We start from the raw sequence: 42,349 nt of genomic DNA, 5'->3' as shown, positions 1-42,349 counted from the left end.
CGGGTGGTGTCGAGGGTGAGCTCGCGCAGGATCTCGCCGGTGGTGGCGTCGCTGATGGTGATGTGCAGGCCGTGGATGAGGGCGGTGACGGGGCGGCTGTTGTGGTGTCGGCCGAGGCCGATGGAGTTGAACCGCCCTGGGTTTCCCGGAGGGTGCTGATCTAGCAAGGGAGACTGACTCTCATGGCAGCACCGAGGAAGTACGAGCGGGAGTTCCGGGACCGGGCGGTGCGGATGTACCGCGACCGCCTCTCCGAGGGACATGACTCCAAGCTCGGAGCACGCCGGCATGTCGGGTCGATGTTGGACCTGAACCCGGCGACGTTGCGGAACTGGGTCGAGGACGCCGAACGTGCTGAGGGTGTGCGGGCACCGTCGGCGGCCTCGAGGTCGGTGGACTCCGAGGAGGTGCGGGCGCTGAAGAAGCGGGTGGCCGAGCTGGAGCGGGCCAACGACATCCTCACGACCGCGTCAGCGTTTTTCGCCCGGGCGGAGCTCGACCGCCGACTGAAGTGATCGTGGACTATGTCGACTCCGTGAAGGAGCGACACGGCGTCGAGCCGGTCTGTGTCGTGCTGTCTCAGCAGGGCATCACGATCGCGCCGTCCACGTACTACGCCCACAGGGCAGCCCCGGTCTCGGCCGCGGTGCTGCAGGACGCGTACCTGGCCAACGCGCTGTTCACCCTCTGGGCCGAGAACTGGGGCGTGTACGGGGCCCGGAAGCTGTGGCACGCCGCCCACCGCGCCGGGATCGACGTCGGCCGCGACCAGGTCGCCCGGCTCATGCGGGTATGGAGACCTCGAGCGCCCTCGACACCCCTGAGCCGTCCACGACCGACACCCTCCTCCTCACACTGGACGAGGCGGCCAAACAGCTGCGCTGCCCCCGGCGCAGCGTGGAGCGCTACGTCGCGGGCCACCGGCTGCGGGCGGTGCGTCTGGGCCGGTCGGTGCGGCGCAGCGCGGTCTTGGACAGGGCGCGGCGCTTGTACCGTTAGTAGCCCTGCCGGGAGACTCCGAGGACGGCGCAGCTGTTGTCGACGGGGACCCCGGCGTCGGCCAGTCGGTCGATCACCGGGTGAATCCTTTTGGGTGGGGCTTGTCCTCCGCCAGGAATGTCGCTGCTTGTCGGATGATCGCCAGCTCGCGCTCCAGCTCACGGATCCGCTTCCGGGCGGCCCGCAGGTCGGCGGACTCGCTTGCGGGAACGCCCGTGATCTCGCCGCGGTCGACCCGGTCCTGCTTGAGCCACTCGTGCAGGCAGCCGGCGCTGATGCCGAGCTCGTAGGCGGTCTGCTTGACGTGTGTGCCGGATCGGACCAGCGCGACTGCTCGCGCGCGGAACTCCGGAGGGTAGGGACGAGGCACTGTCAGAGCCTTCCAGTCAGGCGCTCGACTCACCACCACCACTGGAACCAAACCGGGGGGCAGGTCAGTGTCGGCCGAACCGTCAGCAGTCGCGAGTGCAGGCGACGGTCCTGAACGGGCCGTCGAGGGGGACGCAGTCGGTCTCGTACAAGCGGAACGGTGGGATCGCACCGCAAGGTGGCCCGGTACGGGCCGTGTTTCGAGGTGACCTTGCGTCAGGTACGGGAGGAGCACTACGTTCGCCTGACTGGACATCAGATGTCTGGAAGTGGGAGGCAGCGTTGCCGCGCACCAGCCTGGTCGAGGACGTCGCAGGACGTCTGTTGGACCGGATCGTCTCCGGCGAGTTCGTCGGGGGATCCCTGCTGCCCTCCGAGTCAGAGCTGGCCGGCCAGTTCGGGGTCTCCCGGCTCACTATGCGCGAAGCCGTGAAGATGCTGGCCGCAGGTCAAGTCGTGCGGTCCGTGCAGGGAGTCGGGACATTCGTGGCCCCCGTCGGCCGGTGGACCTCCGTCGGGGCGGTCATCCGGGTGAGCGAAGGGGATGCTTCGCAAGTCATCGGTCGCCTCGTGGAGGTTCGCGGGATGCTCGAGGTCGGCGCGGCCGAGTTGTTCGCGCCCTTGGCGGCCCCCGCGGATCTCGAGACGCTTGCCGACAACGTTGCCGCGATGCGGTTCGCTCATCGTGAGGACGACGTCGAGTCGTTCGTGGCCGCCGACCTCGCATTCCACACCCGCATCATCGAGGGCTGTGGGAACCCGTTCGTCCGGGTGGCCTTTGCTCCGGTCGCCGAGTCCCTTGTGTACTCCCAACGCCTCACGGCCGCGGTTCACGATATCCGCGAGCATGCGATCGTCCATCACGCCGCGATCCTCGCGGCTTTGCACACCGGCCGTGCCTCGACGACGGCCACGGCGATGCGCGAACACCTGATCCAGACCCGCGACGACGCCCGCAGGTACCTGTCCGGTGTCGGCAAGTCGGCGGTTTCGGCCGCTGGTCTCACCTCTGATGTGTCCTCATCCCTCAATCACCCAGATGGAGACGACGTGACCGACCACGATGCTGCCCGGACCAAGGACGAACTGCTCCGCGACATGCCTCCTCCGCGGAGTGTGACGGCCGAGGAGATCCGCGCATCTCGGGCCCAGCGACCCCGGCGCACGCTGGTCGTCCTCGACGACGATCCGACGGGCACCCAGTCGGTGGCGGACCTCCCGGTACTCACGCGCTGGGACACCGAGGACCTCGCATGGGCCCTGCGCACTGGTGCCGACGCGGTCTACGTGCTCACCAACTCGCGAAGCCTCGACGCGGCAGACGCCGAGCGGGTCAACCGCGAAGTGGCCCGCAACGCCTTGGACGCCGCCGCGCTGCTGGACGTGGAGATCGACTTCGTCTCTCGCTCGGACTCCACGCTGCGCGGCCACTACCCGCTCGAGCCCGACACACTGGTCGCCGCGCTCGAGGAGGCTCGGGCGCAGGTGGACGCCGTCGTGCTGGTGCCTGCCTTCGGTGACGCCGGACGCGTGACCGTTCGATCGGTCCACTACGCCGGGTCAGAAGCGGATGGCTACGTGCCGGCCAGCGAGACCGAGTTCGCTCGCGACGCCACCTTCGGGTACGCGGCGTCGGACCTTCGCGAATGGGTCCAGGAGAAGACCGCGGGTCGGATCGCGGCCTCGGACGTGGCGACAGTTCCGTTAGACATCCTGCGATCCGGCCATGAGGCCGTAACCGATATCTTGCTCGGTCTCCACGACGCTCGACCTGTCGTGGTCGACATCGTCGAGGAGACCGACCTGCGCGTGCTGTCGCTGGCCCTGTTGGCCGCAGAGGACGCCGGGAAGCGCTTCCTGTTCCGGGTGGGACCGCCGTTCGTCAGAGGCTTCATCGGGCAGGACGTGCTGGAACCTCTCAGCAACTCCGATGTCGACCAGATCATCGCAGGCGGAGAGGGCGACGGGTCGAGCTACGGGCTCGTGGTCGTCGGCTCTCACGTGGGGCTCACCACACGGCAGCTGAAACGGCTTCTGGAGGAGCAGGATCCCACTGTCATGACGATCGCGGTCGAGAAGGTGCTGGGCCCGGACCGTGAGGCGCATCTGGACCGGATCGTTCGCGAGACCGTGGAGGGCCTGAGCTCCGGCAACGTCGTCGTCACGACCTCGCGCGAGCTCGTGGTCGGTGAGAACGCCGATGACTCGTTGGACATCGCGCGGCAGGTCTCGAGCGCGGTCGTCGAGGTCGTACGCCAAGTACTCGAGGCCGCGCCGCCGCGGTTCGTCGTGGCCAAGGGAGGAATCACCTCGGCCGAGGTCGCGAGCCGCGGCCTCTCCATCGCGCGTGCGATGGTTCGCGGCCCGATGCTCCCGGGCATCGTCTCACTCTGGGAGCCGACGGACGGTCCGGCCCAGGGCATCCCCTACGTCGTCTTCGCCGGAAACGTCGGGGACGACTCGAGCCTGGCCGAGGTCGTCGCCACCTTGACGGCCTGATCGTTCATCCACTCGTACCACGTCTCATCCCGCCGCTCGAGCGCACGCCCTACGGCGTCACCGACTGTTCAAGGAGGAACAGCATGTCGTCCGAACCCACCATCGCCGTCATCGGACTCGGTGCCATGGGGTTGCCCATGGCGACCCGCCTGGCCGAGAGGTTCACCGTCCGAGGCTACGACCTCGACCCCGAGCGCATCCGAGCGGCGTCCGAGAAGAACGTCGACCCGGCGGACTCAGCGCGGGCCGCCGCCCAGGACGCAGACTGCGTCCTGCTCGCCGTCCGCAATGGTGCCCAGCTGGAAGACGCGCTCTACGGGGACAACGGCGTCGCCGAGGTATTGCGCACCGGCAGCGTCGTCGTCCTCACATCCACCATCGGCATCGGTCCGGTGCGCGAGGTCGCCCAGAAGCTGCAGGCCGACGGTATCCACCTGGTCGACGCACCGATCTCGGGTGGGCCCAAAAGAGCTGGCGTCGGCGACTTGCTCATCGTGGTCGGCGCGAGCGACGAGGCATACTCAGTCGCCGAACCCGTCCTGGAGCACCTGTCCTCCACGCTTCGGCGGATGGGCTCATCTCCTGGTGATGGCCAAGCGATGAAGACGGTGAACCAGCTCCTCTGCGGGGTCCACATCGCGGCCGGGGCGGAGGCGCTCGCTCTCGCCGGTGCTCTGGGTCTGGACCAGCGCCTGGTCCTGGAGACCCTGGGCGCCGGCGCAGCAGCGTCCTTCATGCTCGGCGACCGCGGCCCGAGGATGCTGCAGGCATTCGACGACGGGGGCGCCGAGGTCAACAGCCGCCTCGACATCTTCGTCAAGGACATGGGCATCGTCAGTTCGGCCGCCCGGGCAGCGGGGCTGGCCACCCCGGTTGCCGGAGCGGCCGAACAGATCTTCCTGCTGGGGCAGGCCGCTGGTCTGGCCGCGGCCGACGACTCCTCCGTCATCACCGTCCTGGGCGCGAGGGAGGACTGACATGGGCTCGACGATGTTGTTCGTGACCGCAGCGGTAGCCGTCGCCGTGCTGCTCCTGCTGGTGGTCCGGTTCAAACTTCCGGCTTTCGTCTCCCTGCTGTTGGTGTCCATGGGCGCGGCTCTCCTGGCCGGCATTCCGGTGGAGGAGGTTGTCCCCACCATGATCGCCGGGATGGGCAAGGTGCTCGGCTCGGTCGCGATCGTCGTCGGCCTCGGTTCGGTCCTCGGGCGTCTGATCGAGGTTTCCGGAGGCGCCGATCACCTGGCGCGCCGGTTCACCGAGCGTCTCGGCCCGGCCCGAGTCACCGTGGCGCTCACAGCGGCGGCATTCGTCCTCGGGATTCCTGTCTTCTTCGACGTCGCCTTCATCATCCTGGCCCCGATCGTCTTCGCCTTCGCCAAGATCGCCGGCCTGAACCCCCTCAAGGTCGGACTTCCTGTCGGCGTCGTCCTGCTCGCCCTGCACGTCACCGTCCCACCCCACCCCGGGCCGGTCGCCGCAGCCGCTGTGACTGGCGCCTCCGTGGGGTTGCTCACCCTCCTCGCCTTGGTGGTCGGCGCAGCAGCTGGAGCCGTGGGCTTCTTCGCCGCCAGGATCATCAAGGTCGACGGCATCACCCTCGGCCCGTCGCCCGCCACCGCAAGCACCGAGGACGCGGACGGGGGGACGTCCTTCGCGGACGGGCCCGACACGACCGGGTCCGGAGGGACCGCGACCAAGACCGAGGCGAGGACCGACACCGACAACGCGTCCTCACACAACGGCAGCGCCGGCGTGCCGGGCACCGGTACGGTCGTCGGCCTCATCCTGCTGCCGATCGTCATGATCATGGTGGGGTCGGTCCTCACCACGGTCCTCGGGGAGGACAACGCGCTGGTTCCGTACGCCTCGTTCATCGGCTCGCCGACCACCGCGCTTCTCGTCGGTGTCCTGGTGGCCTACCTGGTCATCGGCTCTCGGGCCGGATGGGATCGCACCCAGCGCAGCATCGTCGCCGACTCCGCCCTGCCGCTGGTCGCCATCATCATCTTCGTCACCGGAGCCGGCGGGGTGTTCGCCAACGTCCTCGTCGAGTCGGGGATCGGCAAAGCCCTCACCGACAGCCTCACCGGACTCGGCCTTCCGCTCATCGTCTCGGGGTTCTTGCTCTCGTCTGCTCTTCGCGCGGCCCAGGGTTCGGCCACCGTCGCCATCCTGACGACGGGAGGCCTCCTTGCCGACGCGATCACCAATGGCGGGTACAGCTCGTTGCAGGTGGCCCTCATCACCCTGGCCATCGGATTCGGCGGCCTCGGTCTGTCGCACATCAACGACTCCGGGTTCTGGATCGTCACCAAGTACTTGGGTCTGTCCGTCGCGGACGGCCTACGGACGTGGACGGTCCTGACGACCGTCACTGGCGTGTCAGGCTTCCTCCTCACCGCCCTGATCTTCGCGCTCGCATGAGCGTGGGGTGGCTTACGCCCTGACGAAATCGACAAGGAGAAGGCTTGTGCAGATGCCGCGTACACCCACGGATTACCCGCTCGACAACGACGGGGGCAACCCCGACGTACCCCCGAAGATGCCGTTCTTGCATCTCTGGACCGACTCGGAGGGGAGCAGTCGAATCACGGACTCCCTGATGGGCGGCTTCGCGATGAAGAGCATCGGAGGTGGCGCCGACCCGCAATGGCTCCGACCGTTCCCGGGTGAGGTTTCGTCGGTCTCCTTCGCGGTACTCCCGGTCGGCTGGGTAGGGCAATGGCACGAGAGCCCCCACCCGCAGTGGGTGGTCCCCGTGCGCGGCCGGTGGTTCATCGAGACCCAAGACGGGGGACGGGTCGAGATGGGTCCTGGTGACATCCACTTCGGCCAAGACCAGGACACCGTCGAGAAGGAGGAGCGGCGGGGCCACCTGTCCGGCTGTGTAGGCAACGAGCCCTGTTTCCAGATGCTTGTGCAGTTCGCGCAGTCTCCGGTGCCTCCGACGCGGCACCCCTTCTGATGGTCACCGGGCCGGTCGTCGTGTCCGGCGCCGGCTCCGCGTCTCCGCTCCGACTGCGAGACCCGGGTGAGCCGGAGATGCTCGAGCTCCCTGGAGTGCGGGTCGATGACGCACGGCTGGCGGAGGTGCTGGACCCGAGCGCTCGGCTCGTGCGCCTCTATGAGCATGCAATCTGGTCCGAGGGGCCAGTGTGGTGGCAGCATGAGCGGACCCTGGTCTTCTCCGACGTCCGAGGGCGTCAGGTCCTTGGTCGGCGGGAGAACGGTGCCGTCGACGTGCTGCTCGACGCCACGCCGTACTGCAACGGCAACGCGGTCACCGCAGACGGCGACCTCGTCCACTGTGAGCACGGCCGGCGCGGAATCAGCCGGACTCGGCGCGACAGCAACGAGCTGCTCGTGGAGCGATCCGCCGACGGACGGCTGAACTCGCCGAACGACATCGTCGTCGCCCGTGACGGCGCCATCTGGTTCACCGACCCCGTCTTCGGTCTCACCCAGCCGGAGGAGGGCTTCATGGGGCGGCAAGAGGTCGATCATGAAGGCGTTTACCGGTTCGTCGAGGGTGCGGCGACCTTGATGGCCACGCTGGACGGACCGAACGGCCTCGGGTTCTCGCCGGATGAGAGAGTGCTCTACGTCTCCCGGACCCCACCGGACGCGGCAGCGGACATCGTCGCGTTCGACTGGGACGGGCGCCGACTGTCGGGGCGGCGCCACTTCGCTCACGTGGAGCAGGGCATTCCGGACGGGTTCGCCGTCGACGATAGGGGCTGGCTGTGGTCGAGCTCGCGCACCGGCATCCAGGTCTTCGACGACCGGGGGGCCACTCTGGGACTGGTCCCGGCACCGCACATCGTCAGCAACTGCACCTTCGACTCGGACCACTCGCGCTTGTTCGTCACCGGCGACGCGGACCTGCTGATGCTGACTCTGGGTCCTGCGTCGCAGCGCTGACGGTTCTGGGCGCAGCCCGAGAGGGTGGGGTGACCATGGTCGGCCGCCCCACCCTCTCGGTGTCGCAGGTTCAGATCTTGTCCAGCGAGACGTTGCGCGTCTCCGTGGCGAACAGGTAGGTGACGCCGCCGATGACGAGCAGCAGAGAGAAGAGCCAGAAGGCGGTCGGCACCGCGTTGAGTGTCACGTTGACGTCGATCATCGAGCCGCCGATGAGAGCCCCCATCAGCGCCGGGCCGAAGATCTTGGCCGTCGAACCGATGCCGTAGCCCAGGCCGAGCCCGGTGGAGCGCGCCTCGTTCGGGAACTGCTCGGCACCGAAAGCATTGAGGATGCCGAACGCCCCGTCACCGAAGGCCATCGCGACGAGGATACCGACGAAGAACATCGTCGCGTTGGCCTGCGTCGCCGCGACGGCGCAGATCCCGGCGCCGACGGCCCCGATGAGCCCGAAGGAGAACATGACCAGCCGTCGTCCGACGATGTCGGCGAGCCAGGCCGAGCCGAGACGACCGGCGACATCAGCCAGCGCCACCCAGGTGAACAGCACCCCGACATAGGCGGCGTCGTAGCCGAAACCGTCCTTGAGCAAGGTCTGCCCCCAGGACTGGATGGTGAAGGACCCGAGGATGAAGCAGAAGGAGCCGATGGTGATGATCGTCAGCTGCTTCTTGTACTTGTCGAAGATCAATCCGTACGAGGAGCGCGCCGGCTTCTCGTACGTCGGGAGCTCACCCACCTCGTCGGGTCGGATCATCATCGCCCAGGCCAGCGACTCGCGGGCCTCCTCCAACCGGCCCTTGGCCTGCAGGTACCGCGGGGACTCGGGCACGAGTCGGAGCCACAGCAGCAACAGGATCGGGATGATGCCGAGAGCGACCATCCCCCGCCAGCCGATCGTGGGCCCGATCCACTTCTGGGCCTGGGCTCCGAGCAGCAGACCGGCCGGGATGAAGACCGATGCAAGCCCGGCAAGGAGCCCTCGCTGCTTGGCCGGCACGAACTCCTGGACGTAGGGGATCGAGCTGATGTTCAGTCCGCCGACACCGATGCCCACGCCGATGCGGCACAAGGCCAGGAACCACCATCCGCGGTCGGGCGTCAGCAGCATCACCGCGGTGAAACCCACGAAGGAGACCACACACCACCAGAAGGTCCGCTTGCGACCGATGACGTCGGCGAGACGGCCCCACATGATCGCACCCAGCACAGTGCCGAGGCCGGAACAGGCCAGGATGACTCCGGCCTCGACGCCCGTCAGGTTCCACGGCTTCGTCAGCAGCGCGACGACGAAACCGATGAGGAACATGTCGAAGAACTCGCTGATGTTGCCGGTGACAACCAGGCCGATGAGGCTCTTCTGGTTGCGGGTCAACGGCCTTCCGTCGATCTGCTCGGTCGCCGTTGGCGTCCGGGGATCTGTCGCGGTCATGGGTGTCACTGCCTTTCGTGTCAGGTTGGGCCGGCGAGTGCTGGCGTTGTCGTGCCGGGCTTGTCGCGCGGTCGTGGGGTTCAGCGCAGGATGTCGGTGCTCTGCGGGTCGGCGCCGAGCTCCTCCGCGGTGACATGGGTGAGGTCACCGTGATGCGTGAGAGCGAACTTCGAGACGTGGAGGCCGTGGCCGATGCCGCCGACGATGTCGCCGCTCAGGAAGCCGTGCAGAGTGCCCGCGACGAAGGCGTCGCCGGCGCCCGGCCGGTCGACGATGGGCACAGTTCGGACCTCGAAGTCCTGCTCACCGTCCGGACCGGCGTAGTAGACGCCGTCCGTGGAGTCCGTGGAGACGACGTGGGTGGCTCCGAACATCTCCCGGAGGGCCAGCGAGGCCTCGGCGCCAGGCGCGTTGATATCGAAGACGACCCGTGCGTCGGTTCGTGAGCAGAAGATGATGCTCGAACGTTCTGCGATCCACCCGAGCCTTCGGCGTGCCTGAGTGGGCGACCACAACAGGCTGCGGTAGTTGACGTCGAGCGCGACGTCGATGCCGCTGTCGTGCGCGAGGCTCACGAAGTGCCGGAGCGTCTCGTAGGTCTGGTCCGTCAAGGCTGCGGTGATGCCGGTGACGAACACCAGACGGGTCGAGAGCAGGACGTCCCAGTCGACCATCTCTGGAGTGATCGTGCGGAACGGGGAGTGGGTGCGGTCGTAGCTGACTCGCGATGGCATCGGGGGCTGTCCCGGCTCCATGAAGTACAGCGCCATCCGACCCTCGTCGGTGCGAAGCATCGCCGACATGTCCACCCCGACGGAGCGGAACTCCGACAGACAGCGTTCGGCCAGATCACCTCGCGGCACTCGTGAGCACCAGGAGGTTCGGTGGCCCAGCTGGGCCAGCAGGCCGGAGACGTTGGCCTCGGAGCAGGCAGCCGAGACTCTCAGGGTGTTGCAGCGGGACAGCCGCTCGCCCTGGGCCACCGTCAGCCGGATCTGTCCTTCGCCGATGGTCGTCAGGTCGAACATTGAGCTTCTCCTTTGAAGACGCAACCCGAGTCGGCGGGTGGCTCTGAACCGTGGTGAGGCGGGACGGATGGTGTGTGAAGAGAATGTCTACCGAAGGTGCTGGCCATCGCCGGCCGGTCCCGGCACATTCGTGCTCCGCCGGAGGAGTGTCCGCGCTCGACGCCTTCCGCGACCTGCTAAATGCTGGCAAAATGCAGGAAGCCGCGCCGCGTCCGTCGGCGCGTCAGGACAGAATCGAGAACGGATGTGCGCCGCACGGGGACCGGTCTCGGACCGGTCACGACTCGATCTCCTGCATCGGGTGGCTCGGATGTACTACCTCGAGGATGCATCCCAGGACGACATCGCCCGGACGGTCGGCTACTCCCGGCCGACCGTCAGCCGAATGTTGACCGAGGCGCGACAGTCCGGCATGGTCCACATCAGCATCAGCGAGCCTGCCGCCGGCTCCATGGACGAGGAACGCCGCCTGCGCGAGGTTTACGGTCTCGAGGTCGCTCTCGTGGCGGCGGTCGAGCCGAGGACACAGCCTGCCGAGGCGGTAGCCCGGCTGGCCTCCCTCGCCGTGGCGGAGCGGGGCAACGAACGGTCGATGATCGCGCTGTCCAACGGCACCTCCCTGCGCGCCTTCGTCCACGCGATGCCGCGCCAGCGATGGAGCTACTCCGGAGTCATTCAGATGGTCGGGTCCATCGGCTCCGGCGACCCTCTGCTGGCTGACAGCCCCGAGCTGTGCCGATCCCTCGCCGCGCGGCTGGGCGGCACCTTCCGCCCACTGCCCGTGCCCCTGGTCCTGGGATCGACGGAGGTGGCGCGCTCGATGCGTCAGGAGGAGGTCGTTCTCACGTCTTTGGAGCTGGCAGCCCGCTCCGACATCGCGTTGCTCGGAGTCGGAGCCATCGATCACCGAGGACACCCTGGCCCGATCCTCGGGCCGTTCATGGGTTCAGCCCAGACCAACGAGCTCCGTAGAGTCGGCGCCGTCGCGCACTTGTGTGGACATTTCTTCGATGCCAAGGGCCGGCACCTGCGTACCTCGCTCTGCGAGCGGACCATGGCGATGGAGCCGGAACGGCTGGCGGGAATCGGACTGGTCATGGCGATGGCGTGGGGCACCGACAAAGTTCCGGCGATCGCCGCCATCCTCAAGGCGGGACTCATCACGGGACTGGCCACCGACCAGTCGACGGCCCGGCTACTTCTGGACTACGCCTGACCTCCATCGCGATGGGGTAGGAATGGGCCGTGAAGACCAACACGGGTCGCCAAGACCACGGGATTCGCGGCCGGTACGGCCCGGTAGTGCTGACCACGTTGCTGGCACTGGTGCCCTACCTGGTGGCCACCTCGGCCCTCCGCCTGTTGGGCGACGGGCTCGCGGCCGACCTGTCTGTCTCGTCGGGCTTCGTGGACGTCACCCAGTCGATGGCGACGGCGATGTACGCCTTCGGAGCGCTGCTGGCCGGAGACCTGGGTCGGCGGTTCCCCCAGCGCCCGACCTACCTTGTTCTCATCGCACTGGCGCTCGTCGGGTGGCTTCTGGCGCTCGGGTTGCTGGGTGCGTGGTCCTTCGCTGTGGGCTTCGTGCTTGTCGGCCTGACGACCGGCCTCCTGCTGATCGTCTCGCTGCCCCCGGCGATCCAGAGATTCCCGGCGGCGAAGGTGCCAATGACAGCGGTGTTTGTCAACGTGGGTCTCTTCGGTGGGGTTGCGGGGGGCCCGCTCGCCGCCGGTATTGTCGACCGGTTCGGCGGCTGGCGCGTCCTCTTCGCTGTCCTGGCGCTGACGACGGCGCTCGCTGTGGTGCTCGGCGCCTCGGTGCTGGAGCGGACACCGGCCATGGCGCCCGACCTGGTGGCCGATCCCCCGGTGGTGGTCCTGGCGCTGGTCGCGACGGTTCTCGCGTTCGGCGCGGTGGCGTTGCTGCCGTCAGTCGGCTTCGTCTCTCCGTGGTTTTTCGCGCCCTTGCTCGTCGGGCTCACTGCTTTTGCGGCGATCTTCATCGTTGAGGACCGCCGCCGCGAACCTCTTGTCGCCGTCGGTCTGCTGATCCGCACCGCTCCGGTGATCGGGACACTCGTGGCGTCCTTCGCCGGAGGCGTCTTTCTGTCGCTGGTGAGTCTCACCCAGCTGCGTATGGTCACTCTCTGGGGTCTTGATCCGGGTCGGGTCGGTCTCGACCTGTGGCCACTCGTACCCGGTGCGCTACTGGCTGCCGTCACCCTCGGGCTGGTGTTCAGGACGCGCTACCTGCCCGTCCTGATCCTCTTCGGGCTGGTGGCGATGATCCTCGCAGGTCTGGTCTTGATGAGCACTGGACTCCCCGAGGACCTCGGCCGAAGTCAGCTGGCTCTCGGTGCTCTGGGGTTCGGTGCGGGAGCCACGGTCAGCCCGGCCCTCTTCCTCGCAGGTCTGTCGACGCCCTCGGCCGCTCTCGGTCGGATCTTCGCGTTCGTCGAGCTCGTCCGGTCGATCGGTGACTTCCTCATCGGTCCCGTGCTGGTGCAGTTCGCCGCCCTGATCTCTGCCGACGGGGCCGCACAGGAGCGGCAGGTCGCCATCACCCTCGGCATCGCGGTCACGATCGGGGTCGGCACACTGTTCGTCTGCACTGTCGCATTCCTTGCCTCCTACCGCCGGCTCCCCGTGCCGGACCTGTCCCGCTGGCTCGACGGTGACGACCCGGCCATCGAGAGCCCGGGAGCGTTCCGGGGCGCTCAGGATCGGGACGACTCGGTGGTCGGGTAGGACGATTTGGCAAAGGCGGGGCGGGGCGAACGAGCCTCACCTCGCCCACCCCGCCCCTTCTCGGCGCGCGTCGGCGTCGAGCCTGACGACGGACGACGTCAGAGGAAGGCGTCGTACGGCAGCTCGTGCTCGCAGCTGAAGACGTCCGAGAAGCCGCGAGGGTAGTGGTACCGCAGGTCGTCCTTGTTCTCGGGGAAGACGAACTTTCCCCCGACCTGCCAGATGTAGGGCTGGAAAACGTACTTCAGCGCGTGTCGCTTCATCTCCCAGAGCGTCACGATCTCCTCAGGGTTGGCCATGAAGTTCGACCAGATGTCGTGGTGGAAGGGAATGACGACCTTGGTCTGCAGGCCCTCGGCCATCCGAAGCATGTCCGCTGCAGTGAGCTTGTCGGTGATCCCGCGGGGGTTCTCGCCGAAGGCACCCATGGCCACGTCGATGTCGTGTTCGTTGCCGTGCTTGGCGTACATGTTCGAGTAGTGCGAGTCGCCGCCGTGGTACAGCGAGCCTCCTGGGGTCTTGATGATCCAGTTGACTGCGAGGTCGTCCATGTCCGCCACCGGCCGGCCCTTGGTTTCGACGTCCTCCGGCTGGGTGATGAGCATGGTGCGGTCGAAGGACTCGACGACGTGGATCTCGGTGTCCTTGACGGGCACCACGTCACCGGGGCGGACGGTGATGCACCGGTCCGCGGGTACCCCCCACTTCTGCCACAGGTCGGTGGCGGACTTCGGCCCTACGAAAGGAACGGTGGGCTCACAGTTCTGCAGAACCGCTGCCGCGACGTTGGCGTCGATGTGGTCGGTGTGGGTGTGCGTGGCCAGGACGGCGTCCACCGTCCGGATCGCGAACGGGTCGATGACGAAGGGGGAGAGGCGAAGGTTCGGCTGCAGCTTGCGGACACCGGACATGCGCGCCATCTGGTGACGAGCGACCATGTCAGCGGTCTTCTGGGTGCGCTTGCCGGAGCCCGCCCAGAGATCGATGAGGATGTTGGCGTCGCCCTCGGACTTCACCCAGATGCCGGTGTTACCCAGCCACCACATGGCGAACGTCCCGGGGGAGACCTGCGCTTCCTCGATCTCCTCGTTCAGCCACGTCCCCCACTGGGGGAACGTCGACAGGATCCATGACTCACGGGTGATGTCGGATACGTTCGTCACTGCACTGTGTCCTCTCGTCGTCGCCGGCCCGCGAGTCGGGTCCTGCTCGGTCCGTACCGTGGCGGCTGCCGCAATCGTCGGGCAATCGGACGAACGCCCGCTCCTCGCTATACGGCGCCGCAGATGCGGCTCCGTGAATGGTGCCGGTCATCCGGGCACGCTCGCCGGATCTGGTGCACTTTCGTGCACGAGGTGTCCTCGCGTACCGGTACGGCGTGAGCAACGCAGAGCCTTTGACGATGTCATCGCACAGATGTGCTGACGGATCCGTCAGTTGGCGCGCCCCCGGGGATGCCGATCGCAAGCCGGTGCCGCCGACGTCGGCCGAGGACGCCCTGATTGAACAGGTGTGAACGTCACACCCCTGTCCGAGGCACCGTCGAGGCGTGCTTCTGGGCTCTGTGGTGCTCGAAGGGCCAGCTCGATCCGACTGTGGGCACACATGTTCATGAGCCGTTCCTGACTGCCGAGTCCTGCTCCTAGGTTCGTCGCCTCACGTCCATTCCTCCCGGTTGGCCCACCGTTCCACGGTTGTGCCACCCGTACCGATGGAGGCGGCAGACGCACCGACACGCAGGAGATTCCGATGACTCACCTCCCCCGGCCACGGCTGCAGCTGGCCCTCGACATGACCGACCTCTCGAGCGCGCTTCGGCCTCTCAACAAGGCGGTGAGCCAGGTGGATGTGATCGAGTGCGGCACCGTCCTGGTCCTCGGCGAAGGACTCCGGGCGGTTCGCGAGGTCCGGGCCCTCTATCCCGACAAGGTCGTTCTCGCCGACGTTCGCATCGTCGAGGCCGGCTCCATCATCGCCAAGCACTGCTTCGATGCGGGGGCCTCCTGGGTCAGCGTGGTCGCCGGCGCCTCCCTGACCACGGTGGAGCAGGTGGTCACCGTGGCCGAAGACCACGGGGGAGAGGTCCAGGTGGAGCTCGGCGAGAGCTACGACGTCGAGCAGGCTCGACGCTGGCGCGACCTTGGCGTGCAGCACGTCATCGTCAAGCGATCGAGGGACAAGGAGGCGGCCGGATCACTCACGTGGGGCGAGCAGGACGTCGATCGGGTCGGAGAGCTCGCCGGCCTGGGTCTGACCGTGACGATCACCGGCGGTGTCACCGTGAAGGACCTCGAGACCTTCCAGGGCGCACCGGTGGGGGTGGTCATCGCCGGTCGGTCGATCGTCGAAGCGGAGGACCCGCTTGCCGCTGCCACCGAGCTGCAGGACGAGCTGGCCCGGGTGTGGGCGTGAGCGTCATCGCTTCCGGTGGCACCGGGACTCCGTGCTGCGAGGTCGTCCTCGGGATCTACGAGAAGGCCTTGCGGTGGACGGGCGACTGGGACCGGCTGTTCCGTCAGGCCAAGGACGCCGGGTTCCGTTTCGTCGACCTGTCGGTGGACGAGTCGACCGAACGGAGGGCCCGCTTGCACTGGCCGCCCCACAAGAGGATCGAAGTCCGTGACGCTGCGGCTCGCAACGGCATCGCCATCGGCGGGGTGTGTCTGTCGGTGCACCGCGCGGTCGGCCCCGGATCGGCGGACCCGGCAGTGGCCGACGAGGCCGACCAGATTTTCGAGCAGGGCATTCGCCTCTGTGCTGACCTCGGGGCACCGGTTCTGCAGGTGGCGGGCTACTACGCCTTCTACGAGTCGCCGGATCCCGGTCAGCGGGACCGCTATGTCGCCTCTCTGCGACGAGCGGTTCCCAAGGCGGCTCGCGCCGGCGTCCTGCTCGGCATCGAGAACGTCGACGGCGCGGACGTCACCTCGCTGACCCGCGCCATGGAGCTGGTACGCGAGATTGACTCGCCCTGGCTGCAGCTGTATCCGGATGTGGGCAACATCGCCGAGCAGCGACTCGACGAGGAGGTTGAACTCCGGGCCGGGGCAGGCCACATGCTGGCCATCCACGTCAAGGACGTCAGGGTGGGTGAACCTCGCCGAGTGCCTATGGGCGACGGCGTGGCTGATTTCGACAAGGCCTTCGCCGAGCTGGCCCGACAGCGGTGGAGCGGCCGGATGATGGTCGAGATGTGGAACGACGACGCGGACGACTCTGTCGAGCGTTGTGTGGCGGCGCGGCTGGTGGTCGAGAAGCACCTCGATGCCGCGGGTATCCGCCACTGAGCTATGTCCCCTGATATCGCCGAGGTCGGTTCGGCCCCCGGCACCCGATCAAGAGAGGGAAGCACCATGTTGGATGACTTGAAGGAGCAGGTGTGCGCAGGGAACCTCGCCCTCGCAGAGGCCGGGTTGGTGGCCTGGACGGGCGGGAACCTGTCGGCGCGGGACGAGGATCGGGAGATGATCGTCATCAAGCCCTCGGGAGTTCTGTATTCCGCCATGACACCCAAGGACATGGTCGTCGTCTCCTACGACGGCCACGTCGTCGAGGGTGACCACGGCCCGTCGTCGGACACTCAGTCCCACCTGGGGATCTATGCCGGCCGAGCCGATGTCCAGTCGGTGGTGCACACCCACTCTCGCTACGCGACAGCGTTCGCTGCGGTCGGCCGGGAGATTCCTTGCTGCCTCACCGCGATCGCCGACGAGTTCGGTGGGCCGGTGCCGTGCGGCGGGTACGCCTCCATCGGAGGCGACCAGATCGGCAAGGAGGTCATTGCGAAGATCGGTCGCTCGCCTGCCATCCTCATGCAACAGCACGGGGTGTTCACTATCGGGCCCTCCATCTCGAAGGCCCTGCAGGCAGCGGTCATGGTCGAGGACGTCGCTCACACGGTGGCGGTGGCGATGGGCCTCGGAGAGGTCACCTCTTTGCCCCAGGAAGAGATCGAGGCGAACTTCGACCGCTACAGCAACCGCTACGGCACAATGTCGGCGAGCCACGGAGTCACCGCCTGACGAGCCCTGCGCGCGCCCTCCTGCAGCCCATCGCCAGAACTCTCTGCGCCGCCCAGCGCGGTGCTATCGAGGGTGCAGCTCTACGGCCACTGAGCATTCCACGGGGCTCGAACACACCAGACGATGGGCCCCGTCGCTCCTGGCGACGGGGCCCATCGTGCCGACGAGGGAGCGGCTATACGTCGAACCGGGAGCGTCAGCCCTTCGTCACGTCGTACCGGTCGGCCATCATGACCTTGTCCCACACGGCGACGAAGTCGCGGACGAAAAGCTCGCCACCGTCACAGCCGGCGTAGACCTCGGAGATCGCCCGCAACTGCGAGTTCGCTCCGAACAGCAGGTCGTTGCGCGAGGCTTCGAACTTCGACTCGCCCGTGGCGCGGTCATCGACCGTGAACGAGGTGCCGGCCTCGTCGACCTTCGTCCACTCGTAGTCCATGGAGGTGACGACGTCGAAGAAGTCGGTCGAGAGCGTGCCAACTCGGTCGGTGAAGATCCCAACCGTCGACCCATCGTGATTGCAGCCGAGCGCGCGTAGCCCACCGGTGAGCGCCACCCACTCGGGGGCGGAAAGATTGAGCAGTGCAGCCCGGTCGAGGAACATCTGCTCGGGAGAGACCTTCGAGACCGACGAGAACTCCGGCATCACGTAGTTACGGAAACCGTCGACGACCGGCTCGAGCCACGCGTGCTGCTCGGGGTCGGTCTGCTCCTGGAGCGCATCGACCCGGCCCGGGGTGAACGGCACCGTCACCGGGTGACCGGCGGATGCGGCGGCCTGCTCGACGGCCACGCAGCCACCAAGGACGATGAGGTCAGCCAGGCTGACGTTGAGCCCGGACGACGCCTTGACCTGCGTAAGCCGGTCCACGACCTCTCCGGTCCGGACGTTGACCTTCCAGTCCTTCTGCGGTTCCAGCGCCAGGCGCGCCCCGTTGGGTCCGCCGCGCTTGTCGGTGTCGCGGTAGGTGGCAGCCGAGGAGAACGCGGTGAACGCCAGGTCCGACACCGACAGCCCAGTGTCCAGGATCGCCTGCTTCAGCGTTCCGATCTCGGACTCACCGACGACCGGACCCTCGTGCGGCGGCAGCGGGTCCTGCCAGAGGAAGTCCTTCTCGGCGACCTCCGGTCCGAGGTAGCGCGACTTCGGCCCCATATCGCGGTGGGTGAGCTTGTACCAGGCTTCCGAGAACGCCTTGGTGAAGTAGTCGAAGTCGTCGAGGAAGCGCAAGCAGATCTCGCGGTAGACCGGATCCACCTTGAGGGCGATGTCCGAGGTCATCATCATCAGGTGGTTCATCTGGCCCTCGACGTGCGCGTCGGGGGTCTTCGGGGCGTCCGGGTCGACCGGCCGCCACTGGGTCGCGCCGGTGTGGGGGTTCTCGTGCTTCTCCCACTCGAACCTGAACAGATTCGTCAGGTAGTCGTTGTCCCACTGCGTGGGGTTCGGCGTCCAGGCACCCTCGATGCCGTTGGTCATCGTGTATTCGGCGAAGCCCTTGCCCTCCGGATTGCTCCAGCCGAGGCCTTGGTCTTCCATCGGCGCGATCTCCGGCGGTGGGCCGATCTTGCCCGCCGCGACCTTCCCGTGGCTCTTGCCGAAAGCGTGCCCGCCCGCGATGAGTGCCACGGTCTCTTCGTCGTTCATCGCCATCCGCGCGAAGGTGATGCGGATGTCGATGGCCGAGTCCCGCGGATTGCCGTTCTCGTTCGGGCCCTCGGGGTTGACGTAGATGAGTGCTTGGTGCGAGGCAGCGAGCGGCTGCTCCAGTTCGTAGTCACTGTCGCCAGGCTGCCCGTTCCAGCGCTGCGAGCGCATCACCATCGCATCGAAGGACTCCGGATGGGAGTTCTCGATCCACTCCGGGCCCCAGTACGTCGCATCGTCGGCCTCCCAGGAGTCGCGGCGGCCGCCGCCGAACCCAGTCGTCGGCAGACCCATGATCTCGAGCGCACAGTTGCCGGTCAGGACCATGAGATCGGCCCAGCTGATCGCGTTCCCGTACTTCTTCTTGATCGGCCACAGCAGGCGTCGTGACTTGTCGGTGTTGCCGTTGTCCCACCACGAGCTGATGGGGGCGAAGCGCTGCATGGCTTGCCCCGCCCCACCGCGACCGTCTGCGATGCGGTAGGTACCGGCGGCGTGCCACGCCATCCGGATCATCTGCGGGCCGTAGTTGCCGTAGTCGCTCGGCCACCAGTCGACCGAGGTCGTGAGGAAGTCCTTGATGTCGGTCTTGAGCTCATCGAGGTCGATCCCGGAGAACGCCGTCTCATAGTCGAAGTCGGCGAGCGGGTCGGCCACGACACCGTCGGAGTGCAGCTGCTCGACCCGCAGTCGGTCCGGGTACCAGTCCGAGAGCGTGGGCTTGGAGGTGAACGCCCCACCCACGGTGTCGCCACCGAACGGGCATTTGCCGCCCAGCACCTCGGAGTATTCAGAATACTCAGGCATGCCATGAAACCTTTCCAGCAGAGTTGGCGCGTGGGGCGTCCGTTGACACCGTACCGGCACCCCGGGCCGAGCACGACGAGCGGTCACAGATTCGTGCCGATGTGTCACTGGCGCTAGCGTCTTGCCGTGGCTCGTCTCCGAATGTGGCGAACCGTCCGCGGGCGGCTCGCGCTCACCGCGGCTGCTGTCAACGTCGTCTTGGTACCCCTGTGCGGCGGGCTCGCCATCGCGACCTTGGACCGGAGGATCGATGCGGACGTCGCAGCCGTCCTCGGCGAACGTCTGTCCAGTGTCGAGACGGTGGTTCGAGTCAGCGGTCCGCGTGGTGTCGAGCGAGTGGGCTCGACCGCTGGCGTGGTTCCGCGCACCTCGATCGTCACCGAGATCTACACCGCGGAAGGGGAGCGGATTCTCTCCCAGCCACGTGCCGGCGCACGCTTGCTCCCCGCCGCGTCGATCCGTGCGTTGTCGGGCCGTACGGTCCAGACGTCGGCGGTCATGTCCGTGGCCGGAGAGCCCACCAAGGTCCTCGCCGTCTCCGTCGTGGGGCCCGACGACGAGCGGTTCGTTGTCGCCGTTGGTGGTTCGCTGACGGGCAATCGTCACGTCATCAGGACAGTTGTCCTCTTCCTGGCCGGTGCCACAGTCCCGTCCGCGCTCGTGGCCGGCGCGGTCGGATGGATCCTCGCCGGAGTCGCGTTACGACCGGTCGAGGAACTGCGTCGGCGCGCCGACTCGGTCACGGTGACCGGTGCGGGCGAAGGCTTGCCGTTTCCCGACACGGGCGACGAGGTCGAGCAGCTTGGCAGGACCTTGGACGATCTGGTCCGGCGGCTGTATGCCGCGCTCGCAGATCGGCATGCCGAGTACGCCGAACTCGCTCACGACATGCGGACCCCGCTGACGGCGTTGAGGCTGGAGCTGGAACTCGTTGAGACAGCCGACCCGCAGGCCTCGAAGGACCTACACACCGCGCGGTGCTCCGTCGAACGCCTGGTCGATCTCGTCGAGCGACATCTTCTGTTGGCCGTCGGAGCCTCCGGGTCGTCGCTCTTAGAGCTGGTGGTGCTGGAGCCGGCCGATCTGCTGAGAGAGAGCAGGTCTGCTCACGAGCGGGCGGCCGAGAGGCAGGGAACACGGCTCATCGTCGTCCAGGGAGATCTCGATGCCTTGTCACCGTTCGTGGGTGATCGGCTGCGCCTGATGCAGGTGCTCGGCAACCTCGTGGACAACTCGCTCCGCGCTCTGGGCCAGGGAGGAAGCATCGAACTGGCGGCGACAGCGGTCGACGCCGAGCGCCTTGCTCTCACGGTGGCCGACGATGGCCCCGGGTTCACCGGGGGCTCGGAGTTTGATCGCGACGTCGTCTTCACACGCTTCGTCCGGGGCGAGCAGGGCGGGAAGGCCACATCGCGTCGGCAGAGTCATGGCCTCGGTCTGGCCATCGCGAAGGCGATCGTCGAGGCTCACGACGGTGAGATCACAGCCTCCAATCGAGACAACGGCGGCGCACTCGTTCGCGTCGTCCTCCCGGTGCGCGGTCCGAAGTCCGTGTCTCCGTTGCACGCGGCCGATCGAAGTCGTGCAGATGCTCGGGACCGAGAGGGCATGCCAGGTCTGGGTGGGGGGTGAGCCTGCGGCTCCCGGGAACAACGCCCCACGCGTGTCAGTCCGGGAGCCGCAGGAGTCATGGAGGAACCGACTGCGATCAGTCGGGCGCCGTGGCCTTGCCCACGAATCGGTCGTACGCGACAGCTGCGAGGACGGCGCCGACGATCGGACCGACGAGGTAGGCCCACCAGGCCGTCATCGTGCCGGCGGCAAGCATCGGGCCGAGCGCTCGCGCGGGGTTGACTCCGGCCCCGGTGAGGGGGGCGGCAATGAAGACAGCCGCCGCCAGCGCGAAGCCGACCGCGAGGGGTGCCGCCGCTCCCGGAGCCCGTTCGTCGGTGGTCGCCGCGATGACGACCATCATGAGCAGGAACGTCACGACCGTCTCGACCAGGAGCACCGTCAGCGACGACACTCCGTCCGCCGGCGCAGTCGCCCCCAGACCCGCATCCGACCGAGCGGCGGAGCCGAACATCGCCCACGTGAGGAGGGCCGCCAGGACTCCGCCGACCATCTGTGCGCCGATGTACGGCGCCACGCTCCCCCAAGGAAACCGCTTGGTCACCGCCAGCGCGACGGTCACCGCTGGGTTGAAATGGGCGCCGCTGACGTGACCGAACGCGACTGCGAGCGCGGCCAGGCTCAAACCGTTGACGAGCGGCATGGACAGCGAGTTGTACGCACCGCCGACCGCCGGGTCTCGCAAGGTGCCTGCGACGGCCGTGGAGGCGATGGCCAGGACGAGAAGGAAGGTCCCGATGAGCTCGGCGCCGGAGGCGGCCGCCATGTTGAGCCCGGGTGAGCTTCCGTACAACCCCGCCATCCGACTCGGCGTTTGTCCGGTGTCGTTGGAGTCGCCGTCCTGCGTGTCGGTGCTGTCAGGTGGGTTCGACGTCATGGCGACTGCCTCCAGGGATAGCCGTGGACGACGAGCCGGTCGGCGCGTCGGCGCCGTTCTATCGACCCTTTATGTCACGACGATGTCAGAGCCGTCGTTCGCCCCGATAGGCGGCCTGACCTGCCCTCGACAGGGGTGACGTCCCCGCGGCTTCGAGATCTGCGACTGCCACTGGCGTGCAGTCGATATCCGACGCCCCGTACCGTCTGGATTTCGTCCAGGCCGAAGGGCAGGTCGATCTTGCGACGGAGGTAGCGAACCGTCTGGTCGACGACGTTGGAGTCGACAGCGTCTGGATCCTCCCAGGCTCGGGTCAGGATGACGCCTCGGGTCAGAACCTGCCCGGGGTGTCGCATCAGGACCTGCAGCACGGCGAACTCCCGTCGGGTCAACTCGATCTCCACGCCACCGCGCCAGCACCGCATCGACGCCGGATCGAGCGTCAGGTCGCCCACGCCGAGAACGACGGGCCGGCTGTCAGGTGGGCGCCGAGTGTGCGCGCGGACGCGGGCGGCGAGCTCGATGAGGGTGAAGGGCTTGGCGATGTAGTCATCTGCTCCCGCGTCGAGACCGAGCACGCGGTCGTGGACGCCGGCTCGCGCCGTGACAATCAAGACAGCACCCCAGAAGCCCCGCTCACGTAACGTGCGGCAGACGTCGACTCCGTCTACCGCGTCCCCGAGGCTGAGGTCGATGATTGCGGCGTCGTAGTCGTCGTGATCGCGCAGTAGAGCATCCGACCCGCCGCTCGAGACATCGACGTGATAGCCCCGCATCTGCAGGCCCCGCGCGACAGCGGCTGCCGTTGCTGCGTCGTCCTCAACGAGCAGAAGTCGCACGTCGTCCCCTTCTCATCCAGGAGTCGGCGTCGCCGGCCACGACCCTAGAACGCGTCGTCGCCTCCAATTTGACGCGGGGGCAAGCGCCGAGGGTGAGGTGGTCGTTAAACTGCGAACCTTTCGCAAACATCGTCCACGTCTCCCCAGTCCGACGACATCTGTGGCTTTCATTCAGCCGCGGGGGAGGCCCGCCTTCTGCTCGGACCCGATGTAACCCGCCTTGCCGGGATCTTCCATGATCTCGAGAAAGTTGCCGTCAGGGTCGAAGAAGTAGGCGAACTTGACTCCATCGAGGTCAGGTTGGTCCTGTGTGAACCAGGTGGGTGTCGACTGGAACTCGATCCCGCGCGACACCAGATCGTCGTACGCGGCTTGGATGTCGTCGGTCTGGAAGCACAGGTGCTTGGCCCCGGCCTGGTGGACGGGTGGCTGGACGAGATCATCGCCTGGCTTGGTCACCTGGATCAGCTCGACCGAGGTGTTGTCGACGTGGTAGAAGGCGATCTTGGCCACTGCGTCGCCGGGCTCCTCACCGACGCCGAACTGCCGCGACAGTCCTGCCGAGTTGTCGACGGTGGTGAGGATGTCCGGTTCTTTGTCGAACAGATCGTTGTCGAAGGCCATCGACCTCTCCAGATCGGTGACGATGAGTCCGACGTGGTGGACTCGAGCCGCTATGAAGGACATCTCTGCTCCCATCATTCCCGTGCGTTTCTGGTTCAGCGTTGCCGGAGGCGTGCATCCGCCCGGCTGGCATCACGTTAGTCATCAGATAACTGCCGGATCAAGAGCCACGGTCCGTCTGTCCAACCTCCTACACCGCCCGTGCTGATCCTTGGTGTCGTAACGCCGGTCATCTGACGAGAGTTGACTTGCAGATGTGGCACAACTGCAAGTACGCCGGCCATCCGCCCGTACGACGACGGGGAGCTCGGAATCGAGCACCGCATACGGCGCCCCGGCCCCGGCGGGTGTGACTGGCCCAGCGGGTGCGGCCTTCACGGTGGCTCCGCAGCGGCCACGAGGACGCAGGGGGATACGGGTCGCCCCGTTCAGCGTCAGGGGGTGTGATCGACGGCCGCGGCGCGCGCCATGCCGGCGAGGAACAGGTCGAGGGCGAGGTCGAGCTCCTGTCCGAGTGAGGACGTGCCGGCGGCGGCGGTCTCGCGCAGCGCCGGGTACCGGTCCGGGTCGGCGGTCCGGAGCCGCTCTCGAGCCTCGGCCTCCGCACGCTCGGCGTCGGGCCCGGAGCGCAGCTGCATCGCGAAACCAATGACCAACCGCGCGAACGACGCCGTAAGGACCCTGGCCGGCTCGGGCTCGAATCCGTGGGCGAGCAGGACGGCGACGCCGCGCTCTCGTAGCGCCATGGCGTTCGGCCCGGTCGGTACCGTCTCGGCGAGCACCGGCGCCACGTGGGGATGGTGGCCGATGGCGTCGAAGAGGCCACGTCCGATGGCGCGGAACGCCACGGTCCAGTCCGCGTCCTCGAGCGCGATCTCCTCGACCTGCACCTCCCCGAGCACACGCTCGACGACGTGCTCCATCAGGTCGGCCCGGTTCTGCACGTGACGGTAGATCGTGGCGGTGCTCGACCCGAGCCGCTGCGCAAGAGCCCGCAATGTGAGGGCGTCCGCACCGTTCTCGTCGATGATCTGCAGCGCTATGGCGACCATGTGTTCGAAGGGCAGCTTTGGTCGCCCCACCCCTCGACGAACGGGGCGAACGGGTTCCTGCGCCGACACGTGAGGACCTCCGGTCTATGGATGCGCGCGTCCATCATCGCGTGTCCCAGCCGTGTCGATGCCGCGGAGGCCGTGGAGATGGCGGATGGTCGCTGCCCGCCTCAGTAACGGCTACGCTGTAGCCGAAAAGGCGGGACGCCGACGCCGACCACCGTGGTGAAAGGAAGAGATGGCCAGGTCCGAACATGCCCCGATGAAGACGACCGGAGTCCGGGCCACCACCCGGGAGTTCCTCGGGCGCCGGCCCGCGGCCGAGGAGTCGTTGAGCGGACTCGGGGCCTCCGACCGGGCGGCGCTGCGTCAGTTCTCCGTCGAGCGACTCTTGGGCTACGGCGTCGGCTCCGCGGACGCCGTGGAGCTGCGCGCGCAGGTGCTCGGCGGGACGCCCTGGCAGCAGGCGGCAGCGGCAACGGCGCGTGTGTGCCTCGACAGCCTCGGTGCGCACTGGCCCGAGCCGTCCCCTCCGACCCATGCGGCGTTGCTGCGGAGAGCGTCGGCCCTGGTGCGGATGAGCCAGATGATGATGCTCGTGGACACCGACGAGCGTCGGGAGATCCACATCCGTGCGGCGGACCTGTACTCGCAGGCGGCCGAGATCACCGGCGACCGGTTCCGCCTCGAGGTGGACTCGCCCGAGGGACGGCTGGTCTCCTGGCACGTCCCCGAGCGCGAACCGGTCGGGGCGGCGCTCGTCGTCGGTGGCGTCGAGGGGTATGCGATGGACTTCGACGTCATGGGACTGGCGCTGGCGGCGCGGGGGATCGACGCCTACCTTGTCGACGGTCCGGGTCAAGGGGAGAGCCGGATGCGATACGGGGTGTACCTCACCCCGAGCTGGCAGGCGGCCTACCGCAGCGTCCTGGCTGCCATCGAGGGCCGCACGCCGGGGGTGCCGGTCGGAATTGTCGGCAACAGCATGGGTGGGTCCTTCGCAATGGCGCTGGCGGCCGCCGACGCGAGGGTGCGGGCGGTCTGTGACAACGGCGGAGTCCCCGCCCCGGGCCAGGTGCCGCCGGAGATCGGGACGTTCTTCGCGAAGATGAAAGCGTTCTGCGACGCCGCCACCGACGAGGAGGCCAGCCGAGACTGGAGCAGCGTCGACCCCACCGCACCCGGCCCGGGCGAGGGCTACCCATTGCTCGTCGTGCACGGCGGGCGGGACCCCTTGGTGTCGGACGAGCTGGTGCAGGCGGTACTGCATGCCGCGCCGACCGCGGAGCGCGAGTTGGTCGTCTTCTCCGACGGCGACCACTGCGTCTACAACCACCGCGAGGACCGGGACGACCTCGTGGCCGACTGGATGCGCGCGCGGCTGGTGCGCGCGGCGCGGACTGAGGAAAGGGCCGATCGAGATGGAGCACGATGTCGAGATCGTCGACGCACAGATCCACCTCTGGCAGGGCGGGGGCGCGCCGCAGCATCATCGCCAGACCCCCTTCCTCGTCGAGGAGGCGCTGGCCGAGATGGATACCGCCGGGGTCGACCGTGCCCTGAACTGCCCCGCCATCTGGGACCCGAGAGCCAACGACTATGCCGCCGAGGTCGCCGCCCAGCAGCCGGACCGTATCGCCTCCTTGGGCTGGTTCCCGCTCGAGGGCGAGCCGGCGCCCCGGGAGGTCGACCGGCTCATGGAACGCCCTGGGATGCTCGGGCTGCGCTTCGTACTGGCCATGCCCGACCTCGCCGAGCGGCTTGCCACCGGGGACCTGGACTGGGTGTGGGAGAGAGCCGACGAGCTCGAGCTGCCCGTCGCCCTCATGGTCCACCCGGCCCAGATCCCACTCGTCGGCGACATCGCCACTCGGTTCCCGGCGACCCGACTGGTCGTCGACCACCTGGGTGTTCTGCCGTTCCTGGGCTTGCCCGAGGCTGCCGCGCACCTCGACACCCTGCTCAAGCTCGCCCAGCGGCCGAACGTGGCCGTCAAGGCGAGCGGCGTCCCGAGCATGGCGACCGATCTTTACCCCTTCGAGAGCACCCACGAGGTGCTGCGTCGCACGCTCGACGCCTTCGGCCCGGAGCGCGTCTTCTGGGGGAGCGACATCACCCGGATGCCCTGTAGCTGGCGTGAGTGCGTCACGGCTTTCGCCGAGGAGCTGCCATGGCTCGCCGGGGACGACCTCGCACTCGTCATGGGTCGGGCCGTGCGGCGCTGGGTCGGCTGGCTCTGAGGCCACGCGCAGCGACCGAGAAACGGTCCGCGACCAGGATATTTCGAACACAAGTTATCTGTGATGACCAGGGCAAAGGGGCGTGCACGATGAACGAGACGATCAATACACGAAGCGGCTCGGGTGGGCAGCCTGTCCCCGAGGCGTCGGACGACGACGCGCACCCCACGGACGTCGAGGTGCTGATCGTCGGTGCGGGCCCGGCCGGACTCGTCTTGGCCTGCGACCTGCAGCGCCGCGACGTACGGCACCGGATCGTGAGCGCCGCCGCCGGAGGTTTCGAGGGCTCGCGGGCCAAAGGAGTTCAGCCGCGGACCTGCGAGGTCCTGGACGACCTGGGCGCGCTCGCTGACATCGAGGCGCACAGCACGCTCTATCCGAAGCTCGGAATCCACCTCGGACCGGTCACCCTCCCCAAGACGATGATCAAGCACCACGCGGCCTCCGAGGACGTTCCTCATCCGAACACCCTGCTCGTCGCGCAGTACGACACCGACGCCGCCCTGCGCCGCCGGCTCGCCGAACTCGGCGGCGGGGTCCATCACGGCGTCCGACTGGTCGGCCACTCGCAAGAGGACCGTGGGGTCCTCGCCGACCTCGAGCACGCCGACGGCCGGCTCGAGAGGGTGCGGGCGCGCTACCTCGTGGGAGCGGACGGGGGCGGCAGCACCGTCCGCTCCGGCGCGGGCATCGAGTTCCCGGGAACGACGGACGAGAGTGACCGGATGGTCGTCGCCGACCTCACCCTGAGCGGGCTGTCCCGGAACCGCTGGCACATCTGGCCCCGGCACGCCGGACGATTCATGGCCCTGTGTCCTCTGCCCGACGGAAGGTTCCAGCTCATGCTCAAGCTGCGCCCCGACGAGAGCGCAGACGTAGATCAGGCCACGGTGCGGCGCATGGTCGAGGACTTCGTGGGGAAGGCCGACATCGCCATCGAGGAGGTGCACTGGTCCTCGGTTTGGCGTCCCAACATCCGTCTTGCGCGGCGCTACCGTCACGGTGACGTCCTCCTCGTCGGGGATGCCGCACATGTCCACCCCCCCACCGGTGCGCAGGGCATGAACACCGGAATCCAGGACGCCTACAACCTCGGCTGGAAGCTGGCCCAGGTGCTCGCGGGAGCTCCCGACGCGTTGCTGGATTCCTACGAGACCGAGCGGCAGCCCGTCGCGGCCCGCGTCCTTGGGCTGTCCAGCGAGATCTACGCGAGCATGAGCAGCCGTCCGCTCGCCGGTGCCTCCCGCGGGGACGAGGAGCGCCAGCTGCGCCTGAGCTACAAGGGTGGCCCGCTGGCGGGGAAGGGAGCGGCCACTGGCCGCCTGGTCGCCGGGGACCGCGCCCCCGACGCCGTCTATGTCGACGACCGAGGACGCCACGGGCGGCTGCACCGGGCATTTCGTGGGCCGCACTTCACCCTTCTCGCTCTGGGCGCGGAGGCCGGTGCGGCGGTCGCCGGGCTGGACTTCCCGCGGGCGGGTGCGCAGGTCGTGACCGTCCTGGTGCCGGAGCCGAGCAGCGCGCTCCGGAGCGTCTACGGCATGCCGGGATCAGGGCTGGTTCTGGTCCGGCCGGACGGCTACATCGGTGTGGTTGCGCCGACGCCGCTCCCGGGCTCGAAGTCCGGCGACGAGGCGTGGACGGCCGTCCAGCACTTTCTCGCTCTGGTCTCGCCCCCTTCCGTTCGATGACGCCACGCGGCCGTAGCCCGGTACGTCGGGAGGCTCTATGTGGCCGCAAACTCGCAGCAGACCTCTGGAGGGCACGGCGATGTCCAAGGTCGCGTGAACGGCCGAGCCGACGGTCGCGCGTCCGGGATCCGGGGAGTTCCTTCACGCTGTCCAAAACGCAGCGGGCGCCCGGCTCAGCCGTGTCGTGCCCCGGTGCGCCCCTCGCGGCCTCGCGGGAAGTGGCAAGGAGTACGCGTCCCGCGGGGAGCTGTGCTTCAAGGTCGTCGTGGTGCCCATCGGTCAGCCCTGGGTGAGGGCGACGAGGTCACCATTGCCGGTCGTGACGATCCTGCTCGCGCATGCCTCGGAGAGATTGCGGCGTTCGTCGGGGGTCCACTCGTCGTGGGTGTCGGCCGGGACATTCCGATGAGGCGGATGACGGCGGCGTCGTTGGGACGGGATCCCGACGACGGAGCGGCGTTGGTTCTCCGGGCCCAGCCGGTCCGGTGGGTTAGCGCACCAGAACGTGCGCCAGTGTTCGCGTGGGGACGATTCGAAGATGAGGACCTCGCCCTTGCCGGCGTCCGTGACCGGGCCGACTGCGGGTCCAAGGATGCGTCGGTGACCGCTGCCGGTTGATCACCCCGGCCACACGGTGCCGCGCCACTGCGGCACCGAGGCGGTGGCACACTTCACATGTCACCACTTCGGTTCAGTGAGAGGCCCGCCATGCCATTGGTCAGGATCGACATCAACGAGGGTCGTAGCGCCGACGAGCTACGTCGCCTCGCGGACACCGTCCAGGACTGTGTCGTCGACGCCTTCGAAGTGCCCGCCGATGACCGCTACCAGATCGTCACGCAGCATGCGTTGGGTCAGATGATCATCCTGGACACCGGTCTCGGGTTCGAGCGCACCGAGCGGGCCGTCGTGGTGCACATCTTCACCAGCCCACGCACTCCCGACATGAAGAAGCGGCTTTACAGCCTTCTGGCCGAACGACTACAGGACCGCACCGGCCTGGACCCCCAAGACCTCTTCGTCTCGATCATGACCAACGGGACGGATGACTGGAGCTTCGGCAACGGCGAAGCCCAGTACCTGGTGGGTCGACTGTGAAGGTCTCGCCCTGATTGCGATGTGATCTGGTCTTCTCCGTCGCAGACGGCTTGGCATCTCGCTGACCCGTCGACACCAACACGACCGTCGATCTCATCAAGGGGACCGTGGCGATCCGGTGTCTGTGCTGACCAAGAACCGGAGCGGAAGCACGAATGGGCGACGCCATCGCCGACCTCATCGGGCCGGACATCCGCAACCCTGCGGCCACGTCCCGGCCGGTCAATGACGACCTCGGTGCGCCACCTGAACGGGTCGGGGACGTGTAAACCGACGAAGACGCGTGATGTTGCCCCTTGACGGACGCTCCGCGATCGCCCACACTCGTCGTCAACGGTTCGGAGTCGAACCGGTTCGACGAAGAACGGGAGGTGCGGCGTGGCGACGATCGAGGACGTTGCCCGGCAGGCGGGCGTCTCCCGGAGCACGGTGTCGTACGCCTTGTCCGGCAAGCGCACCATCTCCTCCGACACCCGGCGTCGGGTGCAGCAGGCGATCAGCGACCTCGGGTTCACCCCGAACGCCGGGGCGCGGGCCCTGGCCACCTCGCAGACCATGGTCCTCGGCCTCCTGCTGCAGTTCCACCAGGACGAGTTCGCACCGGCGATGCTCCAGTACGTCCTCCCCATCTCCATGCAGGCCCGCGAGCTCGGCTACGACATCCTCATGGTCACCGACCCCGACGGCCCGTCGGCGATCCACCGCATCGCCGACTCGCACATGGTCGACGGCATCGTCCTGCTCGACGTCACCGCGGACGACCCGCGGCTCGAGGCGTTGCGAGCGGTCTCCAAGCCCGGTGTCCTGCTGGGCCTGGCCCGCGACACCCGCGGTCTGGACATCGTCGACCTCGACTTCGGCGAGGCCGCCCGGATGCTCGTGGACCACCTGCAGGAGCGCGGCCACCGCGAGCTGCTGCTGATCGCCCCGCCCCAGCACGTCGTCGACCGCGGCGGCTCGTACGCCTGGCGGTTCCGGGACGCCGCCGTGGAGCGGGCGGCCCGGTACGGTCTGCAGATCCACGTGTACCACGGCGAGTCCCGGCAGCCGGCCATCGCCGAGTCCGTGCACGCCGTCCTGGACGCCCACCCCGGCGCCACCGGTCTCATCGTCCACAACGACGCCACCATCGCCGCCCTCCCTCCCATCCTGCGCGAGCGCGGCGTCCGGGTCCCCGACGACCTCAGTGTCGTCAGCCTCTACTCCCGGGACTTCGGCGAGGAGTTCTCCCTGCCGTACACCGCCGTCGAGTCCGCAGCCGACGACCTCGGCCGGCAGGCGGTCTCGCGGCTCATCGCCCGCATCGCTTCAGCGGCCGACGCGGGCCCACCCATCCTCCGGTTCGTGGCACCCGTGTTGCGGGACCGAGGTAGCACCCGGTAGGCCACGGCCGTCGCCCCAGCACGGCTCTCACGACGGCACTGTCGAACCGGTTCAACACCAACGCAATCGCTCTCACAACGACGTGGAAGGACACGCAATGAACACCACCCGCACGGTCCGGCGATCCGCCGCCCTCCTCCTCGTGGCCGCGCTGTCGACGACGGTCGCGGCCTGCGGCTCCGACGACTCCGCGAGCTCCGGCGGTGGCTCGTCCGCAGCCGTGACGAACATCGGCTTCTGGGACCCCTACCCCCAGTACGACGACAGCAGCGACTGGGCGAAGTACGTCCAGGCGTGCGCCCCCGAGGGTGCCACCATCACCCGGACGGCCGCGCCGAACACCGACCTCATCAACAACCTCACGACCGCGGTCAAGGAGGACAACGCGCCCGAGGTCGTGTTCCTGGACAACCCGGCGGTGCCCGAGGCCTCCGCGTCCGGTCTGCTCGTCCCGATCGACGAGGTCGGGATCGCCGCCTCGGACGCGGACCCGAACCTCGCCGGCCCCGGCACCGTCGACGGCAAGACCTACGGCGTGCCCCTCGGCGCGAACACTCTCGGCCTCTACTACAACGAGAAGGTGCTGAAGGACGCGGGCGTCGACCCCTCGGGCATCACCGACTGGGCGAGCCTGAACGCGGCGCTGGAGAAGGTCACCGGCGCCGGCCACAAGGGCATCACCTTCGCCGGCATCCCGGGCGAGGAGGGGACCTTCCAGTTCCTTCCGTGGTTCTGGGGCGCGGGCGCGAACCTCAAGGACATCGGCTCGCCGGAGGCCGTGGCGGCCGGCCAGCTGGTCTCGGACTGGATCGGCAAGGGCTACGCCCCGAAGTCGGCCATCACCGACAACCAGTCGGCCTCCTGGGACCTCTTCCTCACCGGTGACTACGGCTTCGCTGAGAACGGGTCGTGGTTCGCCAAGTCCGCGGCGGATGAGAAGTTCCCGATCGCGATGATGCCGATCCCCGCGAAGGACGGCGGCGCTGCCCCGGTCCCGACCGGTGGCGAGTTCGGTGTGGTGCCGCTGCACAAGGAGAACGCGCAGGCGCACTATGCCGCCGCGAAGGCCGTCATCGACTGCCTGCTCAGCTCGGACAACCAGGTGAAGACCGACAACATGCTCGGCTACTTCACCGCCAACCAGGAGACTCGCACGGAGCAGATCGCCGCCGAGCCGGTCTACACGAGCTGGACCGACGCCATCGACAACGCACAGGGCCGCACGACGGACCTGGGGACCGCGTACCTGCAGACCTCTGCGGCCCTGTCCAAGGCCGAGCAGGCGGCGCTCAACGCCGCCGGCGACGCCGGCCAGGTGAAGTCCGCGTTCGAGGCGGCGGCGCAGGAGACCCAGGGCTGAGGACCGTCCGGGACGGGCGGGCGCCCTGTACCACCAGCCCGTCCCGGACCCCCCACCGAGGAGGTATGGAGCAGTGAGCAGGAACTCCGCAGCAACGCCGACGCTGGAGCGCCGGGCCACGCGCGCGGCCGCGGCCGACCGGGTCGCGGACGCCGCCGGCGACCGGCCACGCCGCCGCCGCCGCCGGTGGGCCGGCGTCGCCTTCGTCGCCCCGCTCGTCGTCTACCTCGTCGTGTTCTACGCCTACCCGCTCGTCGAGAACGTGTCGATGAGCCTGCACCGCTTCACCCGGGCGACGTACATCACCGGTGAGGCCCCCTACGTGGGCACCGAGATCTACCGCGAGGTGCTGACCGCCCCGGCGTTCGTCCCGACCGTGCAGCAGACGGCGGTCTTCGTCGTCGGCTCGCTGGTCTTCCAGTACGTCATCGGGCTCGGCCTGGCGGTGTTCTTCCACCGGCACTTCCCGCTGTCGATCGTCCTGCGCGGCCTCTTCCTCGTCCCGTGGTTGCTGCCGATCATCGTCTCGGCGACGACCTGGCAGTGGATGATGGACGCCGACTCCGGCATCCTCAACCGTTTCTTGGGGCTGTTCGGGCTCGACCCGGTGTGGTGGCTCGGCGCGGACAACTCGCTGTGGGCGGTGACCATCGCGAACATCTGGCTCGGCATCCCGTTCAACCTCGTCATCCTCTACTCCGGCCTGCAGAACATCCCTGCCGATCTGTACGAGGCCGCCGCGCTCGACGGTGCCGGAGCCTGGCGCCGGTTCGTCTCCATCACGCTGCCGCTGCTGCGCCCGGTCAGCGCCATCACGCTGCTCCTCGGGTTCGTCTACACCCTCAAGGTCGTCGACATCATCTGGATCACGACGACGGGCACCGGCACGTCGCAGACGCTCGCCACCTGGGCCTACGGCATGGCCTTCGGGAAGGGCACCTCCGCCGTCATCCGCTACTCGGAGGCCTCCGTGGTCGGCACGATCTTGCTCGTCCTGGCCCTCGTCATGGGGGTCGTCTACCTCGTCGTACAGCGCCGGGACCAGGAGGCATGAGATGACCGACAGCCCCCGCACCTGGTGGAAGACCGGCGTCGGCCTGGTCCTCACCGCGCTCATGCTCTTCCCGCTCTACTGGATGGTCAACGTCTCGCTCACCCGGCGCAGCGCCATTCGCAGCGGTGACCTCTACCCGCGCGCGTTCACGCTCGACAACTACCGCCTGGTGCTCCAGGACCAGCTGCCCTACCTCGGGACCAGCCTCGTGGTCGGCCTCGGGACGGTGCTGCTCACCCTGCTCGTCTCGGCCCCCGCGGGCTACGCCCTGTCCTCGCTGTTCGTCCCCGGACGGCGAGCGCTGAACTTCTGCCTCATCGTCGCCCAGATGATCCCCGCAGTGGTCATGGCCCTTGGCTTCTACACGGTCTACACCGACCTCGGCGTCCTGGACACCCTGCCCGGGCTGGTCGTCGCCGACTCCACGGTCGCCATCCCGTTCGGGGTCATGCTCTTCTCGGCCTTCATGGCCGGCATCCCGCGCGAGCTGCTCAACGCCGCGGCCGTCGACGGCGCGAACACCTGGGTGACCTTCACCCGGGTCGTCCTGCCGATCTCCCGCAACTCGGCTGTCACGGTGGCGCTGTTCGCGTTCCTCTGGGCCTGGTCGGACTTCATATTCGCCTCCACCCTGAACCGCGAGGGCGGGAAGCTGCGCCCGATCACGATGGGTCTCTACGACTACATCGGGTCGCAGAACCAGGAGTGGGGCGCCCTCATGGCGACCGCTGTCGCCGCCTCGATCCCCACCGCCATCCTGCTCGTCGTCGCGCAGCGGTACGTCGCCGCCGGCGTGACCGCGGGCGCCGTCAAGGACTGACCCGAAGGACCCCATGACCATCCCCGACACCACCCTGCTGCCCGGCGACCGCGCCCGCGAGACCGCCGACGACCTCACCTTCGACGTCCGGGAGATCCCGTTCTCGCGGCGCGGCTCCTGGCTGGACCTCTCACCCGTTGTCGCGCTGCACACCCACAGCGACCTCGTGCACCTGGTCTCGCACCGCAACGGCTTCCACGGTGTCCTCGCGCTGGCCCCCGAGCGGGACGGCGTGCCGGTCGAAGCGACATGGTCCGCCGACCCCGGCGTGTTCCGCTGGTCGGACGGCGACGCCACGGTGGAGGCCGCCTTCGACGGGGCCGACGCAGTGCGGCTGCGGGGGTCGGGACTCGGGCTGCGACTCTCGGACGCCGCCGCCGCGCTCACGCCCTTCACCGGGACCTACCTCTTCACCGACCCGGTGGACGACGCCCTCGTCTTCACCAGCTACGAGACCGGGCACCGCTACCGGGTCTCGGTACTGTCCGGGGCCTCCATCGTCGAAGGTAGCGAGGCGCTCGGGCAGGCGACCCGCGCGGTGACCCTGGGCGCCGACGGCGGCTGGTGGGAGGCTGAGGTGCGCGAGTCGACCTCGCAGACAACGATCCCCTCCCCGCTCCGGACCTTCGAGCAGGTCGTCGCGGACTCGCGGGCGGACTTCGCCGCCTACCTCGAGGACCTCGCGCCGTGGCGGGACGCCCGGACCCCGGCCGCCGGCCGCGCGGCCTACGTGCTGTGGTCGGCGACGGTGGCGCCCAGCGGTCTGATGACCCGCGAGTCGGTGCTCATGTCCAAGCACTGGATGGACAAGCTGTGGAGCTGGGACCACTGCTTCAACGCCCTCGCCCTGGCCCCGGGTCGCCCGGACGCCGCGGTCGACCAGCTGCTCGCGCCCTTCGACCATCAGGACGACCGCGGGGCGCTGCCGGACTCGCTGACCCACACCGAGGTCCTCTACAACTACGTCAAGCCGCCGATCCACGGCTGGGCGCTGCGCCGGCTGCGGGCAACCGCGGCGCGCCCCCTGTCCCGCCCCGAGCTCGACCGCATCCACGACGGCCTGGTCCGGTGGACCCGGTTCTGGCTGGACTCACGACGCCGGCCCGGGCACGTGCTGCCGTACTACCAGCACGGCAACGACAGCGGCTGGGACAACTCGACCACCTTCGACCTCGACCGCGTCATCGAGGCCCCGGACCTCGCGGGCTTCCTCGTCGTGCAGCTCGACGTCCTCGCCGACCTCTCCGACGAGCTCGGCCACCCGTCGGCGGCGTGGCGTGAGACCCGGGACGAGGTGCTCGAGGTCATGCTGGAAGGGCTGTGGACCGGCGAGGAGTTCGTCGCCGTCGGTGCGCTGAGCGGGCGGCCCAGCACGGTCACCAGCCTCCTCAACCTGCTGCCGCTCGTCCTCGGCGAGCGCCTGCCGCGTGAGGTCCGCGACCTGCTGGCCACCCGGCTGGAGGGCCACCTCACCGAGTACGGGCCCGCGACGGAGCCGGTGAACTCGCCGCTGTACGAGGACGACGGCTACTGGCGCGGTCCGATCTGGGCCCCGTCGACCGCCCTCATCGAAGACGGCCTGCGCGCGAGCGGGTTCCCCGACCTTGCCGACACGGTGAGCGCGCGGTTCCGGGCCCTGTGCGAGCGGTCCGGCTTCGCCGAGAACTTCGACGCGCGAACCGGCGCCGGGCTACGCGACCGCGCCTACACCTGGACCGCAGCCGTGTACCTGACCCTGGCTGCCGACCACGCACGCCGCACCCCCTAACTGCTACGGCCCGGTCATGGGCCGCCCACCCCGATCCACGGAAGGCGCCGACCCGGCGCACACCGGAGCTGCAAAGGAGCACTCGATGTCATCACCCCCTTCCAGACTTGTCCATCGAACCGGTTCACCACTGGTGGCGGCCGCCGTCGTTGCCCTGCTGGCCACCAGCACCGGTGCTACGCCGGCCTCGGCGGCCCCTACCGCCGTCGACGTGCCTGGCCCGGTCGTGCACTACGCCTTCGACGACGACCCAGCGACGGGCATCATCGCCGACGACTCCGGTAACGGCCTCGATGGCACCCTCGTCAACGGCGCCACCGCCAGCAGGGTCGCCGGTGACGCGGACGGTGACGCCTTGCGTCTGCCCGGCGGCTCGTCGTCCTCGAACGGCGCCTACGTGCGCGTTCCCAAGGGCGTGCTGGACGGCCGGTCCAGCGTCACCGTCACCGCACGGGTCAGCTGGGACGGCACCGGCGGTTCGTGGCAGCGGATCTTCGACCTGGGACGCGGCACGAACCGCTATCTCTTCACCACTCCCTCCAACGGCAGCGTCCTGCGCACCGCCGTGACGACGAACTCTGCGGGTGCCGAGGCGCAGAACTCCGGCTACGCCCCCTTGCCCGCCACGTCTTGGAAGACCGTCGCCGTCACTCTCGACACCGACGCCGACCGTGTCACGACGTACCTCGATGGGGCCGCCGTAGCCTCGGCGACGACCACAGCGACCGCCGCGCAGCTCGTGGAGGGCGCGACCTCGTCCGGGTTCCTCGGCAAGTCGATGTACCCCGACCCGCTGTTCTCGGGAGCACTCGACGACTTCGCGGTCTACGGGTCCGCACTCACGCCGCAGCAGATCGCCGCCGCGACGGGGGTGACCCCGCCCACCGCCGGATCGCCGACCAGGACCGAGTTCGAGGTGCAGACCACCATCGGCACCGCCCCGGCGCTGCCGGCATCGGTCCGCACGTCCTACAGCGACGGTTATGACCGGAACGTGCCGATCGTCTGGGAGTCGGTGGACCCCGCCCGCTACGCCCAGCGCGGCACCTTCACCGTCGCCGGGGACGCCGCGGGCACGGCCGTCACCGCCACCGTCCGGGTGATCCGCGAAGGCGAGATCAGCATCGACCTCGGCACCGACACCGGTCCCTTCAAGGGCGGCGCTGCGGGCGCGCTCTACGGCCTCTACGACGACGGCATGCCCACCGACAACCTCATCGACGGGTTCGGATTGCAGACCAACGCCACCAAGGGCCAGGACGGCGCGCAGCACCCGGGCTCGGACGCCCTCGAGGTGCTGAAGCCGCTCGCCCGCACCACGAACGGCGACATCTACATCCGCCCGACGGACTACTACCGCGGCTTCCCCTACCAGTGGCCGGGCGACACCCCGCAGGCCCGTCTGGACGACTACTTCCGCGTCCTGCAGACCCAGCTGGACCAGGTCAAGGCCGTCATCGAGCAGAACCCGGACCTGGCCGACAACATCGTCATCGAGCCCTTCAACGAGCCCGAGGGCAACATGTTCGGCACCGGCCGGTGGAGCTACAACGGCACCAGCTGGCTCAACAACCCCACCGACTACTTCGCCGCGTGGGACAAGGCCCAGGCCATGATCAAGAAGGAGCTGCCGGACACGCCGGTCGCCGGGCCCAATACCAGCGTTCTCTTCAACCAGGTCAAGGGCTTCCTCCAGCACACGAAGGACGCCGGTACCGCGCCGGACATCATCACTTGGCACGAGCTGAGCAACCCCGCCTCGGTGCGCACATCCGTCGATCGTCTGAGGGGCTGGGAGGACGAGGTCTTCGGCACCGGCACCGACCGTCCCATCAACATCGACGAGTACGCGTTCAACTACCACACCTCCGTCCCGGGCCAGATGATCCAGTGGATCTCTGCCTTCGAGGACAAGAAGGTCGACGGGATGATCGCGTTCTGGAACCTCAACGGGAACCTCAACGACTCGGCCGTTCAGACCAACCGCGGCAACGGCCAGTGGTGGCTGTACAACGCGTACTCCCGGATGACCGGGCACACCGTGAAGGTGACCCCGCCGCAGCCGAACACCAGCTACACGCTGCAGGGTGTCGCGACGCTCGATCCCGACAAGAACCTCGCGCAAGCCATCGTCGGCGGCAAGAGCGGCCCTTCGCTCGTGGCCTTCGACCACGTCGCGGCAGCGATGGGCGAGCAGGTGCGGGTGACCGTCGAGGAGATCCCCTGGACCGGCCAGATCGGCGACTCGCCGGAACCCCGCCACGTCGCTGAGCTCACCGTCCCCGTGACCAACGGCTCGGTGGCGCTGGACTTCGGCGGTGACGCGCTGCCGACCCTCACCGAGTCCTCGGCCTACCGGATCCTCGTGTCACCGGCCGGCGTCGGGACCTCGACCTCGGTCGCACCGATGCTCTGGCAGAAGTCGTACGAGGCCGAGGCCGCGAGCCACACCGGTGGCCCGTACTACCTCAACGGCCCGGAGGGCAGCCCGAGCAACGTCAGCGGCTTCTACACCTCGGGACGACGCGACGTCGGCGCCCTGCGCACCGACTCCGACCTCACCCTCGACTTCTCCGTGGACGCACCGCAGGACGGCACGTACGACCTGCAGGTCTTCTCCAGCACCCTCAACACCTTCGCCTCGGTGCAGGAGCAGGGGCCGACGAACGTCTTCGTGCGGGTCGATGGTGGCCAGGAGCAGGAGATTCACCTGCCGCTGGCCTACAAGTGGGTGGTCTGGGACCACGCCGACACCACCGTCGACCTCACCGAGGGGACCCACACCATCTCGCTGTCGGTCCAGAGCAAGGACGGGACGAGGCACACGACCGGCGACGCCATCGTCGACCGGATCGTCCTCGGTCTGCCGAACCCGGCCGCGGCGGCCTCCGTCTACGAGGGCGAGTACGCCGAGCTCTCCGGCGGTACGACCAGCTGGACGGCCCCCGCAGGGGCGGACGTGTCCGGCCCCGGCGGCGCGACACTCGGGTCCGGCGACACGGCCACCTTCTGGGTGTACGCAGCACATGAGGGCGAGCAGGCATTGGACGTCGACACCGTCGGCACGGCGCGGGGCTCGCTCACCGTCAACGGCCGGGCTGTCCGGTACCTGAAGGACGGCACCGCCCGGGCCTACCTCGAGGGCGGCGTCAACAAGGTCGTCGTCACCGGGACGGCGTGGGTGGACCGGCTGGTCGTCGCCCCCGACGTCAGCTGGCTCCCGCGCAGCTACGAGGCCGAGGATGCGCGCCTGGGCGGCGATGCCCACGTCTCCGACCTCGACCTCGCCAGCGGCGGCCAGGCCGTGGAGGGCGTCGGCGGTGAGCCGGGCAACGACAACACGCTCACCTTCGACGTCACCGCGGACTCCGCGGGGACCTACGCGATGACGCTGCGGTTCTCCAACCCGGAGCAGGTGCCGGCGACGCACTACAACCCCAACCCGGTCGCCCGGCACGCCGACATCTCGGTCAACGGGAAGCTCGTGCTCCCGCAGACGATGTTCGTTCCGACGTTCCACGAGAACAACTTCTGGGAGCGCACTGTCTATCTGCCCCTGAAGGCCGGGAAGAACACCATCTCCTTCCGCTCGGAGGAGGAGCCCAACTGGGACGGCGAGACCTACGCCTCGGACGTCTGGGGGCCGAAATACCCCGGCCTGATCCTGCGCTCGCCGAACGCCCCGATCATCGACCGCATCGAGATCGCGCCGTTCACGCCGCCGCAGTGGGCGACAGCGACCTCGGTCGGTGCGGTGCTCGCTCGGGACGGCTCGGGTCCCGAGAACGGGCAGTCGGTGAACGGAGAGGACTACGACCTGTTCACCTTCGCCAAGAGCTGGGTGCTGAAGCAGAAGAAGGGCTCGACCCTGGCGCTGCTCGACGACCCGGCGACGTCGGCCACGGTGTTCCTCGTCGACGACACCGCCTTCACGAAGGCCCTGTCGCAGCTGACTGGGGAGAGCCTGCCCAACGAGCGGGCCGCGGCTGGCAAGATCCGGGACCTGCCGGTGGGCCAGGTGGAGCAGCTGCTGCTGGACCACGTGCTGCCCGGCACGACCCTGGTCAGCCGCAACCTGCTCGCCGCCGACGGTGACACGCTGACGACCGCGGGCGGCCACCGCCTCACCGTCTCGGTGCAGGACGGGTCGGTCCGGCTGCTCAGCGCCGACGGTGACGTCGTCGCCGTGGTCGACCCGCAGCGGATGGACGTGAACCTCGGCCAGGTCCAGGTAGCGCACGTCGTCGACCGGCTCATCCGCGTGGGCTGACAACGGCACCACCCCGTAGGCGCCGGCCCTCTTCTTGGGGTCGGCGCCTACGGCTGTCCGGAGTCGTCATCGCGACCAAGGACGGTCTGGGGTACGCCGGGGACTGCTGCACCGATCGGTGACAACTGATCTGTGGTGGTGACGGAGGCGGCTCCCACCAAGGGTTCGTCGCTGAGCGAACTGGTCAGCTACAGATCGAGGACGAGGCGGAGGGCTGCCTCCACGCGCCGGAGCTCGTTGTAGGTCAGGTGGCCCGTGCTGTCACCGAGTCGGCTGGGGTCGACGGCGGTCGTCTGCTCGGCGAGCACCAGCGTGCGCCGGCCGGCGATCAGGACCTCGGGTCTGAAGCTGGCCGGGCGTGCCGAGGTGGAGGTGGGGGCGACCAGCCAGGTCGTGAGCGGGAGTGAGTCGGACTGGACGACGACCGCGTACCTGGTGCGTGCCTGCTCGTGTCCGCGGGCGTCTCGGGGCGCCACCAGCCGGAAGACCTCACCACGCACGCAGGGTCTCCATGTCTCTCAGCACTTGTGCGGCTTCGGCCCGGTCGTGCTCGTCGGCGGCCAGCGCCTCGGCCTCGGCGCGCAGTGCCGTGCGGGCACGGTCACGGGCGGCGTCGATCAGTGCGGCCCGGACCGCGGTGGAGACTGATGTGCCGTCTGCGGTCAGCGCGGCGAGTGCTCGAGCGGCGTCCTCGTCGGGGCGAAAGGTGATCGTGTCGGCCATGCCAGCGAATGTAACACGCAGTGTAAGACAGTTTGGATCTTGGGAATCGGCGAGTGCTGGCCCCGGAATGGCCCCAGAACCTCTCCGCGACATCGGCGGTCCGCCCTGGCGCGACCGCATCCGACCGGTTCCGACACCGGGGAGTCCACCCGGCCTGACCTGCTACGTTCGACCGCAGTGGGTGTCGGCCGTGGGCGTGCCGGGTCGGCTCCAGACACCTGGCCGGCGGTCTACGGATCAGAAGGTTAGGGGTTCGAATCCCTTCGGGCGCGCAGGTGTGATGTCTCAGGACATCGCGGACTCCCCGAACCCTCAGGGTTCGGGGAGTTTCTGGTGTTGGGGTTGGTATCGGCGGGTGGTGTCGAGGGTGAGCTCGCGCAGGATCTCGCCGGTGGTGGCGTCGCTGCTGGTGATGTGCAGGCCGTGGATGAGGGCGGTAACGGGGCGGCAGCGGTTCTTGGTCCGGAGTCACCTCGGGTGCCGTCAAGGGGTGAGCGACGGTCGCCGTTCCCCAGTGGCCCGGCACCGGGACCGCGGACGGCCGACGGCGCGGTCCGCTGTGAGGGGCGGGCCGCGCCGCCGGTCCGTGGGCGGGACCGCCCGGGTCTTCTACCCGAAAGGGTCGTCCGGAGGGCGGTTGTGCGCGGTGGCCGTCACCTCCCCGTGGATCCTTCACCGCCGGTGAAGAGGTCGATGGCCGCCTGACGGTCCTTGCCCGCAGCTTGCGCAGGATGGTGTGGATGTGGATTCGGATCGTCACCGGCTCCAGGAAGAGCTGCGTGGCGATCTGCCGCGTCGTGGCTCCTCCGACCAGAAGGCCTAGGATCCCGGCCTCGCGATCCGTCAGGTTGCCGACGGACGCCGTCACGCCGCGTCTGGAGGCGGGCGCCGTCTGCCGACGGAAGTGTTCGACGACCTGCAGCGGTAGTCCGGGCGGACGCGCGACCTCACCCCGTCGTCAGGACCCCACCACCTGTCCAGCCCAGGCCCGCTCGTGCGCCCGAGACCTCACCGCCACCTGGCTGCGTCATAGCGCAGCGGAGATGCCTTCAGCTGCAGTGAGCACGTCTTCACGATTCGAGGTGTTCCACAGTTCAGCTCGACCCCTCGTCCTTCGCCTCGCTTGGGCGGCCGAGACGACGTACAGTCCGATCTCGCCTGGCCGCCTGCGCCTTCAGGAACTGGCGCTGGTTGTACTCGAGCATCGTGGAGGACCCCCGGGTCAACCTACCCACGAAGATGTCCAACGTGTTCGGTTCTGGGCGCTTCTGAGCCACAGCCGGATCTTAGGCGACGACGTCGGTCCGCAGCGGGCCAAATACCCCATGAGCGACATCCCCCTGTCGACGAATCAACAGGACCGCTGCCTGCACGGCAAGTAGCCCTCTCCACCGCGAAGCGCGCCGCGGCGGAGCCAATGCCTACGGTCGGGACGCGGCTCGTGA

Annotated in this window: 32 protein-coding genes, 5 pseudogenes and 1 other annotated feature; of the genes and pseudogenes, 24 read left to right on the top strand and 13 right to left on the bottom strand. The window is 68.4% G+C overall.

What is annotated here, in order from left to right; all coding sequences use genetic code 11:
* Positions 1–182: 182 nt before the first annotated feature.
* The 3 genes and pseudogenes from EPD83_RS11680 (at position 183) to EPD83_RS21085 (ending at position 999) form a co-directional block, all read left to right on the top strand.
* Complete coding sequence (locus EPD83_RS11680) at positions 183–515, top strand: transposase (RefSeq protein WP_128365195.1); 333 nt, start codon at positions 183–185, stop codon at positions 513–515.
* Positions 473–604, top strand: a sequence feature (AL1L pseudoknot). (Overlaps the previous gene by 43 nt.)
* Positions 512–778: pseudogene (locus EPD83_RS21090) on the top strand (IS3 family transposase); the annotation flags it as partial. It overlaps the preceding feature by 93 nt. The gene EPD83_RS11680 and the pseudogene EPD83_RS21090, both read left to right, overlap by 4 nt.
* A gap of 14 nt (positions 779–792) precedes the next feature.
* Positions 793–999, top strand: a complete 207-nt coding sequence (locus EPD83_RS21085) for an excisionase family DNA-binding protein (protein WP_128365196.1) — start codon at positions 793–795, stop codon at positions 997–999.
* Here the strand turns inward: EPD83_RS21085 and EPD83_RS11665 are convergent.
* Positions 999–1,369: pseudogene (locus EPD83_RS11665) on the bottom strand (transposase); the annotation flags it as partial. The gene EPD83_RS21085 and the pseudogene EPD83_RS11665 overlap by 1 nt on opposite strands.
* A 281-nt stretch (positions 1,370–1,650) precedes the next feature.
* Between EPD83_RS11665 and EPD83_RS20985 the strand changes: the two are divergent.
* From EPD83_RS20985 to EPD83_RS11640, 5 genes are all read left to right on the top strand, one after another.
* Positions 1,651–3,867: a four-carbon acid sugar kinase family protein gene (locus EPD83_RS20985; RefSeq protein WP_164896060.1), complete on the top strand. Its 2,217-nt coding sequence runs from the start codon at positions 1,651–1,653 to the stop codon at positions 3,865–3,867.
* Positions 3,868–3,950: 83 nt separating this feature from the next.
* Positions 3,951–4,844, top strand: a complete 894-nt coding sequence (locus EPD83_RS11655; protein ID WP_128365198.1) for an NAD(P)-dependent oxidoreductase — start codon at positions 3,951–3,953, stop codon at positions 4,842–4,844.
* Between the two features lies 1 nt (position 4,845).
* The gene (locus EPD83_RS11650) at positions 4,846–6,291 is read left to right on the top strand and encodes a GntP family transporter (RefSeq protein WP_128365199.1); all 1,446 of its coding nucleotides are present in this window, start codon (positions 4,846–4,848) and stop codon (positions 6,289–6,291) included.
* A 52-nt stretch (positions 6,292–6,343) separates the two neighbouring features.
* Complete coding sequence (locus EPD83_RS11645; protein WP_128365224.1) at positions 6,344–6,832, top strand: cupin domain-containing protein; 489 nt, start codon at positions 6,344–6,346, stop codon at positions 6,830–6,832.
* 77 nt (positions 6,833–6,909) lie between these two features.
* Entirely contained in the window at positions 6,910–7,788 is an 879-nt protein-coding gene (locus EPD83_RS11640) for an SMP-30/gluconolactonase/LRE family protein (protein WP_128365200.1), read from the top strand.
* 70 nt (positions 7,789–7,858) lie between these two features.
* Here EPD83_RS11640 and EPD83_RS11635 read toward each other — a convergent pair whose 3' ends face one another.
* Entirely contained in the window at positions 7,859–9,163 is a 1,305-nt protein-coding gene (locus EPD83_RS11635; RefSeq protein ID WP_235950525.1) for an MFS transporter, read from the bottom strand.
* A 137-nt stretch (positions 9,164–9,300) separates the two neighbouring features.
* A complete protein-coding gene (locus EPD83_RS11630; protein ID WP_128365202.1) occupies positions 9,301–10,248 on the bottom strand; it encodes a sugar kinase in 948 nt (315 codons plus the stop codon).
* A 310-nt stretch (positions 10,249–10,558) separates the two neighbouring features.
* On the opposite strand from EPD83_RS11630, the gene EPD83_RS11625 reads away from it, so the two are divergent.
* A complete protein-coding gene (locus tag EPD83_RS11625; RefSeq protein WP_164896062.1) occupies positions 10,559–11,464 on the top strand; it encodes a sugar-binding transcriptional regulator in 906 nt (301 codons plus the stop codon).
* Between the two features lie 29 nt (positions 11,465–11,493).
* On the top strand, positions 11,494–12,996 hold the full coding sequence (locus tag EPD83_RS11620; protein WP_128365204.1) for an MFS transporter: 1,503 nt from the start codon (positions 11,494–11,496) through the stop codon (positions 12,994–12,996).
* A 98-nt stretch (positions 12,997–13,094) separates the two neighbouring features.
* Here the strand turns inward: EPD83_RS11620 and ulaG are convergent, their stop codons facing one another.
* A complete protein-coding gene (ulaG, locus tag EPD83_RS11615) occupies positions 13,095–14,159 on the bottom strand; it encodes an L-ascorbate 6-phosphate lactonase (protein WP_128365205.1) in 1,065 nt (354 codons plus the stop codon).
* A gap of 586 nt (positions 14,160–14,745) precedes the next feature.
* On the opposite strand from ulaG, the gene EPD83_RS11610 reads away from it, so the two are divergent.
* The 3 genes from EPD83_RS11610 to EPD83_RS11600 all read left to right on the top strand — a co-directional run bounded on the left by EPD83_RS11610 (position 14,746) and on the right by EPD83_RS11600 (position 17,018).
* Entirely contained in the window at positions 14,746–15,408 is a 663-nt protein-coding gene (locus tag EPD83_RS11610; RefSeq protein WP_128365206.1) for an orotidine 5'-phosphate decarboxylase / HUMPS family protein, read from the top strand.
* Positions 15,405–16,283, top strand: coding sequence for an L-ribulose-5-phosphate 3-epimerase (locus EPD83_RS11605; RefSeq protein ID WP_205859501.1), 879 nt, complete (start codon positions 15,405–15,407; stop codon positions 16,281–16,283). The genes EPD83_RS11610 and EPD83_RS11605 overlap by 4 nt, the downstream gene beginning before the upstream one ends.
* 66 nt (positions 16,284–16,349) lie before the next feature.
* Complete coding sequence (locus EPD83_RS11600) at positions 16,350–17,018, top strand: L-ribulose-5-phosphate 4-epimerase (RefSeq protein WP_128365207.1); 669 nt, start codon at positions 16,350–16,352, stop codon at positions 17,016–17,018.
* 196 nt (positions 17,019–17,214) lie between these two features.
* Here the strand turns inward: EPD83_RS11600 and katG are convergent, their stop codons facing one another.
* Entirely contained in the window at positions 17,215–19,473 is a 2,259-nt protein-coding gene (gene katG / locus EPD83_RS11595) for a catalase/peroxidase HPI (RefSeq protein ID WP_128365208.1), read from the bottom strand.
* 126 nt (positions 19,474–19,599) lie between these two features.
* On the opposite strand from katG, the gene EPD83_RS11590 reads away from it, so the two are divergent.
* The gene (locus EPD83_RS11590; RefSeq protein ID WP_128365209.1) at positions 19,600–21,105 is read left to right on the top strand and encodes a sensor histidine kinase; all 1,506 of its coding nucleotides are present in this window, start codon (positions 19,600–19,602) and stop codon (positions 21,103–21,105) included.
* A gap of 76 nt (positions 21,106–21,181) precedes the next feature.
* On the opposite strand, the gene EPD83_RS11585 is transcribed toward EPD83_RS11590, so the two are convergent.
* From EPD83_RS11585 to EPD83_RS11570, 4 genes are all read right to left on the bottom strand, one after another.
* On the bottom strand, positions 21,182–21,982 hold the full coding sequence (locus EPD83_RS11585) for an MIP/aquaporin family protein (protein WP_205859502.1): 801 nt from the start codon (positions 21,980–21,982) through the stop codon (positions 21,182–21,184).
* Positions 21,983–22,056: 74 nt separating this feature from the next.
* The gene (locus tag EPD83_RS11580) at positions 22,057–22,821 is read right to left on the bottom strand and encodes a response regulator transcription factor (protein WP_128365210.1); all 765 of its coding nucleotides are present in this window, start codon (positions 22,819–22,821) and stop codon (positions 22,057–22,059) included.
* Positions 22,822–22,992: 171 nt separating this feature from the next.
* Positions 22,993–23,508 carry a VOC family protein gene (locus EPD83_RS11575; protein ID WP_164896064.1) on the bottom strand — a complete coding sequence of 172 codons (516 nt, stop codon included), beginning with the start codon at positions 23,506–23,508 and terminating at the stop codon, positions 22,993–22,995.
* 371 nt (positions 23,509–23,879) lie between these two features.
* Positions 23,880–24,497 carry a TetR/AcrR family transcriptional regulator gene (locus tag EPD83_RS11570; RefSeq protein WP_128365212.1) on the bottom strand — a complete coding sequence of 206 codons (618 nt, stop codon included), beginning with the start codon at positions 24,495–24,497 and terminating at the stop codon, positions 23,880–23,882.
* Between the two features lie 238 nt (positions 24,498–24,735).
* On the opposite strand from EPD83_RS11570, the pseudogene EPD83_RS21080 reads away from it, so the two are divergent.
* The 10 genes and pseudogenes from EPD83_RS21080 to EPD83_RS11520 all read left to right on the top strand — a co-directional run.
* Positions 24,736–25,518: pseudogene (locus tag EPD83_RS21080) on the top strand (alpha/beta hydrolase); the annotation flags it as partial.
* Between the two features lie 400 nt (positions 25,519–25,918).
* Positions 25,919–26,737: an amidohydrolase family protein gene (locus EPD83_RS11560; protein WP_164896066.1), complete on the top strand. Its 819-nt coding sequence runs from the start codon at positions 25,919–25,921 to the stop codon at positions 26,735–26,737.
* Positions 26,738–26,826: 89 nt separating this feature from the next.
* Positions 26,827–28,428, top strand: a complete 1,602-nt coding sequence (locus tag EPD83_RS11555) for an FAD-dependent monooxygenase (protein WP_128365227.1) — start codon at positions 26,827–26,829, stop codon at positions 28,426–28,428.
* Positions 28,429–29,136: 708 nt separating this feature from the next.
* Entirely contained in the window at positions 29,137–29,526 is a 390-nt protein-coding gene (locus EPD83_RS11550; RefSeq protein WP_128365214.1) for a tautomerase family protein, read from the top strand.
* Positions 29,527–29,904: 378 nt separating this feature from the next.
* Positions 29,905–30,909, top strand: coding sequence for a LacI family DNA-binding transcriptional regulator (locus tag EPD83_RS11545; RefSeq protein ID WP_128365215.1), 1,005 nt, complete (start codon positions 29,905–29,907; stop codon positions 30,907–30,909).
* A 97-nt stretch (positions 30,910–31,006) separates the two neighbouring features.
* Positions 31,007–32,269: a sugar ABC transporter substrate-binding protein gene (locus EPD83_RS11540; RefSeq protein WP_128365216.1), complete on the top strand. Its 1,263-nt coding sequence runs from the start codon at positions 31,007–31,009 to the stop codon at positions 32,267–32,269.
* 73 nt (positions 32,270–32,342) lie between these two features.
* Positions 32,343–33,323, top strand: a complete 981-nt coding sequence (locus EPD83_RS11535) for a carbohydrate ABC transporter permease (RefSeq protein WP_235950527.1) — start codon at positions 32,343–32,345, stop codon at positions 33,321–33,323.
* 1 nt (position 33,324) lies between these two features.
* Complete coding sequence (locus tag EPD83_RS11530; RefSeq protein WP_128365217.1) at positions 33,325–34,143, top strand: carbohydrate ABC transporter permease; 819 nt, start codon at positions 33,325–33,327, stop codon at positions 34,141–34,143.
* A gap of 13 nt (positions 34,144–34,156) precedes the next feature.
* Entirely contained in the window at positions 34,157–35,911 is a 1,755-nt protein-coding gene (locus tag EPD83_RS11525; RefSeq protein WP_128365218.1) for an amylo-alpha-1,6-glucosidase, read from the top strand.
* A gap of 211 nt (positions 35,912–36,122) precedes the next feature.
* The gene (locus EPD83_RS11520) at positions 36,123–40,181 is read left to right on the top strand and encodes a LamG-like jellyroll fold domain-containing protein (protein WP_235950529.1); all 4,059 of its coding nucleotides are present in this window, start codon (positions 36,123–36,125) and stop codon (positions 40,179–40,181) included.
* Between the two features lie 188 nt (positions 40,182–40,369).
* On the opposite strand, the gene EPD83_RS11515 is transcribed toward EPD83_RS11520, so the two are convergent.
* The 4 genes and pseudogenes from EPD83_RS11515 to EPD83_RS21130 all read right to left on the bottom strand — a co-directional run.
* Positions 40,370–40,681 (bottom strand): type II toxin-antitoxin system PemK/MazF family toxin, encoded by a 312-nt coding sequence (locus EPD83_RS11515; protein WP_128365220.1) that lies wholly within the window; start codon positions 40,679–40,681, stop codon positions 40,370–40,372.
* Positions 40,671–40,904 (bottom strand): hypothetical protein, encoded by a 234-nt coding sequence (locus tag EPD83_RS21140; protein ID WP_128365221.1) that lies wholly within the window; start codon positions 40,902–40,904, stop codon positions 40,671–40,673. The genes EPD83_RS11515 and EPD83_RS21140 overlap by 11 nt, the downstream gene beginning before the upstream one ends.
* A 312-nt stretch (positions 40,905–41,216) precedes the next feature.
* Positions 41,217–41,345 (bottom strand): annotated as a pseudogene (locus tag EPD83_RS21135) (IS481 family transposase); the annotation flags it as partial.
* A gap of 280 nt (positions 41,346–41,625) precedes the next feature.
* A pseudogene (locus EPD83_RS21130) lies at positions 41,626–41,772 on the bottom strand (LuxR C-terminal-related transcriptional regulator); the annotation flags it as partial.
* Between the last annotated feature and the right edge of the window lie 577 nt (positions 41,773–42,349).

It is taken from the genome of Phycicoccus flavus, assembly GCF_004025965.2.
Classification (GTDB): domain Bacteria; phylum Actinomycetota; class Actinomycetes; order Actinomycetales; family Dermatophilaceae; genus Phycicoccus; species Phycicoccus flavus.
This window is presented reverse-complemented; position numbering and strand designations above follow the sequence as displayed.

What these genes read in the sequence shown, in the direction of transcription:
- EPD83_RS11680 (WP_128365195.1), top strand. Translation starts at nt 183, where the DNA reads ATGGCAGCACCGAGGAAGTACGAGCGGGAGTTCCGGGACCGGGCGGTG.
- EPD83_RS21085 (WP_128365196.1), top strand. Translation starts at nt 793, where the DNA reads ATGGAGACCTCGAGCGCCCTCGACACCCCTGAGCCGTCCACGACCGAC.
- EPD83_RS11655 (WP_128365198.1), top strand. Translation starts at nt 3,951, where the DNA reads ATGTCGTCCGAACCCACCATCGCCGTCATCGGACTCGGTGCCATGGGG.
- EPD83_RS11650 (WP_128365199.1), top strand. Translation starts at nt 4,846, where the DNA reads ATGGGCTCGACGATGTTGTTCGTGACCGCAGCGGTAGCCGTCGCCGTG.
- EPD83_RS11645 (WP_128365224.1), top strand. Translation starts at nt 6,344, where the DNA reads ATGCCGCGTACACCCACGGATTACCCGCTCGACAACGACGGGGGCAAC.
- EPD83_RS11640 (WP_128365200.1), top strand. Translation starts at nt 6,910, where the DNA reads ATGCTCGAGCTCCCTGGAGTGCGGGTCGATGACGCACGGCTGGCGGAG.
- EPD83_RS11630 (WP_128365202.1), bottom strand. Translation starts at nt 10,248, where the DNA reads ATGTTCGACCTGACGACCATCGGCGAAGGACAGATCCGGCTGACGGTG.
- EPD83_RS11625 (WP_164896062.1), top strand. Translation starts at nt 10,559, where the DNA reads ATGTACTACCTCGAGGATGCATCCCAGGACGACATCGCCCGGACGGTC.
- EPD83_RS11610 (WP_128365206.1), top strand. Translation starts at nt 14,746, where the DNA reads ATGACTCACCTCCCCCGGCCACGGCTGCAGCTGGCCCTCGACATGACC.
- EPD83_RS11600 (WP_128365207.1), top strand. Translation starts at nt 16,350, where the DNA reads ATGTTGGATGACTTGAAGGAGCAGGTGTGCGCAGGGAACCTCGCCCTC.
- katG (WP_128365208.1), bottom strand. Translation starts at nt 19,473, where the DNA reads ATGCCTGAGTATTCTGAATACTCCGAGGTGCTGGGCGGCAAATGCCCG.
- EPD83_RS11585 (WP_205859502.1), bottom strand. Translation starts at nt 21,982, where the DNA reads ATGACGTCGAACCCACCTGACAGCACCGACACGCAGGACGGCGACTCC.
- EPD83_RS11575 (WP_164896064.1), bottom strand. Translation starts at nt 23,508, where the DNA reads ATGTCCTTCATAGCGGCTCGAGTCCACCACGTCGGACTCATCGTCACC.
- EPD83_RS11570 (WP_128365212.1), bottom strand. Translation starts at nt 24,497, where the DNA reads ATGGTCGCCATAGCGCTGCAGATCATCGACGAGAACGGTGCGGACGCC.
- EPD83_RS11560 (WP_164896066.1), top strand. Translation starts at nt 25,919, where the DNA reads ATGGAGCACGATGTCGAGATCGTCGACGCACAGATCCACCTCTGGCAG.
- EPD83_RS11555 (WP_128365227.1), top strand. Translation starts at nt 26,827, where the DNA reads ATGAACGAGACGATCAATACACGAAGCGGCTCGGGTGGGCAGCCTGTC.
- EPD83_RS11550 (WP_128365214.1), top strand. Translation starts at nt 29,137, where the DNA reads ATGCCATTGGTCAGGATCGACATCAACGAGGGTCGTAGCGCCGACGAG.
- EPD83_RS11540 (WP_128365216.1), top strand. Translation starts at nt 31,007, where the DNA reads ATGAACACCACCCGCACGGTCCGGCGATCCGCCGCCCTCCTCCTCGTG.
- EPD83_RS11530 (WP_128365217.1), top strand. Translation starts at nt 33,325, where the DNA reads ATGACCGACAGCCCCCGCACCTGGTGGAAGACCGGCGTCGGCCTGGTC.
- EPD83_RS11525 (WP_128365218.1), top strand. Translation starts at nt 34,157, where the DNA reads ATGACCATCCCCGACACCACCCTGCTGCCCGGCGACCGCGCCCGCGAG.
- EPD83_RS21140 (WP_128365221.1), bottom strand. Translation starts at nt 40,904, where the DNA reads ATGGCCGACACGATCACCTTTCGCCCCGACGAGGACGCCGCTCGAGCA.